This window comes from Streptomyces sp. G-G2 (assembly GCF_030063135.1).
In the GTDB taxonomy this organism is placed as follows: Bacteria; Actinomycetota; Actinomycetes; order Streptomycetales; family Streptomycetaceae; genus Streptomyces.
The window spans coordinates 1-56,102 of record NZ_JASISO010000036.1 but is presented as its reverse complement, the minus strand read 5'-3'; the positions used below and the strand labels follow the sequence as shown (position 1 = coordinate 56,102).

Here is a 56,102-nt window from a genome sequence, read left to right as displayed (position 1 = left end):
TGATGATCAGCCAGCCGCCGAAGAGGACGAGCCCGTCCCGGTTGCCGTGGAAGAAGCGGCCCGCGTACGAGCCCGCCGCGCCCAGCGGTACGAGGGTGGTCGCGAGGCCGGCGTAGAAGATCCCGGTGCGGGCCAGCAGCCGGGAGGTGGAGTCGATCGAGTACGCGAAGAAGGCGGGCAGCAGCAGGGCGCTGCACGGGCTGAGCAGCGCGAGGAGGCCGCCGAGCAGGGCGGCCAGATATCCGATGTCGCTCACTTCGCGGCCGCCGCCCCGGCTGCCTTCTGAGCCTTGGTGATCGCGGCGGTGAAGGCCTCCATGGGCTGGGCGCCCGCGATCGGCTGCCCGTTGACCAGGAAGGACGGGGTGGAGGTGACCCCGATGCGGTAGCCCTCCTCCTGGTCCTGGCGCACGGCGGCGGCGGCTTCCCGGCCCGCCATGTCCTGCTGGAAGCGCTGCTGGTCGGGGACCCCGGCCTCGCGGGCGAGCTCCAGCAGGCGGGCCTCGCCGAAGCCCTTCTCCTTGGCGCCTTCGGCGTAGGCGGCGGCGTGGAAGGCGGCGAAGCGGTCCTGGCGGGCGGCGGCCCAGGAGGCCTTCGCGGCGGCCTCGGACTCGGCCCCGAAGATCGGGAAGTTGCGCCATTCGATGCGCAGGGTGCCGTTCTCGACGTACTTCTTCACCAGTTCGGGTTCGGTGTCGCGCGCGAACTTGCCGCAGTAGCCGCACTTGAAGTCGGAGTACTCGATCAGGACCACGGGCGCGTCGGCGCGGCCGGTGCTCAGCTTGTCGCCGGCGTCGCGGCGGGCCAGTTTCATCAGCTCGGCGCGGGGGTCGGAGGCCTGCGGCGCGGACGCCGGGGCGGACTCGGGAGCGGTGTCCTTGGCGGCGGTGGCCTGCCAGGAGACGACGCCGAGGACCACGGCGGCGAGGGTGACTCCGGCGGAGATCAGCAGGGGTTTGCGGGCGGAACCTTCGGAACGGCCGGGGGAGGGCATGCGGGTGCTCCAGAGCTGTGCGGATACGGGTACGGGGGCGGACCGGTGGCGACCGGTCCTCCTAGACCCGCATCACCGACAGCTCCAACGGCCCGGGCGCGGGCCGGTCCGGTCCCCGTACGAGGACCCGCGCGGGCCTGCCCGGAGCGTCGCCCTCCCGCTCCGCCGGAACCCGGCCGGGCGGGACCTGGGCGTGGTCGCCGCCCTGACCGGCGCGCGGCGGCACGGCCGGGGCCTGCTCGTGGCCCCCGGTGCCCGGCGCGCAGGCGGGGCCCTGGCCGGCGTACGCCGTCGCCGCCATCGCCGTCACCCGCGGCGGATCCACCGCGGGGCGGGCCCCGGCGGGCGCCGCGCATCCCAGCAGTACCGCGAGGACGGCGCCCAGCAGGCACCACACGGGAACGCGGGGGCGGGACATGGCGGGCCTCTCACTCACACGGAGGGGATGGTTGGGGTGACTCGTCCGGAAATGGTACGGGCCCGCCCACAAATGCGTTCGCCACCCAACGCCCACGGGTGAGATCCTTCACCAGGTATGTCTACTTCCTTCGCCGCCCTGCAGACGCTTCTCGGTGAGATCTCCCTCCGCGACGCGCACCGCCTCGGCCGCCGCCTCGAGGGCGCCCGCCGCATCCGCAAGCCCGAGGCCAAGCAGGCCGTACTCGACGAGATCGCCGCGGAGGCCGAGAAGGCCGCCGCGCGACTGGCCGGGCGCGCCTCGCTCATGCCTGAGATCACCTATCCCGAGAACCTTCCGGTCAGCCAGAAGAAGGACGAGATCGCCGAGGCGATACGCGACCACCAGGTCGTGATCGTCGCGGGCGAGACCGGCTCGGGCAAGACCACGCAGATCCCCAAGATCTGCATGGAGCTGGGGCGCGGCGTCCGGGGGATGATCGGCCACACCCAGCCCCGCCGGATCGCGGCCCGCACGGTCGCGGAGCGGATCGCCGAAGAGCTGAAGTCCGAGATCGGGCAGACGGTCGGCTGGAAGGTCCGGTTCACCGACCAGGTGGACCAGGACGCGACCTTCGTGAAGCTGATGACGGACGGCATCCTGCTGGCCGAGATCCAGACGGACCGCGAGCTGCGCGCCTACGACACGATCATCATCGACGAGGCGCACGAGCGGTCGCTGAACATCGACTTCCTGCTCGGCTACCTCGCCACGCTGCTGCCCAAGCGCCCCGACCTCAAGGTGATCATCACCTCGGCGACGATCGACCCCGAGCGGTTCTCCCGGCACTTCGGGGACGCCCCGATCGTCGAGGTCAGCGGCCGGACGTATCCGGTGGAGGTCCGCTACCGCCCGCTCCTGGAGGAGGAGGGCGACGACAGCGACCGCGACCAGATCACGGCGATCTGCGAGGCCGTGGACGAGCTCCAGTCCGAGGGACCGGGCGACGTCCTGGTCTTCCTCTCCGGCGAGCGCGAGATCCGGGACACCGCGGACGCGCTGAACAAACGCAACCTTCGCTTCACCGAGGTGCTCCCCCTCTACGCGCGCCTCTCGCACGCCGAGCAGCACCGGGTGTTCCAGCAGCACACCGGGCGCCGGATCGTCCTCGCGACCAACGTCGCCGAGACCTCGCTGACCGTCCCGGGCATCAAGTACGTGATCGACCCGGGCAATGCCCGCATCTCCCGCTACAGCCACCGCACCAAGGTCCAGCGGCTGCCCATCGAGCGGATCTCGCAGGCCAGCGCCAACCAGCGCAAGGGCCGCTGCGGCCGTACCTCGGACGGCATCTGCATCCGGCTGTATACCGAGGACGACTTCCTCTCCCGACCGGAGTTCACGGACGCCGAGATCCTGCGCACCAACCTGGCCTCCGTCATCCTCCAGATGACCGCGGCGGGCCTCGGCGAGATCGAGAAGTTCCCCTTCCTCGACCCGCCGGACCACCGCAACATCCGCGACGGCGTGCAGCTGCTCCAGGAGCTGGGCGCGCTCGATCCGTCGGAGAAGGACCACACGAAGCGGCTCACGCCGATGGGCCGCCAGCTCTCCCAGCTGCCGGTGGACCCGCGCCTGGCCCGCATGGTGGTGGAGGCGGACAAGAACAACTGCGTGCGCGAGGTCATGGTCATCGCGGCCGCGCTGTCGATCCAGGACCCGCGCGAGCGGCCCTCGGACAAGCAGACCCAGGCCGACCAGAACCACGCCCGCTTCAAGGACGAGACCAGCGACTTCCTGGCGTTCCTGAACATGTGGCGCTACGTCCGGGAGCAGCAGAAGGAGCGCGGCTCCTCCTCCTTCCGCCGGATGTGCAAGCAGGAGTACCTGAACTTCCTGCGGATCCGCGAGTGGCAGGACATCTACTCGCAGCTGCGTACGGTCGCCAAGACCATGGGCATCCACGTCAACGAGGCCGATGCCCCGGAGCAGCACATCCACGTGTCACTGCTGGCGGGTCTGCTCTCGCACATCGGGCTCAAGGACACCGACAAGAACGAATACCTCGGCGCGCGGTCCGCGAAGTTCGCGGTCTTCCCCGGTTCGGCTCTTTTCAAGAAGCAGCCGAAGTTCGTCATGTCGGCGGAGCTCGTGGAGACCTCCCGGCTGTGGGCGCGGGTCAACGCGAAGGTCGAACCCGAGTGGGTCGAGCCGCTCGCCCAGCACCTGATCAAGCGCACGTACAGCGAACCGCACTGGGAGAAGGACCAGGCGGCGGTGATGGCGTACGAGAAGGTCACGCTGTACGGCGTCCCGATCGTGGCCCAGCGGAAGATCAACTACGGCCGGATCGACGCCGAGGTCTCGCGCGAGCTGTTCATCCGCAATGCCCTGGTCGAGGGCGACTGGCGCACGCACCACAAGTTCTACGCCGACAACCGCAAGCTGCTGACCGAGGTCGAGGAACTGGAACACCGGGCCCGGCGCCGGGACATCGTCGTCGACGACGAGACCCTCTTCGACTTCTACGACCAGCGGATTCCCGAGCACGTGGTCTCGGGCGCGCACTTCGACTCCTGGTGGAAGCACAAGCAGCGGGACGAGCCGGAGCTGCTCGACTTCGAGCGCGAGATGCTGCTCACCGAGAAGGCCGCCGGGGTCACGAAGGACGACTACCCGGACTCCTGGCGCCAGGGCGCGCTGAAGTTCCGGGTGACCTACCAGTTCGAGCCGGGCGCGGACGCGGACGGCGTGACCGTGCACGTTCCGCTCACGGTGCTGAACCAGGTCGCCGACGAGGGCTTCGACTGGCAGATCCCGGGCCTGCGCGAGGAGATCGTCACCGAGCTGATCCGCTCGCTGCCGAAGCCGATCCGCAGGCACTACGTGCCCGCGCCGAACTTCGCGACCCGCTTCCTGGCCACCGCCGTGCCGCTCCAGGAGCCGCTGACGGTCACCCTCGCGCGGGAGCTGAAGCGGATGGTGGGGGTTCCGGTCGCGGCCGAGGACTTCGACCTGAGCCGGATCGCCGACCACCTGAAGATCACCTTCCGGATCGTTGACGAGCGCCGCAAGAACCTCGCCGAGGACAAGGACCTGGAGGCCCTGCGGCTGCGGCTGCGGCCCAAGGCCCGCCAGGCCCTCTCGCAGGCGGCCGCGGCCACCGCCGAGCGCGCGGGCGGCGAGGCCATCGAGCGGACCGGCCTGACGGACTGGACGATCGGCACCCTGACCAAGGTCTTCGAGACCCGGCGCGCGGGCCAGCCGGTGAAGGCGTACCCCGCGTTGGTGGACGAGGGCGCGAGTGTCTCCGTACGGCTCTTCGACACCGAGGCCGAGCAGCGGCTCGCCATGTGGCGCGGGACCCGGAAGCTGATCCTGCTCAACATCGCGGTGAACCCGGCGAAGTTCGCCTCCGACAAGCTCGGCAACCAGGAGAAGCTGGCGCTGTCCCGCAATCCGCACGGCTCCATCCAGGCGCTGTTCGACGACTGCGCGACCGCGGCGGCCGACAAGCTGATCGCGGACCACGGCGGGCCGGCCTGGGACGAGGCGGCCTTCCGCACGCTCTACGACGCCGTGCGGACCGACCTGGTGGACACGACCGTACGCACGGTGAGCCAGGTGCGGCAGGTGCTGGCCGCCTGGCAGGCGTGCGAGCGGCGGCTGAAGGCCACCAGCAGCCTCACCCTGGCCAAGAACGTGCAGGACGTGCGGACACAGCTGGCGGCCCTGGTGCCGCCCGGCTTCGTGACCCTCACCGGACTGCGCCGGCTCTCGGACCTGATGCGGTATCTGGTGGCGGCCGACCGGCGGCTCCAGCAGATGCCGACGGCCGTGCAGCGGGACACCACGCGCATGGAGAAGGTCCACGAGATGCAGGACGAGTACGCCTGGCTGCTGGAGCAGTTGCCGCGGGGGCGGCCGGTGCCGGCGGCGGTCACGGACGTCCGCTGGATGATCGAGGAACTGCGGGTGAGCTACTTCGCCCACGCCCTCGGGACGGCGTACGCGGTGTCCGACAAGCGCATCGTGAAGGCGATCGACGCACTGGCCCCGTGACCGGGGCGTGATCGGGTTCGACCTCACCCCCTGAGCTGTTGTACAGTCGGTTTCGCAGCCACCAAGTGGCCGCGAACGAGGACCTGTGGAGCAGTTGGTTAGCTCGCCACCCTGTCAAGGTGGAGGTCGCGGGTTCAAGTCCCGTCAGGTTCGCAGAAACGTCAGGGCCCGTATCCCCCAGGGGATACGGGCCCTGACGCGTTGCCGGGCGCCGCACACGGGGCCACGGGATCACGGTGACCACCGACCACCGACCGCCGCTCACTCACCGCTGACGGGGTGCGGTGATTCCTCTGGGCCCGGTGATCGCGCGGAGGGCGTACGGCCCGGCCAGGAGCCGCGCGGACGGCGGGGGCGAGGTTTTCCCCCCGGCGGCCCCCGAAAAGGGCCTGGAGCGGCCCCTGGAGGGCCCGTGGAGCACCTTCGCCCGGCCGCGCGGCCCCCGGGGGGCTAGAGTCCTCCGGCATATGACAGCAGTCACTCCGCAGCCGCCCCGCAGGCCCCATTACGGGCGCAATGCCGGATGTACAAGAGTTGTCAGATGTGACGGGAGTCACCACAAGAGTTTTTGAGGTGCGCACATTTATCGCATGCCTACGCCCCTTCGATTTAATATGTGCAATGGCACCTACCGCCGCGAACCGTGGGCGCGGCCGGGCGGGAGCCCCTCCCGGGCATAAAAAAAGGTCGCGCTGGACCCGGCGGAGTCCAGCGCGACCGACGGCTCACGAACCTGTTGGGGCAGGTCCAGCCGCATGAAGCCAGTGGGTTTCATCGGATTGGGGGACCCGATATCGACCCGGTAAAAGGTAGTGCTGCGAGACCTCAGGCCTCGCTGCGCTGCTGCGGAATTCCCGCGAGCAGTGCACGAACCTCAGCCTCGCGATAGCGGCGGTGTCCACCCAGGGTGCGGATGGACGTGAGCTTGCCAGCCTTGGCCCAGCGAGTGACCGTCTTCGGGTCCACGCGGAACATCGTGGCAACCTCAGCCGGGGTCAGCAGCGGCTCGGCATCAGGGGTGCGAGCGGTCATGAGCGGCCTCCTCGGGAGAACCGAACCATCTCGGTTCTTTCCTCTAAATTCTGCACCTTGGCCCTCGGTGCCCGAAATGGACAGACGAAGGCCGAGTCGGTTATAGGACGAACGGCTTGTCCTCGGCACTACAACTACACCATCTGTCCAGCCTCGTCGGCCAAACCGATGGAATTGCCCTCCGAGGTGTTCATCAGCGGCGGAAGCCGATGGACTGGCCCATAACGGACAGTCACCCCACTGTAACGATCAGTCACAGAGCGATCAGGAGTCGCCAGACCCCCCATAGAGTGCAATACCGAGCAATGCACCCAAACTCGGGCGAAAGGAACCCTCCCCGGACTCCTTGTCCTATTTTGGCACGAGGGTAGGGGAAGGGCGCAAGGGTGTAGAAAGTGCGGTCCGTCACGCTTGAGCCAATGGCCCGGATCAGGACGTAGGTCCTGGCACTAAGACCCCAATGAGTGAATCGTCCTGAAGAGCTACGGCTTGTGACCGTTCGGACGATACGGCTAGTTGGCGAACAGTCTCTCCCGAACGGCCCGCCATCGGTCCGCCAATATGACGTACGTCTCCACGGCTCCGTCACCATCCCCGGCCCGCAGCGCCGCGATCCCCTCCGCCAGCTCCTTCGCCGACCGGTCCGCCGCCAGGCCCGCCGCGGGCAGCCCGTGCACCAGGCCGCCGTAGTCCAGCTCGACCATCGAGCGCGGGTGGAACTCCTCCAGCCAGCTGCCGACCTCGACCAGGCCGTCCGCCAGCGCCCCGTACCCCTCCGCCTCCCGCAGCGTCCGCAGCCCGCGCGCCAGCCTGCGGCGGGCCTGGACCATCGGCGTCCGGTAGCGCAGCACCTCCCCCGGTACGTACTCCCGCTCCTCGTCGGCCACCAGCACGAACCAGCGCAGCGGGACCTGCCACACCGCCGTGCGGATCCACGGGCGCGCGTCCGGGTTCCGCTCCCGCCAGGCGTCGTACTCCTCGGCCGCCCGGCGGCGCACCCCGGGCGGCAGCACCGCGTCCAGCACCGGCAGCGGGAACTCGGCCACCAGCTCCTGGAGCGCCAGCCAGCCGCGCAGCCGGGTCCGCCACGGGCAGACCAGCAGCACCCCGTCCACCTCCGCGGTGAAGGCGTCCGCGCTCTCGTGCGCCGGCACCCCCAGCAGCGGCACCCGGACCAGGTCCGCCAGCGAGCGGCGCAGCTCGTCCTGCGCGGTCGGGATGCGCCCGCGCCGGGCGTAGTCGGCCCAGTGCGCGCGCTCCGGCTCGGGGAAGGCGGCGAGGGGTTCGTAGACGCGCAGGTAGGACGCGTAGGGGACGGTCGGCACCTGGCGCGCGGCGGGCAGCCGGGGATCGGGGGATTCGCTCACGCTCTCGTACTCCCCCGCGCCGGGCACCCGTACGCGGTTCCGCACGCCCCCGCTCCGGGAGAAATCCGCTCAGAAGTCCGAGCGGCGGTCCGATCCCCGGACAGGGCCTTCCGGTACGGCCCGCAGGTCTTACGCTGCTCCCAACAACGCCCTCCCCACCCGCAGGAGGGCGCTTCCCGCCGCATCTCTTCCATGGGAGTCACCACCGTGACCGAAATGACCGACGGCGTCCTGCACACCCTGTTCCGCACGGAACAGGGCGGCCACGAGCAGGTCGTGCTCTGCCAGGACCGCGCCACTGGCCTCAAGGCCGTCATCGCCCTCCACTCCACCGCGCTGGGCCCCGCGCTCGGCGGTACGCGCTTCCACGCGTACGCCTCGGACGAGGAGGCCGTCCAGGACGCCCTCAACCTCGCCCGCGGCATGTCGTACAAGAACGCCCTGGCCGGACTCGACCACGGCGGCGGCAAGGCCGTGATCATCGGCGACCCGGACATCCTCAAGAGCGACGAACTGCTGCTGGCCTACGGCCGGTTCGTGGAGTCCCTCGGAGGCCGCTACGTGACCGCCTGCGACGTCGGCACGTACGTCGCCGACATGGACGTCGTCGCCCGCGAGACCCGCTGGGCCACCGGCCGCTCCCCCGAGAACGGCGGCGCCGGGGACTCCTCGGTGCTCACCGCCTTCGGTGTCTTCCAGGGCATGCGCGCCAGCGCCCAGCACCTGTGGGGCGACCCGACCCTGCGCGGGCGCCGGATCGGCGTCGCGGGCGTCGGCAAGGTGGGCCACCACCTGGTGGAGCACCTGCTGGAGGACGGGGCGGAGGTGGTCATCACCGACGTCCGCGAAGAGTCCGTACGGCGGATCCTCGACAAGCACGCCGAGGACCGCCACGCGGGCAAGGTCACCGCGGTCGCCGGTACCGACGCGCTGATCCGGGTGCCCGGTCTGGACATCTACGCCCCCTGCGCCCTCGGCGGGGCCCTGAGCGACGAGAGCGTCGCGGTGCTCACCGCGAAGGTGGTGTGCGGGGCCGCGAACAACCAGCTCGCCCACCCGGGCGTGGAGAAGGACCTCGCGGACCGCGGGATCCTCTACGCGCCCGACTACGTGGTCAACGCGGGCGGCGTGATCCAGGTCGCCGACGAGCTGCACGGCTTCGACTTCGACCGCTGCAAGGCCAAGGCCACGCAGATCTTCGACACCACCCTGGCCATATTCGCACGTGCGAAGTCCGATGGGATTCCGCCCGCCGCGGCGGCCGACCGGATCGCCGAGCAGCGGATGTCCGAGGCGCGCGCCGCGCGGGGCGTCTAAACGGGTTCGGCGCCGGTGAAGACCGGCGCCCGCCCCCGTACCGCGGGGGTTTGCGCCCGCCGGAGCGACGGAGAGACGGAACTCACTGCGCTTCGGCGGGTCGTGCGCCAATATAGGGTTAAAATCGCAGCTGACCAGCGAGTACAGGGCGTCTCGCAGGCACTGTGCCGGGGCACGTCATGCGGGCGGCGTACCGTAGGGCCGCGGAAGCAGGTACCGTTAAAGCCCTACGGACGGTCTCTCCACGGAGAGCCCGCTCCGAACCATGAACGCGTGTCAGACTCTGGGGCCGTCGAGCCCCGTCACCGAGGGGGTCGAGCCATGGGGCGCGGCCGGGCCAAGGCCAAGCAGACAAAGGTCGCCCGCCAGCTGAAGTACAACAGCGGCGGGACTGACCTCTCGCGTCTGGCCAACGAGCTGGGCGCATCGCCGACGGAGCCGCTGCCTGTGAGCGCGCCGGTCGAGGTCGATGACGAGCTGGAAGACGATGACGACGACCCGTACGCCAAGTACGCGAAGTTGTACAACGACGACGAGGACGAGGACGAAGAGTCCGGTCCGTCGGCGCAACGTCGCGGAGCTTGACGCATCCAGCGTCTGCACCACACCACCAGCTGAGCGGTAATACGGAAACCCGGTCCGGGGCCACGCCCCGGACCGGGTTTCCGTGCGTTCTCAGTGCGCGTAGTCGCCGGTCAGGGTCGAACCCTCGGTGTGCGCGCCGCGCTCGGTGATCTCTCCCGCGACCCAGGCGTCGACGCCCCGGTCGGAGAGCGCGGTCAGTGCCACGTCCACCGATTCCTGCGGGAGGACGGCGATCATGCCGACGCCCATGTTCAGGGTCTTCTCCAGCTCCAGGCGCTCGACCTTGCCGGCCTTGCCGACCAGGTCGAAGACCGCGCCGGGGGCCCACGTCGAGCGGTCCACCGCGGCGTGCAGGTGGTCCGGGATCACCCGGGCCAGGTTGGCCGCGAGGCCGCCGCCCGTGATGTGCGAGAAGGCGTGGACCTCGGCGGTGCGGGTGAGGGCCAGGCAGTCCAGCGAGTAGATCTTGGTGGGCTCCAGCAGCTCCTCGCCGAGGGTCCGGCCGAGCTCCTCGACGTGACCCTCCAGCGCCATTCCGGCCCGGTCGAGGAGCACGTGGCGCACCAGCGAGTACCCGTTGGAGTGAAGACCGGAGGACGCCATCGCGATGACGGCGTCACCCGTACGGATACGGTCCGCGCCGAGCAGGGCGTCGTACTCCACGACGCCCGTGCCGGCGCCCGCCACGTCGAAGTCGTCCGGGCCCAGCAGACCCGGGTGTTCGGCGGTCTCGCCGCCCACCAGGGCGCACCCGGCCAGGACGCAACCCTCGGCGATGCCCTTGACGATGGCCGCGACACGCTCGGGGTGGACCTTGCCGACGCAGATGTAGTCGGTCATGAAGAGCGGCTCGGCGCCGCAGACGACGATGTCGTCCATGACCATCGCGACGAGGTCGTGGCCGATGGTGTCGTACACGCCGAGCCTGCGGGCGATGTCCACCTTGGTGCCGACGCCATCGGTGGCCGACGCGAGCAGCGGGCGCTCGTACCGCTTGAGGGCGGAGGCGTCGAAGAGGCCGGCGAAGCCGCCGAGGCCGCCGAGGACCTCGGGGCGCCGCGTCTTCTTCACCCACTCCTTCATGAGCTCGACGGCGCGGTCGCCCGCCTCGATGTCGACACCTGCTGCTGCGTAGCTGGCACCGGTGGTCTTCTCTGTCATGACAGGAGAGAGCTTTCGTGTCGTTACTGCGGTTACTGCGGGTGCGTGAAGCGCGGACGTGTGATCAGGGACGGCGGAGCGCGTCGGCGGCGTCGGTGCCACCGGCCAGCTCGGTCTCCAGAAGCTGCTTGCCCAGGAGCTGCGGGTCGGGCAGCTCCATGGGGTACTCGCCGTCGAAGCAGGCACGGCAGAGGTTCGGCTTCTGGATGGTCGTCGCCTCGATCATCGCGTCGAGCGAGATGTACGAGAGGGAGTCCGCGCCCATGGAGGTGGCGATCTCGTCGACCGTCATGCCGTTGGCGATCAGTTCCGCGCGGGTGGCGAAGTCGATGCCGAAGAAGCAGGGCCACTTCACGGGCGGGGAGGAGATCCGGATGTGGACCTCGGCCGCACCGGCCTCGCGGAGCATCTTGACCAGGGCGCGCTGGGTGTTGCCGCGGACGATCGAGTCGTCCACGACCACCAGGCGCTTGCCCCGGATGACTTCCTTGAGGGGGTTGAGCTTCAGCCGGATGCCGAGCTGGCGGATCGTCTGCGAGGGCTGGATGAAGGTCCGGCCGACGTAGGCGTTCTTGACCAGGCCGACGCCGTAGGGAATCCCGCTGGCCTCGGCGTAGCCGACGGCGGCGGGCGTGCCCGATTCCGGCGTGGATATCACCAGGTCGGCATCGGCCGGGGCTTCCTTGGCCAGACGCCGCCCCATCTCGACACGCGAGAGGTACACGTTCCGGCCGGCGATGTCGGTGTCCGGGCGCGCCAGGTAGACGTACTCGAAGACGCAGCCCTTGGGCTTCGCTTCCGCGAATCGGGAGGAACGGAGACCGTTCTCGTCGATCGCGATCAGCTCGCCGGGCTCGACCTCGCGGACGAAGCTGGCGCCGCAGATGTCGAGGGCGGCGCTCTCGCTCGCCACCACCCAGCCGCGCTCCAGGCGGCCCAGGACCAGCGGGCGGATGCCCTGCGGGTCACGGGCGGTGTAGAGGGTGCCCTCGTCCATGAAGACGAGCGAGAAGGCGCCCTTGACCAGGGGGAGGACCTTGGTGGCCGACTCCTCGATGGTCAGGGGCCTGCCGTCGTCGTCCGTCTGTCCGGCGAGCAGGGCCGTGACGAGATCGGTGTCGTTGGTCGCGGCCACCTGGGTGGCACGGCCGTCCTGCCGGGGGAGGTCGGCGACCATCCCGGCGAGTTCGGCGGTGTTCACCAGGTTTCCGTTGTGACCCAGGGCAATGGAGCCGTGGGCCGTCGCACGGAAGGTGGGCTGCGCGTTTTCCCAGACGGAGGCTCCGGTGGTCGAGTAGCGGGCGTGACCGACCGCGATATGACCTTGGAGGGATCCGAGGGAGGTTTCGTCGAAGACCTGGGAAACGAGGCCCATGTCCTTGAAGACGAGGATCTGGGAACCGTTGCTCACAGCGATTCCCGCGGACTCTTGTCCACGGTGCTGCAGCGCATACAGTCCGAAGTAGGTGAGCTTGGCGACCTCTTCACCCGGAGCCCAGACACCGAAGACGCCGCAAGCGTCCTGGGGGCCCTTCTCACCGGGGAGCAGGTCGTGGTTGAGTCGTCCATCACCACGAGGCACGGTTCCGAGTGTAGGCGAGATCGACCACGGGTCCGAATTGAGGACCGCCGGGAAATGTCACAGCACGCAGGGTGACGTCTCGGTATCCGGATGGTGTTGTTGACAGGGCCTCGGACATTCGTACAAGCTCCGGCCCATGCAGCCTCTCGGTGACCACCGCGTCACCCTTGTTGAGCGCCGCCACGTAGACCTGGTCCGTGTCGCGAGCGCTATCTGTCGCTGTTCCGCGTAACCACTCACATTTCGCGGTTCTTTTCCCCTTTTTCTGACCCTTTACGGGTCTTTTCTGTCTGGGCCCGCCGGAGATTCCCGTCGGCGGCTCCGCCCTGCACTGGAGTGCTTCTGTGAGCACTCACCCTTCCGAGCTGTCCCGGCGCGCCTTCGGCGGGGCGGTCGGCGCCACCGCCGCCACCGCGGCCGTGGGGATCGCCGCCGCTCCGGCGCGGGCCGCCGGCGCCGAACCGGCCGGGGCGCGTGACGCGCAGCCCCGGGAGCGGGAGTTCAAGGCGGCCGCGGGCCGCTCCTCGCGCCGCCCGAACATCCTGTTCATCCTGGGCGACGACCTGGGCTGGGCCGACCTGTCCTCGTACGGCGCCCCGCACATCAAGACCCCGAACCTGGACCGACTGGGCCGCCAGGGCGTCCGGTTCACCGATGCCTACGCGGGGTCCGCGACCTGCTCGCCGACCCGGTTCAGCCTCTACACCGGCCGCTACCCGGGCCGTACCGCGAGCGGCCTGGCCGAACCGATCGCCGACAAGAGCGTCGGCCTGGAGCCCACCCACCCCTGAACCTGAACTTCACCACCCCGCACTGGCCTTGGATAGCCGACGGTGACACGCAGGAGAGCAAGGAGGTCGTCCGCCGGATCGAGGCGGCCGACAAACGGGCGCTGTGGCACCAGGACGGCGGCTCGGTCGACAAGTACCGGCAGATGGTCGAGGACCTCGACCGCTCGGTCGGCGAGGTGCTCGCCGCACTGAAGCGCTCCGGGCAGGAGGACGACACCCTGGTCTTCTTCGCCAGTGACAACGGCGGCGAGCGGTTCTCCTACAACTGGCCGCTGACCAGCAACAAGGCCTCCCTCCAGGAGGGCGGGATCCGCGTGCCCACCGTCGTCCGCTGGCCCGCCCGGATCGACGGCGGCCAGGTCAGCCACGTTCCGGTGGTCACCCCCGACTGGACGGCGACCCTGCTGGAACTGGCGGGCACCCGGCCGGACCGCGCCCACCCGCTCGACGGCCGGAGCCTGGCCGGGTACCTGCTGCGCGGCGAGAGGGCCCCGGCGCACGACCTGTTCTGGCGGGTGCGCGGGGAGCGGGCGCTGCGCCGCGGCGACTGGAAGTACTACCGCGGCACGTCGGGCCGGGACCAGCTGTTCAACCTGGCCGGGGACCTCCGGGAGCAGGCCGACAAGGCGGCCGTCGAACCGGCCCGCCTCGCGGAGCTGCGGGCGGCCTGGGAGAAGACGGACGCGGGGCTGCTCCCGTACCCCGCCTGATCCGGCCCCCCGCCCGGTCCGACCCGTACGGCGGCCCGCCGGGTCAGCGCATCAGGGGCAGCAGCGTGGCCAGGTCGGCCCGTTCGCCGCTGGCGCTGACCCGGGCCCGCGCCAACTCCCCGGCCCACCCGGTACGTCCGGTGGCCAGCCGGATCCAGGTCAGCGGGTCCGTCTCCACCACGTTGGGCGGCGTACCCCGGGTGTGCCGGGGGCCGGCCACGCACTGGACCACCGCGAACGGCGGGATCCGTACCTCGACCGAGCCGCCCGGGGCCTTCTCCGCGAGCGCGTCGGCCAGCAGCCGTACGCAGGCGGCCAGCGCCTGGCGCTCGACCTGGATCTCCAGCCCCGCCGCCCGGTTCAGGTCGTCGGTGTGGACCACCAGTTCCACGGTCCGGGTGACCAGGAAGTCCCCCAGGGCCATCGCCCCGATCCACAGGTCGAGCACCCGGTCGTCGCGATGGTCGGCCAGCGCCCCGGCCATCCGGTGCGCGGCCCGCTCGTACAGCTCGGGCAGCGGGGCCCCGCCCAGGGTCTCGGCCGCCGCGTCGGCGATCCGCCCGGCCAGCGGTGCGGTCGCGAAGGGCCACTCCACGGCGCTGAGCACCGCCTTCGCGGCCGGCGGCCGGGCCAGGCCGCCCGCCAGGGAGTCCGCGATCCAGGCGATGTGCGCGGCGAGTTCACCGACGCTCCAGTCACCGAGGTGCGTCGGCCGGGCGAGCTGCTCTGCGCTCAACCCCCGTACCGCGTCGGCCACGTGCCCGAACTGCGCGGTGACGGCCGCGCGGATCCTTGCGGAGTCGTAGGTACGCGGTCTCTTCTTCCCAGGCGCCATGCGCCGACCCTATCCCCGGCCCGGCTCGGCGGCCGGGAGGGTCAGGCCGCCGAGCCCCGGCGGCGCCCGGTGCGGACATGTTCCGCCCCCAGGGTGTGCGTTCGCCATGTCACGCCCGCGAGAAGGCCCGTAGCAACCGGCCCGGACAGCGCGAGGCCCCGTCCGGGCGAACCCGGGCGGGGCCTCGTAACCGCTGTCGCGGCCGGCGGATCGGGGCGGATCAGGCCAGCAGGGCCGGGATCGTCGCCTCGTGCGCGGTACGCAGTTCGGTCAGCGGAATGCTGAACTCGCCCTGGATCTCGATCTCCTCGCCGTCCACGACACCGATCCGCGTGGCGGGCAGGCCGCGCGCGCCGCACATGTCGGTGAAGCGGAGCTCCTCGCTGCGCGGGACGGCCACGACGGCCCGGCCCGCGGACTCGGAGAAGAGGAAGGTGAAGGCGTCCAGCGTCTCCGGGACCACGATCCGCGCGCCGTTGCCGCCGCGCAGGCAGGACTCGGTGAGCGCCTGGACGAGGCCACCGTCGGACAGGTCGTGCGCGGCGTCGATCATGCCGTCGCGGGACCCCGAGATGAGGATCTCGCCGAGCAGCTTCTCGCGGCCCAGGTCCACCTTCGGCGGCATGCCGCCGAGGTGCTGGTGGACGACCTCGGACCAGGCGGAGCCGCCGAACTCCTCGGCCGTGTCACCCAGCAGGTAGAGCAGCTGCCCGGGCTCCGTGAACGCCATCGGCGTACGGCGGTTGACGTCGTCGATCACACCGAGCACCGCCACGACCGGGGTCGGGTGGATCGCGGTGTCACCGGTCTGGTTGTACAGCGAGACGTTGCCGCCGGTCACCGGGGTGCCCAGCTCCAGGCAGCCGTCCGCGAGACCGCGGCAGGCCTCGGCGAACTGCCACATGACGCCCGGGTCCTCGGGGGACCCGAAGTTCAGGCAGTCGGAGATCGCGAGGGGGTTGGCGCCGGTCGCGGACACGTTGCGGTAGGCCTCGGCCAGGGCCAGCTGCGCGCCGGTGTACGGGTCGAGCTTGGCGAAACGGCCGTTGCCGTCGGTGGCCATGGCGACGCCGAGGTTGGTCTCCTCGTCGATGCGGACCATGCCCGCGTCCTCGGGCTGCGACAGGACGGTGTTGCCCTGCACGAACCGGTCGTACTGGTCGGTGATCCAGGACTTGGACGCCTGGTTCGGGGAGGAGACCAGTGCCAGGACCTGCTCGCGCAGCTCGGCCGAGGTGGCCGGACGCGCCAGCTTGTTGGCGTCGTCCGCCTGGAGCGCGTCCTGCCACTCGGGGCGGGCGTACGGGCGCTCGTAGACCGGGCCCTCGTGGGCGACGGTGCCCGGGGGCACGTCGACGATCTGCTCGCCGTGCCAGAAGATCTCCAGGCGCTCGCCCTCGGTCACCTCACCGATGACGGTGGCGATGACGTCCCACTTCTCGCAGATCTCCATGAACCGCTCGACGTACTGCGGCTCGACGATCGCGCACATGCGTTCCTGCGACTCGCTCATGAGGATTTCCTCGGGCGAGAGGGTCGCGTCGCGCAGCGGGACGGTGTCCAGTTCGACGCGCATGCCGCCGCTGCCGGCGGAGGCCAGCTCGGACGTGGCGCAGGAGAGCCCCGCGCCGCCGAGGTCCTGGATGCCCGCGACCAGCTTCTCCTTGAAGATCTCCAGGGTGCACTCGATGAGGAGCTTCTCCTGGAAGGGGTCGCCGACCTGGACGGCGGGGCGCTTCGTGGGCTTGGTGGAGTCGAAGGTCTCCGAGGCCAGCACGGACACGCCGCCGATGCCGTCGCCGCCCGTGCGGGCGCCGTAGAGGATGACCTTGTTGCCGGGGCCGGAGGCCTTGGCGAGGTGGATGTCCTCGTGCTTCATCACGCCGATGCACCCGGCGTTGACCAGCGGGTTGCCCTGGTAGCAGGAGTCGAAGACGACCTCGCCGCCGATGTTGGGCAGGCCCAGGCAGTTGCCGTAGCCGCCGATGCCCGCGACCACGCCGGGCAGGACGCGCTTGGTGTCGGGGTGGTCGGCCGCGCCGAAGCGCAGCGGGTCCACGACCGCGACCGGGCGGGCGCCCATGGCGAGGATGTCGCGGACGATGCCGCCGATGCCGGTGGCGGCGCCCTGGTAGGGCTCGATGTACGACGGGTGGTTGTGCGACTCGACCTTGAAGGTGACCGCGTAACCCTGGCCGACGTCGACGACGCCCGCGTTCTCGCCGATCCCGACGAGCATCGCGGTGTTCTCGGGGGCCTTCTCGCCGAACTGCTTCAGGTGGACCTTGCTGCTCTTGTACGAGCAGTGCTCGGACCACATGACGGAGTACATGGCCAGCTCGGCGCCGGTGGGACGGCGGCCGAGGATCTCCCGGATCCGGGCGTACTCGTCCTCCTTGAGGCCGAGTTCCTTCCACGGCTGCTCCGCGTCCGGCGTGCCGGTCGCGTTCTTGACGGTGTCGAGGCTCATGCGGTGACCAGCTTCTTCAGGATCGAGGTGAAGAATCCGAGACCGTCGGTGCGGCCCGTCCCGATCAGCGGCTCGACCGCGTGTTCGGGGTGCGGCATGAGGCCCACGATGTTGCCCGCCGCGTTCGTGATGCCCGCGATGTCGCGCAGCGAGCCGTTGGGGTTGCCGTCCAGGTAGCGGAAGGCCACCCGGCCCTCGGCCTCCAGCTCGTCGAGCGTGTGCTCGTCCGCGGTGTAGCGGCCGTCCATGTTCTTCAGCGGTACGGAGATCTCCTGGCCGGCGGTGTAGTCGCCGGTCCACGCGGTCTCCGCGTTCTCCACGCGCAGCTTCTGGTCGCGGCAGACGAAGTGCAGGTGGTTGTTGCGGAGCATCGCGCCCGGCAGCAGGTGGGCCTCGGTGAGGATCTGGAAGCCGTTGCAGATGCCGAGGACGGGCATGCCCGACCGCGCGGCGTCGATCAGCGGCTCCATCACCGGCGAGAAACGGGAGATGGCTCCGGCGCGCAGGTAGTCGCCGTAGCTGAACCCGCCCGCGAGGACGACCGCGTCGACCTGGTGCAGGTCCTTGTCGCGGTGCCACAGCGGGACCGGCTCGGCACCCGCGAGGCGGATGGCGCGCAGCGAGTCACGGTCGTCGAGCGTTCCGGGGAACGTGACGACTCCGATGCGAGTGGTCACCGTCAGGCCTCGACCTTCACGGTGAAGTCTTCGATGACGGTGTTGGCGAGGAACGTTTCGGCCATCGTGTGGATGCGGTCGAGGGCGGCCTGGTCGACCGGTCCCTCCACCTCCAGTTCGAAGCGCTTCCCCTGGCGGACGTCGGCGATCCCATCGAAGCCCAGACGCGGCAGTGCACGCTGCACCGCCTGGCCCTGGGGGTCGAGGATCTCCGGCTTGAGCATGACGTCGACTACGACGCGTGCCACTGGCACTCCCGTGTGTGGTTTGGTGCGAAGGCGGTTCCATCAGCGTACCCGGCCAAAAATTCTACGCGGGTAGATATGCTTCGGCGGGGTCGGTCGGGGGGTTTCGGCTTCACCATGGCTTCGCAAAATCCACCGGAAAAACACGTGCCTGGGATTGCGGCGGGACACGCGGAGACAATTAACTGGGCTTCGCTATCCAATGCGAATCACGGTACAAAGGAATCCTCCGGAAAACCGGCGGAATGAAGCATTGCTCCGAAGCATCCACACAGTCGGCATCACCGCACGTCAACAGGCGCCGGTTGCCGCGCGAAGGGACCGATATCCGTGGCGCAGCGCGTAGTAGTCACGATCTCCGACGACATCGACGGCGGAGAAGCGTCGGAAACGGTCGTGTTCGCCCTGGACGGTAAGTCGTACGAGATCGACCTCAATCTCGCCAACGCAAAGAAGCTCCGGAAGAGCCTGGCCCCTTACGTGGCCGCCGGCCGTCGGCAGTCCCGTTCCGGGAAGGCCTACAAGCACACCTCGATCGCTCCGGACCCGGCGGTCGTCCGCGCCTGGGCGCGCTCCAACCAGCTCGACGTGCCGCCCCGCGGCCGCATCCCCAAGAAGGTCTACGAGGCCTACAACGCGGCCCACTGACCCCCGATTTGCCATCCACCCCCATGGATCGGCTAGTGTGTGGATCACGCCGAGGGGCCAGACCGCAGGTCAAAGCCCCGAAGGTCGTGCGGGTGTAGTTCAGTAGTAGAACATCCTCCTTCCAGGGGGAAGGCGCAGTGTGCAATTCCTGTCACCCGCTCTGCACGCTTTACCGACCACTACGGTGGATCGGGTACAGTGATGCTCGCAACCGCTTGACGGCCCTCTCGGGGGATCCGATCACCGCGAGTTTGCGGACGTAGCTCAGTTGGTAGAGCACCACCTTGCCAAGGTGGATGTCGCGAGTTCGAGTCTCGTCGTCCGCTCTTGTATGCACTTGTTGCAGAAGATTCTCAGCCAGAAGGCCCCAGTCATCGACTGGGGCCTTCTGCGTTGCCCCGATTGCCGCGATTGCCCCGGCCCGGCCGCCCCCGATGACAAATGTCATCGGGAGTGGTGAAGAGGCGCACTGCCGCGCCTCCGGAACCGGCCGGAGGCTGGAGTCATGACCGACACCGACCAATCAGTGATCGAAACCAGGGACCTGCGCCGCGCCTACTCCGGGGGCTTCGAAGCCGTGCGCGGGATCTCCTTCTCCGTCGCCCGCGGCGAGATCTTCGCCCTGCTCGGCACCAACGGGGCCGGGAAGACGTCCACCGTCGAACTGCTGGAGGGGCTGGCCGTGCCCAGCGGCGGCCGGGTCCGGGTCTTCGGACTCGACCCCTTCCGGCAGCGGGCCGCCGTCCGTCCCCGCACCGGGGTCATGCTCCAGGAGGGTGGCTTCCCCTCCGACCTGTCCGTCGCCGAGACCGTCCGGATGTGGGCCGGGCTCACCACCGGCGCCCGGACCGGCGCGGAGGTGCTGGAGCTGGTCGGGCTCGGGGCGCGGGCGGGCGTACGGGTCAAACAGCTCTCCGGCGGGGAGCGGCGGCGGCTCGATCTGGCGCTGGCCCTGCTCGGGCGGCCCGAGGTGCTCTTCCTCGACGAACCGACCACCGGCATGGACCCGGAGGGGCGCCGGGACACCTGGGCGCTGGTGCGGGCGCTGCGCGACGAGGGGACCACGGTGCTGCTGACCACGCACTACCTGGAGGAGGCGGAGGAGTTGGCGGACCGGCTGGCGATCCTGCACGAGGGGGAACTCGTGCTGTCCGGGACCCCGGCCGAGGTCACCGCGACCCGGCCCGCCCGGATCCGGTTCACGCTGCCCGAGGGTGTGGCGGCGGCGCGGCTGCCGTTGTCCCTGCGGGCCGCCGCCGACGGGCGGCACGTGGAGATCCGTACGCCGCGGCTCCAGTCGGCGCTCGGCTTCTTCATGGCCTTCACCTACGGGTTCTCGGCGTGGCTGCTGAGCACGGTGTGGGAGCTGGAGCACTCGCGGGAGCTCCAGGCGCGGCTCGCGGTCGCCGAGGAGCGGCTGCGCTTCGGCCGGGACCTGCACGACGTGATGGGCCGCAATCTGGCGGTGATCGCGCTCAAGAGCGAGCTGGCGGTGCGGCTCGCGCGGCGCGGGCGCCCGGAGGCGGTGGACCAGATGGTCGAGGTGCAGCGGATCGCGCGGGAGTCCCAGCGGGAGGTGCGGGACGTGGTGCGCGGCTACCGGGAGGCGGACCTCGGGGTGGAACTGGAGGGCGCGCGCGGGGTGCTGAGCGCCGCCGGGATCGACTGCCGGGTGGAGCTGCTGGAGCGGCGGGAGCTGCCCGCCGCGGTGCAGTCCGCGCTCGGCTGGGTGGTCCGGGAGGCCACCACGAACGTCCTGCGGCACGGGGACGCGCGGGAGTGCGTGATCCGGCTGGCGGGCGGGGACGCGGGGGCCGTGGTGCTGCTGGTGGAGAACGACGGGGCTCCGGCGGCCCCGGCCGGGCCGCCCGGCTCGGGGCTCGCGGGGCTGCGGGAGCGGCTGGGGGCGCTGGGCGGTTCGCTGGAGGCGGGGCTCGTCCCCGCGCGGGCCCCGGGCCCGGCGGGTGCGGACCCGGGGCCGGGGGGTGTGTTCCGGTTGCGGGCCGAGGTGCCGGGGCAGGGCCCGGGGCAGGAGCCCGGGTCCGATGGAGCGAGGGCCGGGATTCCGGGACAGGAGGCACGTGGATGAGCGGGCGGGGCGTGGGGAGCACGGGCGGGGCGGCGGGCGCGGTGGGTCCCGTACGGGTGCTGCTCGCCGACGACGAGCACCTGATCCGGGGGGCGCTGGCCGCGCTGCTGGCGCTGGAGGACGACCTGCTCGTGGTCGCCGAGGCCGCCACCGGCCCCGAGGCCCTCGCCATGGCGCGGGCGCACCGGCCGGACGTGGCGGTGCTGGACCTGCAGATGCCGGGGGCGGACGGTGTGAGCGTGGCCACATCGCTGCGGGCCGAACTCCCGGGCTGCAGAACCATGATCGTGACCAGTCACGGCCGCCCGGGGCACCTGAAACGGGCGCTGGCCGCGGGCGTACGGGCCTTCGCGCCCAAGACGGTGTCGGCGCAGCGGCTCGCCGAGATCATCCGGACCGTGCACGCCGGAGGGCGCTATGTGGACCCGGAGTTGGCGGCGGACGCGATCAGCGCCGGGGACTCGCCGCTGACCGCGCGGGAAGCGGAGGTGCTGGAACTCGCGGCGGACGGGGCGCCGGTCGCGGAGATCGCCGAGCGGGCCTCGTTGTCGCAGGGCACCGTACGCAACTACCTCTCCTCGGCCGCGACGAAGCTGGGCGCCGAGAACCGGCACACGGCGGTGCGTCTCGCGCGTGCCCGGGGATGGGTATAGTAGGTGTCGCGCCAAGGCGCACAGGCGGACATAGCTCAGTTGGTAGAGCACCACCTTGCCAAGGTGGATGTCGCGCGTTCGAGTCGCGTTGTCCGCTCCGCAGTGAAGAAGCCCCCGGTCCTCGACCGGGGGCTTCTTCGTGTCCGGAACCGTGTCCGGGACGGGACCGCGTCCGGGCCCCGTTTCCGGGCCCCGTCCGCATCAGGTCCAGCTCTTCCAGCCCTGGCCGGTGAGGCGCTCGTACGCCTCGATGTACTTGGCGCGGGTCCGCTCCACCACGTCCTGCGGGAGCGCGGGCGGCGGGAGTTCGCCGTGGCGGTCCCAGCCGGAGGCCGGGGAGGTCAGCCAGTCGCGGACGTACTGCTTGTCGTAGGAGGGCTGGGCGTGGCCCGGCTCCCACAGGTCGGCGGGCCAGAAGCGGGAGGAGTCCGGGGTCAGCACCTCGTCGGCGGCGATCAGTGCGCCGTCCTTGTCGAAGCCGAACTCGAACTTGGTGTCCGCCAGGATGATCCCGCGCTCGCGCGCGATGTCCCGGGCCCTGCCGTACACGTCGAGGGTGGTCCGGCGCAGCAGCGCCGCCGTCTCGGCGTCGGTGGTGCGCGCGACCTCCTCGTAGGTGACGTTCTCGTCGTGCTCGCCGACCGCGGCCTTGGCGGCCGGGGTGAAGATCGGGGCGGGCAGCTCGGAGCCGTCCACGAGGCCCTCGGGGAGCGCGAGTCCGCAGACGGTGCGGGTCTGCTCGTATTCGGCGAGCCCGGAGCCGGTGAGGTAGCCGCGGGCCACGCACTCGACGGCGACCATGTCGAGGTCGCGGCAGATCAGGGTGCGGCCCGCCCAGTCGGCGGGGGCGCCCTCGGGCAGGTCGGTGCTGATCACGTGGTTCGGCACGAGGTCCGCGAGCTGGTCGAACCACCACAAGGACAGCTGGGTCAGGACGCGTCCCTTGTCCGGGATCTCGGTGGGCAGCACCCAGTCGAAAGCGGACATCCGGTCACTGGCGACCATGACGAGGTTGTCGTCCGCGTCGCGGTAGAGGTCGCGGACCTTGCCGGTGTGGAGGTGGACGAGGCCGGGCACCTGGACCGGCTCGGGCTTTTCGACGAATCCGGACACGGGGTCTCCCTGTGGTTCTGTACGAGCGCAGGCCCATTCTCCCGTACCGGCGCGTATGCCCTGCCCAAGGGGTCTCAGTCGCGCTTGCAGATCCGGTCGAGGAGATTGGCGGTGGCCTTCTGGATCCGCTCGTCGACATGGCCGGGGCGGTCGAGCGCGGGGGACCAGGCGAAGGTGCCCGAGGCGAAGACGAGGGCCCCGCTGGGCGCGCGGTACAGGGAGGTCTCCTGGTGGCGCCGGTGGCCCTCGGTGTCGTCGTACGGGGAGTGCGCCAGCAGGATCCGGTCCTGGTGCTCGGGGAGCTGGGTGCGCGGGAAGTAGCGGTCGGCCTCGCCCGCGACCAGGCCGGGCAGTTCGTCGTTCTCGGCGGCCCCGGTGGAGTCCCAGAGCCAGTGGGTGGCGTTGCGCACGATCAGCGGCGCGGGTTCGGGGACGCGGCCCGCGTACTGGATGCCCAGCAGTTGCTGCTCCGGCCGGTCCACCTCGCGCCACAGGGCGGGGCGACCGGGGCCGCGGCGTTTTCGGCAGGTGAGCAGCCGGTCGGGCACCCCGGAGGGCGAGGGGGACAGCTCCACCTGCCAGTACATGGTGTTGGCGGAGAGGAAGACGAGGGAGGTGCCGTGCGAGCGGGCCCGCTCGACGGTACGGCGCATGGGAGCCGACCAGTACTCGTCGTGGCCGGGGAAGACCAGGCCCCGGTAGCGGGTCGGGTCGACGCGGCCCGCGTGCAGGTCGCTGGTGTCGGCGTAGGCCAGGTCGTAGCCGTAGCGCTCGGCCCAGCGGATGAAGTCGTAGGCGTGGCCCACGTGCAGGGGCAGGCCCGCGCCCGCGTAGGGGCGGTCGTAGGAGACGGTGATGGCCGCGTCCTCCTCGCCCAGCAGGCGGCCCCGCTCGTCCCAGGCGTGGTAGAGGCTGGCGCCCGTACGACCGTCCTCCGGGTAGAGGTTGTAGGCCTGCCAGGTGATGTCGGGCAGGAGCAGCAGCAGGTCGGCGGGGTGGTCGTCGCGGACCGTGAAGGGGATGTGGGAGCGGTAGCCGTCGTCGGTGGTCAGGACGGCGACGTACGCGCCGAGGTTCCAGTACGCCGGGACCTGGAGCCGCCAGGACAGCCACCAGTGGTGGCAGGAGACGGTCCGGTCGGCGGCCAGCGGGGCGGGCTGGACGATGCCGGAGAGGCGCGGGCTGGAGTGGATCTTCGAGGCGCCGTCGCCCGCGTAGTGGCCGATCCGGTAGATGTCGACCGAGAACTGCTGGGGCGGGTCCACGGTGATGTGGAAGTCGATGGCCTCGCCGGGGGCGACCGCCCCGGTGGAGGCGAAGCCCTTGATCTGGCGGTGGACGTCGTCGGCGGTACGGGGCCCGCTCGTGCGGGCACGGGGGATCCGGCCGGGGGCTCCGGGGGCCAGGGCGGGATCGACGTACCAGGGGAGCACCTGGCCGGTGTCGTCGTAGTACAGCTCGCTGCCCCGTAACCAGGGCAGCGGCCCCTGTCCGAAGGGATCGGTCACCGCGTGCGCGAGCGCACCTGACTCCCAACGCCGGATCTGGTCCGCACCCATACGGCTCCCCTCCCTCGCTCCCCCGAACGCGTATCCACGGCCCTGCCGCGGTGAATGGCCGCGACCGGTCCCAGCACATCACATAACGCACGCACTCCGTCACCGTTCGTCGTGAATTGACGTGACCGGAACATTTGGATCCGGTTTCCGGTGCCGTCGGCCGGGGGCCGGACCGCGCGGTCCGGCCGGACCGGACCGGCCGGGCAGGCCGCGACCGCGCGGTCGCGGTCAGACCAGCCGTACCGGCTTCTCCGGCCGGACGCCCAGCTCCGCGAGCCGGTCGCGCAGCGGGGCGGGGTCGCCGTCCTCGACCAGCGCGAGCACCGGCAGTGCCAGGTCCGCGCAGCGCGCGCCCGCGACCAGCAGCACCGGCCCGTCCAGCCAGTCCATGCCGGGCGCACCGCCCGCCGAGTCCACGGCGGCGCAGCACACCATTGCCATGACGTGATCGGCCAGCAGGTCCCGGCCGCTGCGGGGCGCCTGGAGCGGGAAGAGCGGAACCGTGTCCACGCCGCGCGCCGTCGCCGACCCGGACCCGGAAGCGGATCCGGCGCCCGCGCCGACCCCGGCCCGTTCGGCCACCGCCCGCTCCTCGCGCGCCAGGTCCCCGCTGAGCCATCCGGCCAGCGCGTCCGGGGCGTCGGGGGCGTCCGGGGCGTCAGCGGGGCCCTGGGCGTCAGCGGGGCCGGTGCCCGTCCCGGCGAGGTGGCGCAGTACCCGCTCCAGCGTGGGCCCGGCCGTCGCGTCACCGGCGGGCACACCCTCCGGGACGGCCACGGCCAGCGCGTCCAGCGCCCGGTGCAGCCGCGCCGCCTCGGTACGCCACTTGCGGTCCACGACCTCTTCCGGATACGCCGCCCAGTCCACCGGGGACCAGTCCGGGCCCACTTCGGCCGGACCGCCGTGGAAGAGCCGCGCGGCCAGCAGCGAGGCCGCCTCGTCGACCGCGCCCGGCTGCTCCAGCAGGTCGCACGCGGGGCGCTCGGCGAGTCGGGAGGTGAACCCCTCGGCCAGCCGGTCCCGCCGGGACAGCTCGGTCAGCGCGGACACCACCCCGGTGTCGAGGTGCGCGGGCCAGCGGCCCATCCGCCACGCGGGCAGCGCGACCCGGGTCAGCAGCCGGTCCCAGCCCGCGTAGGCGAGGCCCACCTGCTCCTGGGCGACGATGCGCAGCCCGTAGTCCACATCCTGGGCGCGGTCGGAGGCGGCCGCGGCCACCCCGCGTTCCATCTCGGCCGCGTCGGTACGGCACAGCCGCAGCAGCAGCCGGGCCGTGTGCCCGATCCAGCCGAGGCCGGGCCGGTTGCCGACGTCGGCGGCCGCGTCCAGCCCGCGCACGAAGCGGCGGGCGTCGGCTATGTCGGGGTGCGCCGAGGGTCCCGTACCGGCGACGACCGGGGCGAGCACCGCCCGTAGCTCGGCGACCCGCATCCACCACAGGAACGGCGAGCCGATCACCAGCACCGGGGCGGCGCCCGGCGCGGACTCGGGCGCGCCGGCCGTGCCCCGGCCGCGGTGCGCGGCGTGGGTACGGTCCTCCAGCCAGCTGTCGCAGTCGGGGGTCAGGGCTATCGCGGAGGGCGCGGGCACATTCATCCGGTCGGCCAGGTCCCGCACCAGCCGGTAGAGGTCGGGCGCGGCCGCCTCGGCCAGCGGCACCGTGGGGGTCACGGCCGGGGCGGCGCGCAGCACCACCGCGCCGAACACCCCGGCCACCAGCAGGACGAGCGCGGCGACGCAGCTCACGACAAGGGTGGTGGTGGCCCAGGACTCCCCGGCCAGCCGCCCGGTCGCCCGCGCGGCCACCAGGACCACCGCGAACGCGGCGGGCAGCAGTGCGGCGGCCATGGCCCTGCTGCGTACGCGCAGCACGGCCAGGGCCCGGGAGCGCGCGGACTGCGCGCCCACCTCTATGGTCGAAACGGTTCCGGACACGTCCGGACGTCACCCCCTCTGCCCTGCGACGGTGTTGGTCACTCCCCCACTGTGACACCCGCCACTGACATCGCAATGCCGGTGGGCCAAGTGCCGGAATGCTTGCGCCGCACCCTAGTTGGGGCGCGGGCGGCCGTCAGGCGGACTGCGGATCGATCACCCGATGGAATGGCTTTGGGTAAAGCTGGGTGCGTTCGAACGCGGCTGGATGCATTCGCACGCGCGGGCACGAGGGGGAGGAGCCCGCTGGTCACGGGCCTCCGGGGGCTCAGCGGCCTGCCGCCGCCTTGGCCGCGATGTCGGTGCGGTGCTGGGATCCCGCCAGCCGGATCCGCCCGACGGCCTTATACGCCCTCTCCCGGGCCTGCGCCAGGTCGGAACCGGTCGCCGTCACCGACAGCACGCGGCCTCCCGCGCTGACGACCGCGTCGCCGTCCCGGCGGGTGCCCGCGTGCAGGACGTACGCGTGCGGGGCGTCCTCGGCGGCGACCTCGGCGAGGCCCTCGATCGGGTCCCCGGTGCGCGGGGTCTCCGGGTAGTTGTGGGAGGCGATGACGACCGTGACGGCCGCGTCCTCGCGCCAGGAGAGCGGGGGCTCCGCGTCGAGGGTGGCGTTCGCGGCGTTCAGCAGGACGCTCGCGAGCGGGGTGCGCAGCCGGGCGAGGACCACCTGGGTCTCGGGGTCGCCGAAGCGCGCGTTGAACTCGATGACCCGGACCCCGCGCGAGGTGATCGCGAGACCGGCGTAGAGCAGTCCGGAGAAGGGGGTGCCGCGGCGGCGCAGTTCGTCGACGGTCGGCTGGAGCACGCTGGCCATGACCTCGTCCACGAGCTTGGGGTCGGCCCAGGGCAGCGGGGAGTACGCGCCCATGCCGCCGGTGTTGGGGCCCTCGTCGCCGTCGAGCGCGCGCTTGAAGTCCTGCGCGGGCTGGAGCGGCAGCACGGTGACGCCGTCGGTGATGGCGAAGAGGGAGACCTCGGGGCCGTCCAGGAACTCCTCGATGACCACGCGGTCGCAGGCCAGGGCGTGCTCGCGGGCGGCGGCGCGGTCGTCGGTGACGACGACGCCCTTGCCCGCCGCGAGTCCGTCGTCCTTGACGACGTACGGGGCGCCGAAGGCGTCGAGTGCCTCGTCCACCTCTTCGGGGGTGGCGCAGACGTAGGAGCGGGCGGTCGGGACACCGGCCCCGGCCATCACGTCCTTGGCGAAGGCCTTGGAGCCCTCCAGCCGCGCCGCCTCGGCGGACGGGCCGAAGACCGGGATGCCCGCCGCGCGTACGGCGTCGGCGACCCCGGCGACCAGGGGGGCCTCGGGGCCGACCACGACCAGGCCCGCCTCCAGCTCGGTGGCCAGCCGGGCCACGGCTTCGCCGTCGAGGGCGTCCACCGGGCGCAGCTCCGCCACCTCGGCAATGCCTGCGTTGCCAGGGGCGCAGTAGAGCGCGCTGACGTCGGGGTCGAGGGACAGAGAGCGGCACAGGGCGTGTTCGCGGGCGCCGCCGCCGATGACGAGGACCTTCACGGGTGCAGCCTAGCCCGCCCGCGCGGTCGGCTATCGTGCGGCCACCCAATGACCGGCCGCTAGTCGTTCGTATATTCCTCCACCACGGTGGCTCCCAGCTCGCGCACGATCAGCTCGTGTCCGGTCAGCGCGCTGTCGACCAGATCCGGATCATCCTCTTCCGGTACGTCGTCCTCCGGGCGTACGGGCTCCCGCACCGGCGCGGGCGCGGACGCGGCCGGGGGCTGCTGCGGGGGCTGGTAGCCCGGTGATTGCTGAGGCTGTTGGGACTGCTGGGGGTACTGCTGGGACGGGGGCGCCGCGGCGGGGGCCGGGGGCGCGTAGGAGGGCGGCGGGGCGGCGTACGAGGTGGAGACCGGGACGGGCTGACCGCTGCCCACCACGGCCTCGATCTTCCAGTTGACCTGGAACTGCTCGGACAGGACCTGCTTGAGGACGTCCTCGCTGCCGCTGCTCGCGAAGTTGTCGCGGGCTCCGGCGTTGGGGAAACCGAGCTGGAGGGTGGTGCCGTCGAACCCGGCGACCTGGGCGTTCTGACTGAGCAGGATCCAGGTGAAGCGCCGCTTGTTCTTCACGGCCTCCAGGACCCCGGGCCACATCGCCTGGACCTGCCCGGCACCGGCGGCCATCGCGGGCCCCGGGGCGGCGGGGGCGGGAGCGGGAGCGGCCGGGGCGGCGGGCGCGGGCCGCGCGGCGGGCGCGGGGTCCGGCCCCGGGGCGGCGGCGGCCGGGGCGGCACTGGGCCAGGCCCCGCGCCCCGGTTGCGCGGCTCCGGGCCAGGTCCCGGGCGCGGCGGCGGGCGCCGGTGCGGGCGCGGCGGGCGCGGCGGCCGGGGGCGGGGTCGCGGGGGCCGGGGCGGGGGTGGCGGCCGGGGTCACCGGGGCGGGCGCCATCGCATGGGCCTCGGGCCCGGGGGCGTACCCCATGCCGGGAGCGGCGGCCGCGGGCTGCGCGACCGGGACGGGCGCGGTGCGGACGGGCGCCTGCACGGCGGCCGGGATCCCGGCCCCCGCACCGGCGGCCATCCCCGCACCCGCACCCGCGCCCATGGCGGCGGCGCCGCTGCGCTCCAGCCGGTCCAGCCGGGCCTGGAAGGAGCGCTCGTCGTCGAAGGCGGCGGGCAGCAGCACCCGGGCGCAGATCAGCTCCAGCTGGAGCCGCGGCGAGGTCGCCCCGCGCATCTCCGTCAGCCCGGTGTTGACCAGGTCGGCGGCCCGGCTCAGCTCGGCGGCCCCGAACACGGAGGCCTGGGCCTGCATCCGCTCCACCACATCGACGGGAGCGTCGATGAGCCCCTTCTCCCCGGCGTCGGGCACGGCGGCCAGAATCACCAGGTCCCGCAGCCGCTCCAGCAGGTCGGCGACGAACCGGCGCGGATCGTTGCCCCCCTCGACCACCCGGTCGACGACCTCGAAGGCGGCGGCCCCGTCCCCGGCGGCGAAGGCGTCCACGACGGAGTCCAGCAGCGACCCGTCGGTGTAGCCGAGCAGGGAGGTGGCCATGGCATACGTCACACCGTCGGAGGCGGCGCCCGCGAGCAACTGGTCCATGACGGACATCGAGTCACGCACCGACCCCGCTCCGGCCCGTACGACGAGCGGCAACACCCCGTCCTCGACGGTGGCGCCCTCGCGGCCGCAGACCTCGCCGAGGTAGTCGCGCAGGGTGCCGGGCGGGACGAGCCGGAAGGGGTAGTGGTGCGTGCGCGACCGGATCGTCCCGATGACCTTCTCGGGTTCCGTGGTCGCGAAGATGAACTTGAGGTGCTCCGGCGGCTCCTCGACCACCTTCAGCAGGGCGTTGAAGCCCGCCGAGGTGACCATGTGCGCCTCGTCGATGATGTAGATCTTGTACCGGCTCGCCGCAGGCCCGAAGAAGGCCTTTTCCCGCAGGTCACGGGCGTCGTCCACACCACCGTGCGAGGCGGCGTCGATCTCGATGACGTCAATGGACCCCGGCCCGTTGCGCGCGAGGTCGAGGCAGGACTGGCACTCGCCGCAGGGCGTGGGAGTGGGGCCCTGCTCACAGTTCAGACAGCGCGCCAGGATGCGGGCACTGGTGGTCTTGCCGCACCCCCGGGGCCCGCTGAACAGGTACGCGTGATTGACCCGGTTGTTCCGCAGGGCCTGCATCAGCGGGGCAGTGACATGATCCTGCCCGATGACCTCGGCGAACGATTCGGGGCGATAGCGGCGGTACAGCGCAAGGGACGACACACTGACGAGGTTATCCGGGCCCGCCGACAACGCGACGCCGACAGGAGGAAACGGGCGACCGGACGCGGGCCTCGGGACACGGGCGACCGGACGCGGGCGAGGGGACACCGCCGTCGGATCCGCCCCGGAACGCAAAGCGCCCCCCACGCACCCACCAGAGCCCACTTACCCTTGCTGCCTTCCGGCCCTGGGGGAGTTGGGTGAGATAGCGCCACGTGAGGGGCTGGCCCCAGCGTAGCGGATGGATGGCCCGGGTAACGAGCCGGACCCTCCCCGATCCTTCGCCGATACCCCTGCGGCCCTTCCGTGATCCTTCCGCGGCGGATCAGGTTCGCGAGCACCCCTCAACGTCTTGTATTGTTCGTCCCGGAGGATTCGCCTAGTGGCCTAGGGCGCACGCTTGGAAAGCGTGTTGGGGGCAACCCCTCACGAGTTCGAATCTCGTATCCTCCGCCATTGCTCTCACCGGGCAATACGTTGAAGGGCCCCGCTGCTAGCAGCGGGGCCCTTCGACGTACGTGGTCTCAGTTTTGGTCTCAGTTGCTCCCTGTAGCTGTCCCTGAGAGCCCAGCCTGGTCGTTTGCGCCATGTCGGCCCCCAGGCCCATGATCAAACGACCGGCCCGTCCTCGCCGAAGTCTGTGCAGACTCCCCGAGCAATTGGATCAGCGCGCGCCGCTTGATCATCATGGCGTTGCAAGCCTGCTGATCGAGCCCTGGAAGGCGACGCTCGGCCGTAGCATCGGAGCCCCGCGCCTCCCGCGCGGCGCCAAACCAGCCACCGGTGCCAGGAGCCAACTCTGTGCCTGAGATCTTTGACAACCTCGACGATCAACAGTTGGGGACCGCCCTAAAGCAGTCGCTGGCCGGCTTCGCCACCGTCGATGTCGCGACCGGGTACTTCGACATGCGCGGCTGGGATTCGTTCAAAGACCTCTGAACGGGTCCAGGCCGAAGCTGTTGGACAGCAGGGCGACCCGATGACCAGCCGTCCGTGCCGCACGGGCGAGGGCAGCCATCCGACGAGCCGCAGGGACCCCGGCCCAGGCCCGGCCCATCAAGTTCACCGGGTCCACCTGCGCACCCAGCAGGGCGGCAGTGCCCTCGTTCCACTCCGCCTGCCCTATCTCCCCGACCTCCAGGGCCGCGTACAGACGCCGACCCTCCGGGTGGTCGTTGAGGGTGCTGCGCCACGCCTCCGCGTCCAGTCCTTCGGATACGCACCACGCACGGTGGACAGCGAGGGGGCTGGCGGTGAGCACTCCGGCGAAGTCGAGGATCAGGCCGAGCTGTTCACGCCCGTCGGCGCTTTCAGTGCTGTGCGGCATCCAGTGACCGTCCCTTCCGCGATTGGTCTCACAAGGACGCTACCGCGCACCGGACACTCGCACCGTACGAGAACGCTTCGCACCAAACAGATCTGGATGCGCGGCCTTCTCGCAGCGAATGTTCCTCCTCTGGCAGTGGTACGAGGTGAACCTGACCTGGTCTTGACGTTCGCGACGAGAACACAACTGGAGATACCAGCAGACCCGTCGTCCTACAGCACACCTCCCCATCCGAGCTCCAGCGCAGCGAAAACCGATTGGCTACTTTTGACCCTGGCGTCCCTTACGACTCCTCACGACACTTCTGTCATGTCTTCCTGGGTAGCGATCGATTTCGAGACGGCGAACGAGCACCGCGGCAGCGCGTGCTCCGTCGGTATGACAGCAGTTGACGGGGATCGTGTGGTGGGCACCTGGAGCACGCTGATCCAGCCACCCGCCGCACTCAGCCACTTCAACCCGTACAACGTCCGGGTTCACGGCATCACGGCAGCCGATGTCGCCACCGCACCCAGCTGGAAGGCCGCGCTCACCGAGATCCTCGCGTTCTCGGACGGGCGCCCGCTGATCGCCCACAACGCCGGATTCGACTTGAGCGTGATCCGAGCCGCCTGCGACGCCGAAGGGATCACCTGGCCAGACCTTCGGTACACCTGCTCGCAGGTCGTCGCCCGCCGCACCTGGAAGCTCCTGTCCTACGGGCTGCCGCACTGCATGGACGCCGCCGGCCTCGATTTCACGAACCACCACAACGCGGAAGCTGATTCCCGCGCATCAGCAGAGGTCATGCTCGCGGCGATCCGCGAAGCTGGCACGGCGTCCCTCGACGACCTGCTCGCCAAGCATCAGATCCGATGGGGCTCCATGACCCCCGATGGCCAGTGGCGCGGCAGCCAGTACCAGGGCTCTGGCCAGCGGGACCGCAAGCCCGTTCCCGGCGCCAACCCCGACGCCGACCCCGACGGGGCACTGTACGGACTGACCGTCTGCCTTACCGGCACGCTCACGTCCATGAAGCGGGACGAGGCATTCGCCCGCCTCGCCGAGGCTGGCGCACAACCGGCGAAGAAGATGACCAAGACGACCGACATCCTGGTCTCTGCCACGCAGACCCAGCTCAAGCCCGGGACCACCCTGAGCGGCAAGGAGAAAGACGCCCAGGCCCTGCTCGACGCCGGACAGGCCATCGAGGTTCTTGATGAGGACGAATTTCTCCGCCGCCTCGGGTCCTGAACCCACGGAGCATGGTTGCAGTTGGGGTTGCGTTCACTCCTGTTCGGAGCATCCAGACTGGGGATGCCGGACCACTCCGCCGCAGGTCAGGACAGGTACGGCCCCCGCCGGACGGCCATACGAACAGTTGGAAAGCGTGTTGGGGGCAACCCCTCACGAGTTCGAATCTCGTATCCTCCGCACTCGCCCACCAGGGAAAATGAAGGACCCGGCCGCTCAGCGGCCGGCTCCTTCGTCGTTCCGTGGTTGCAGTTTTGGCGACCCGAGGACTCGGTGTCGCGGATCGACGACAACTCGAAGAAGCGCAACCCGGGCGACTTCGCCCTGTGGAAGGGCCGCAAGGACGGCGAGCCGTTCTGGGAGACCGAGCTGGGCCCTGGACGGCCGGGATGGCACATCGAGGACACCACGATCACGGAGACGTTCTTCGGACCCTCGTACGACCTGCACGGCGGGGCCGTGGCCCTCATCTTCCCGCACCAGGAGGCCGAGGTGGCCCAGATGGAAGCCGCCTCCGGGATCGAGCCGCTGGCCCGCTACTGGACGCACACCGGTCTGCTGCGCGTCGACGGCGAGAAGATGTCGAAGAGCACCGGAACTTCCTCACGATCCGCGATGCCCTCGCCCGGACGGACTTCCGCACCCTGCGGCACGCGTTCCTCTCCCAGCGCTACCGCTCCTCCATGGAGCTGAATGACTCCACACTGGAGCAGACCCGAGGGGCACGCCGCCGGATCGAGAACTTCGCCCGGACCATCGACCCCGCGCAGACGGACAGCCAGGCTCCGCTTGGGTCATCCCCTGGCCCCCGCCGAAGGCGTGGCGAAAGCGGCTCGACAGCCAATGGAGGGCTGAGCAACAGAGGCCTGCCGGGTGGCCAGGCTAGGGAATCCATTCCATCCCGTATGAGGGGGTCTGGGCTCCATTCACCAGACCGATGAGTGACGCCCATGATCCGCGGTACCCCGGTGGACTCAATCCAGGCCGAGGGCTTCAAGGTGAGCGAGGAAGGCCGCGATGAGGCGGGGCCGCGTGACCTCGGGGACCGACTCGTCCGGGGCATACCCTTCGATCCCCCACTCCGTGTTGAAGGTGATGGCCTTGTCCTGCGGTACCACCTCGTCCCGGAGCCAGACGACAAAGTTCGCGGCCGCGTGGGCGGTGCAGTCCGTGATCGCCACTCCCTCCGGTGTCAGGGCTGCGAAGCCCTCCAGCACCTCGTCACTGAAGGTGATCCCGAAGTGCAGAGTGGATCCGCGGACGGGGCCCGAGCGTCCTTCGTCAACCCGCAGGAACTCGTCCGGGTTTCGTGCCAGCAAGCGCGACTTGAACCCCTCGAACGTGAGTCCCCAGGTTTCTCCGTCGACCGGGCTGAAGACGTACATCGTGCGGAGTTCGGCGAGGTCGGACGGATTCACGCATGTGCTCCTAGACATAGCAAGGTGGATCAGGGGACGTGGCGGGCGTAGCCCTTGACGCCGTAAGCGGCCATCATGACGCGCCAGTAGGCGACGGAGTCGCTGTTGTTCGTGGCGATCTCGACTCCGCGCATCTCCGTGTTGCGAGGGTCGCGGAGTGCCGCCGCGTACTTGGTGAGCTCTTCACGGTCCTTGTAGTAAAGGAAGTCCTTCTTGCCGGTCTGGTGATTGACACGGAGCTCATCCAGTGACCGGTAGCACGGCTGGTTGGGCTTGTTGACGTACTTCGCCTCGACTGCCATGCCGTCGCTGTCCCGGAAGCCATCCACCATCAGCGTGCTGTTGGCGCTGATACCCGGCGGGATGGGGACTTCGTACTCGGGATAGCCGGACACCCGCAGCTGGTAGGTCACGGCAGCCCCTGTTCCACCGGATACGTCACCCGTTCGCAGGGAGTTCAACCAGGTCTGGAAGTTCTGCTGTTGCGGTGCGGTCAAGGCAGGGAACCGCGGGCTGGGCGGCACAGGGGACGGTATCGGCTGGACACGGGGTCCGTTCGCCGGACGGTAGGCCACCGGGACCAGCAGGGGCACCCGGACCAGGGGTGCCAGGAAGGGCGGAAGCGACGGGAGGAAGCCGCCGCCATCGGGCTGGGGCATGGGCACTCGGGCCTGGGAGCTGTCCATCGCGGGTGGGATCTTTCCCAGACTCGCGATGCGCATGTCGCCGGAAACCAGCTCGTGCAGCCCTCCGTCGTGACCGTCGCCGCCGAAGAGAGGTCGGTCCCATGGGAGCAGGCTGTCACCTGTGATGGGGTTCGACTCCTCGGGGATGCGCTTCGAGGCGGTTTCGACGTGGTCCGCGTACGCCTCACAGGCGTTGGCGATCATGCGGCAGGCGGTGGGGAGGTTCGCCATCAGGCTCTCCTCGTCCCCCACTTCGCTAGGCGGTGGGGTCTTGCCCACGAACAGCTTGAAGAAGTCCTCCACGGCGGTCGCGGTCTCACCCAGCTGGCTGGAGGTCGCGGTCTTCCAGGCGGTCTCGGAGCCCCAGTAAGCATCTTCGAGGATCTTCGCGGCCGAGTTCCAGACCGTCGCCGTCTTCCGCAGTTTGTCTCGCTGTCCGTGAAAACGCTTGTCGAGGAGGTACTGGTCGCTCCAGCTCGTCTCCCCGACGACCGCTGGCAGGTCCTCGGCCTTGTGACTGGCACGTGCGTTGCAGTCAGGCCCGGACGGCTGCGATCCGATGCCGGGAGCGGCCGGGCTCTGGTCGAGCAGAGCTGCTGCTATTGCGTTGTCCTGCCGGATGAAGTCCTCGGCGGCCTTGAGGAGGGTGCCGGCTCCATTCGCCATGACCTGGTGCGCGTGACCCGCCGAGTTGAAGACGGTCGCCACCGCCGGCTTGTACACAGCGGCGAAGGCCCGCCCGGCGCCGTCGTCTCCCGCCATACCACCGTGCTGGCTGAGCTCGGTGAACAGCAGACCCAGCATGTCGTAAATGAGGTCTCTCAGATCCACCATGGACCAGGACGCGTTCACGAAATTCTCTGTCCGGTGTTCCAGATCCAAGGCTCCCCCCTCCTCATGCCCGGCCTCCACTGAAACCGTACACGTGTGCCCTGACGTGCCCTTGGTGCTGGGCGCGACTTTCCGCCACCCGCCGACATCGTGGAATCAGGCAGGTGGCAGCGGGAACATCGCCAGTGGGCGGCGCCCCGCCCAAGCCCAAACCGACACCGACGGATACCGGGAAGTGGATCACTGGGGCGCGGCAAGTGTGGCGGCGGGGCGGCACGGCCGACCGAAGCGGGCACATTTCTGCTCGAAACCTGGTGGGAGCCATCCTCCACTCAGCAGACGAGGATGCGCGGGAAACGCGGTGATGGCGGCGACAGCGAAGGCGAGGGATGCCCATGGCGTGTGCACCATCGTCGTCACCTGCTGGCCGCGAGTGTTGACGAAGCCCGTCTGGAACGTAGCCACACTCACGAGGTCGATCGTGCTCAGGGCCTTCCAATCAAGGTCAAGTCCGCTCGTGCTGCTCGCAAAGTGCAGCTTCTTACGGGTGATCGTCACCTCTCCCGGGCCGTCGACCATCCATCGAGGTTGGGCGTCACGCGCCGCCTGGCGCCGCCTGGCGGAGTTGCCGACCGCGGAACCCAGAAGACTCCCGATGACGAATGCGGGATTGCCGACGGCGACCACACTGTTGTGCTGGTACCGCCCGTTGCCCGGGGCTCGCCAGGTCGAACGCTGACCGGGGCCAACAGCCAGGGCACGGTCGTCACGCTCCAGCCTCGCTGTCGTGGCGATCAACGGACGGCGAGCCAGACCGCCTGCAAGGAGATCCGCGACGATCTCGCACGAGTGCCACAGATGGTCGTCCAGGGATGACCACGCCGGGGTGTTCACGTGCCTTGGTGGCGGCGCGAAGGGGTTGACCTCTGTCACTCTGCGGGTCCGTTTCCCGAGGGCACTTGATCACTACAGTGCGATCGAGAGTACCCAGGAGGCTCCTCAGTCGGCAGGAAATCTGAGGATCTTGCCACCGTTGCTGCTCCTCGTGTTCGGCGATACGAGAGCGCCAGCAGGCACTCGTACCTCTTGGCTGGTACCGGCAACATTGGCGCCGTCAGGCCGCCCGTCCTGGTCTCATTCCTGGTCTCATTCGCCCTCGTCCGGCCCCGTCCGGACGGGGGAGCCCTGAGCGCTCCGCCACAGGTCAGGACGGGTGCGACCTCAGCCGGACCCCCGTACGAACATTTGGAAAGCGTGTTGGGGGCAACCCCTCACGAGTTCGAATCTCGTATCCTCCGCCAGTGCCTCACCGGGCACTTGAAGGCCCCGACCGGGAAACCGGCCGGGGCCTTCTGCGTTCCGTGGTCTCAGTTCCAGTCTCGTTTATTTGCCTCGTAACCGGATGTTTCGTGCGTTCCGGCCTCTATGACCTATCCCTCGTACTCCCAAGGGTTCAGCAGGAGTGCGCCCGATCGCGCCAGATGCTTGATGTTGCGGCTCACCAGCGTCCAGCCGTTCGCCAGGGCAGTGGCGGCGATCAGCGCATCGGGGGGATCGATGCTGGTTCCGGCACTCTTGAGCCTCCGGTGAAGAGCGAGGTAGGCGAGTGCCTCCCGCTCGCCGACGGCGGCGATCCGGTCGCGGTACTGATCGCGGATGTCCGTGAGTGCCCGCTCGAAGGCCGTACGCCGCACCGAATCAGGTGTTCCCTCAATGCCTGCTTCGATCTCCGCAACCGTGATGACGCTCAGGTAGAGGGCAGGAGACGGAACCGATCGAGCCCACGCGACGACGGCCGGGGCAGGCTTCGGCCGGGTGGTGATCTCGGCGACCACATTGGTGTCGAGCAGATAGATCACTCGCCGTCCGCCGCCTCGTCGTAGGACCGCTGCCCGAACTCCAGACCCTCGAACGGGGCCGCCGCAAGTCGCTCCAGGAATCCGTCGCTGCCCAGGGTCGCCCAGCGGTGAAGCATGTCAGGCAAGGCATCGATGTCGGTGTCGGCCAGCTCGGCATCGAAGTGCCCAAGCTGCTGCTCGGGAAGGGACTCCCGGATCTCCCGGATCGTCCGTAGCGGATGAGACTGAGGATGCGACTCCTCGGGTCTGCGCGGCGGGAGCGGCAGATTCGGGGCAGTGCTCATGATCGGCTCCTCCACGCTGTGGTCACGGGCTCACGCCTGAAGACCACCCTAGGCCGGGCGGCCCGGGAGAGGGTCGCAAACGACCCGAATCCGAGCTTTGACGGGACCCATCCGCCGAGTCGCCGCTGGCTATGTCTAGCACCCACCCTGCCGGCGACAGCGATGCCCCTTGGGCTGGAATCACCTGAACGAAGCTGTCGGGCTGGACACAATGGGGAGTACCGCCTTGTAGCCGGTCGCGTGCACCGCGTTATTGAGACATGGCGAAGATCAGCTGTCGTCCCCTCCACCGAAGATAGCGAATGACGCAGAGCACAGCCGCCCCAGCCGGACGCTTCCACACAGGGCGTTTGTCCGAGGGACGGCCCCAGGCGCTGGAGGCCTGGCGCGTCACCACCGACGATGCCGATGTGGCCGCCCGTATCGCCGGCCTCCTGGGTGGCGAACCTCGACCAAATGAAGGGACAGGAAGCACCGGCCTTGCCTACGAAGTGCTGACGAGCCGGGAGAGCGTACGCATTCTCCTGGACGGGCCCGACGCGGTGGCGGCACACATGGTCCTCTGGGGCAGTGTGGGCCTCATCCACCATTGCGACGGCGTGGAGTTCCTGTCACCGGAAGAGAAGAAAGGCCGGCCCTGCGGCTGCCCTCCGCTGCTTGAGGACAGGAAGCTGGCGGCCAGAGCCATGCGCGGCCCGACGCCCTCCGTCGACATCACCTTCCAGATCGCAGCGGCACCCGAGCTCGGCGCGTTCCACTTCATGACGGCCTCGTGGCAGATGGCCGCGCAGCTCTCCGACCTGACGGAAGCGCTGGAACGGGTCAACGGCCCGGCCGTCTGCGACCTCACCATCGAGCTCGTCGTCTACACGAGCAAGGCGGGCAGAGGCGTCTGCTACCGAAAGCCGGTGGTCACGGTGCTCGGCAGCCTCGACACCATTGCGCCCGAACCCCCGCCGGTGGCCGAACCCGTGCCTGCTCCAGCACCGTCCGCACCCCGCCGCAAAGCCCGGCTGGCCCCTGAGCCCACCACCCCGCCCGTGCCTGAGTCGCGCCGCTCGGTCTCGGTCGGCGTGGATGCCGATCTGCTCCGCAGCGCCGCCCAGGTCCTGGGCACCGGCGACCATCAGGAAACCGTCACCGCCGCCCTGTCCGAGATCCTGGCAGGTCGGCAGCAGACCCCGGAGCTTGCCCAGCTGCGAGAGCATGTCGGACGCATCGCCGCCATCGCAGGGCAGGCGCTCCAAGGCCAGGAGTCCTCACTCACCTGAACTGCTCCGACCGTCTCTCAATGATCACCGGCAGCCGGGGCGGCTGGTCTCAGTCCTGGTCTCATTCACCTCCGTCCGAGACTGTTCGGACGGGCCGGGATTGAACGCTCCGCCGCAGGTCAGGATGGGTACGGACCCCACCGGACGGCCATACGAACATGTGGAAAGCGTGTTGGGGGCAACCCCTCACGAGTTCGAATCTCGTATCCTCCGCCATTGCTCTCACCGGGCAATACGTTGAAGGGCCCCGCTGCTTGCAGCGGGGCCCTTCAACGTTCCTCAGGCCGCGTTGTCCTGCGTCTTTGTCCACAAGGCCCTTCTCCGAGGGGCCCATCGACTACACAGCGACGAGGCGCACTCTGTCGCCGCAGAGCTTCGTCATGTCGTCGATGTCCGAGGTGAGCATGACGACCGGGCGGCGCTGACGCAGCGCCATCTCTGCCACGGCAGCATCGATGGCGCATTTGTGACCATGCAGCCCGGCGTTGATCAGCATGGCTGAGGCGGCCTTGGCCTCCTCGTCGCCGATGTGCACGATCCGCACTCCGGACAGGACCCAGGCGAGCCGCGCCTTGTCGGTCCGGCGATGCACCGCTTCGATGATGGTGAGCGCGCTGATGACCACCTCCATGCCCCGCTTGCGGGCTTCGGCGATGAGGGCGACGACGGGCTCATGATCACCGACGAACTTCGACAGGCCCTCGCAGTCGAGAACGAGGGTGCCTTCGTGACTCAGCTTGCGGCGGGCCACTGCCCCTCCTCGGCGAACACCTCGTCGAAGACCCGGCGTGCCCGCTCCTGCTCGTGCTCGGAGATCGACCCCTGACGGCGTTCGTAGTCGGCCAGGTACTCATCCAGGATCTGACCGCGCAGCTCGCGCTCCACCGCTTCGGTGATGAACGCAGAGAACTCACGCTTGCCGACCCGTCTGCGGATCGCCTCCGCCGTCCCCTCGGGGAGGGAGAGGCTGACCCTGGTGGCCGGCCCTTCGCCGACGCTGTACGGAATCTCACTCACGGGATCGAGATTATCAAATAAGTAGGAATCCGGCCTGGGTGCGGCACCCACCGAACGACGCGCGTCGCCCACCCGTCACCCCGTGGTCTCAGTTCTGGTCTCATTCACCTACGTTCAGCTGCGTCCCGGACGCCGCTGGACCCTCCGCTCAGCTGCTGGTCAGGACACTGACGACTACGTCCGAACCCTCTGGCGAACATGTGGAAAGCGTGTTGGGGGCAACCCCTCACGAGTTCGAATCTCGTATCCTCCGCCATTGCTCTCACCGGGCAATACGTCGAAGGCCCCGACCGGGAAACCGGCCGGGGCCTTCGGCGTTCCCGGGTCTCGTGCGCGGTCTCGGTCTCGCTCGGCTCCGGCCCACCACGTCTCGCGCGGTGCGCCGGGGCGGCCCCCGCCCCGGTCCGACAGCAGCACACCTGCGGGGTGAACCCTTCGGTATGCCGCCCCCGTCACCACGGGGTGCGCGATCCTGGATTCCCGTACGGGAATCCCCGTACGGGAATCCCCGTACGGGCCGGACCCGGTCCTCCCGTGCGTTCCCGCCTGGTGAGGTGCCGCCCATGACGTCCCGATCTTCACTGACTGCCTGGCTGGCCGGTCTCGACGGCACGCGGCTGACACGCCTGCTCATGGCACGCAAGGACGCCGTGGCCCTCCCGGAGCCCCGCTCGGTGGAGGAAGTGGCGGAACGCCTTCAGCGGCCCGGGTCGGTGGCGCTCGTTCTGCCGCAGCTCCCGCTGCCGTGCCTGCAGGTGGCCGAAACGCTGGCCGCCCTGGGGACGCTGTCGCGCGGCACCCTGGCGAAGGTGCTGGGCGCGACGGCACTCTCCGCCGCCCGGGAACTCGACGTCGCACTGGAGGTTCTGGCCGATCACGCGCTGGTCTGGCCGGACGGTACGGGGGGACTCCACATGCCCGCGCCGCTGCGGCGGGCATGGGACGCGCCCTTGGGTCTTGACGCTCCGCTGGCGGAGGTCCTGGAGGGCGTGACCTCCGAGGAGCTGCGCGGCATGCTCGTGGCGCTGGGCATCAAGCCGCCCGGCACCAGGCAGCAGCGCGCGGCCGCCGTCCTGGAACACCACGGCGATCCGGAACGCGTCGCCTCCGTGGTCGCGGAGGCCCCCTCTGCCACCCGCGAGCTGCTCGAGCACCGAGCGAGGGCCGCGGCGCGAGGCACGGAGTTCATCGTGTTCGGGGCTCCCCAGGCCGATTCCCGGCCGGGCGAGCGATGGGCCCTGGACCGCGGCTTGCTGGTCCAGGGCCGCCACGGATACGGGCCGTACCTCATGCCCGCCGAGGTGGCGCTGGCGTTGCGCGGGCCCGACTGGCACGCCCCGTTCGAGCCTGTACCGCCCGCCACCGAACTGGTGTCCGTCGCCGCCGCGGAGGTGGACCGAGAGGCCTCGGCAGCGGCCACGGCCTTCGCGGCCCGCGCCGCCTCGGTCCTGTCGGTCTGCTCGGCGGCGCCACCGGCCCGGCTGAAGTCCGGTGGGATCGGCGCGCGCGAACTGGGCCGGACCGGCAAGGCCGCTCATGCCGTCGACGTCGTGGTGCGCATCGCCTTGGAGACCGCGCACTCGGCCGGGCTCCTGGCCGCGGACGGCCACCGCGTCACGCCCACCCAGGAGTACGACGCCTGGGCGGCGCAGGAACCCGCGGCGCAGTTCGCCGTGCTCCTCCAGGCGTGGTGGAACCTGCCGCTCACCCCGTCCTGCGCCCGCGACGCGGACCACAAGGCGCTTCCCGCCCTGGCCGGGGCGCCTCCCTGCGACGGCTGTCTGCAGGCTCGCCATGGGCTCCTCACCGCGGCGGCACGGCTCCCGGAGGGGCTGGGCGCGCGGGTCGCCACGGATCTGGGCCCGCTCCTGGCGTGGCACCGTCCGCTCGCCCACCCGTCGCTCCAGGACGAGACACCGTTCGCCACCGCGGTCCGCGAGGCCGAGCTGATGGGCGTCATCGCCCGGGGCTCCCTCTCCCCGCTCGGTGCGGCCCTGCTGGCCGGTGACGCCGAGGAACTGGCCGCCGAGTGCCGGCGACTGCTGCCCGCGGCCACCGGCACAGCCCGGCTCGGCGGCGACCTCACGGCCGTCGTCAGCGGCACGTCGGCGACACGCCTCGCCGAGCTCCTGGACGCGACCGCGGACCGGGAGACCAGCGGGACGGCCTCGGTATGGCGGTTCAGCGCCCACAGCATCCGACGGGCCCTGGACGCCGGCCGCACCGCGGACGAGGTCGCGGCCGAGCTGGCCGCCCTCGCCGAGGGATCCCTGCCACAGCCCCTGTCCTACCTCATCGCCGATGCCGCACGCCGTCACGGCCGCGTCCGCATCGCCACCGCCGCCTGCGTCATCCACGGCGAGGAGTCGGCGCTCCTGGCCGAACTCGCCGCCCACCGCGGACTCGCGCCGCTCGGGCTGCGGCGGCTCGCGCCGACGGTGCTCGTGAGCGTCGCCGCGCCTGACCAGACCCTCGCCGCGCTCCGGGACCAGGGCTACGCCCCCGTCGCCGAAGCCGCGGACGGGACCGTGCGCGTCGAGAGGGTCCCACCTCGTCGGACCGCCGCTCTTCCGACGCCACGGAAGACCTCCGCGGAGGCCGGCCCAGGACGCGCGGCGCACCGAGCGGCAGAGGTGTCGGCGGTCGTTGACCCGCACGCTGTGGCGGCCCGGCTGCTGAACGCCCCGCCAACCGCCCCGGAGCCCGATCCCTTCGGCTCCGGAGTCGTCTTCGGTACGGATACCGAGGAGATCCTCGCCGGGTACGCCGAGCAGCTGACGTACGCCGACATCCGCCAGCTCGGTCACGCCCTCGACGCCGGAACCGCCATCGCGGTCGCCTACGCCGCCGCCTCGGGCAGCCGCACCGTCCGCACCCTCAGCCGCCTCGCACTCGATCCGCCCTACCTCGAAGCGTGGTGCCACCTGCGGGACGCCGAACGCGTCTTCACGCTGGCCCGCATCCACGGCGTCATGCCGGTGTAGGCCGGCCCGCGCGCACAGCCGAGCCCAAGAGCCGCCACGAGCGGAGCCTGGAGAGCGGCCCGGCCGATCGCGGTCGCCGTCGCACTCGTGCGGCGTTCACCCGGGGCGCCTCAGTGGTGTCGCCTCTTGGACCGCTGGGGAAGGCAGGACTCATCAGACCGCAGCCGGATGTGACGCGGGTCACTTCGACGGCGGGGCCAGTACGGCGACGCGCCGCGACCAGGTGGGGTCCTGGAGCTGGCTGACCATGAAGTGGGCCACGTCCGCGCGGCTCATGCCCGGCATGCCGGTGAAGCGGGCGTGCTCCACGGCCCGGTAGTCGCCGGTGAAAGGGCCGTTGGTGAGGCGTACGGGGTGGACGACCGTCACGTCGAGGCCGCTGGCCAGCAACTCGCGGTCGGCCCGGGCCTTGTCGGCGTAGATCTTGCGCAGCAGCGTGCGGTAGAAGAACCGCTGGGACAGGGACGCGCCGTCGGCGGTGTCGCCGACCACCACGCCGTAGGAGGACAGGAAGACCAGGCGGCCGACCTCCGCCTCCCGCATCGCGGGGATCAGCGCGGCCGCGGTCCGGCCGATGATGTCGGAGGTCAGGTTCCGGCCCGCGCCGATCGTGCACAGGACGGCGTCCTGACCGGCCGCGGCCCGGGCTACGTCCCGCCGGTCCGCCACGTCCGCGACGAGGACCGTGAGCCGGTCGCGGGACCCCTCGTCGGGCCGGGGGAGCTTCTGGGGGCTGCGCACCAGCGCGGTGACGGTGTGGCCCTCGTCGAGGGTCCGGCCGAGGACGTGCAGACCGGTGGGGCCGGTGGCGCCGAGGAGGAGCAGTCTCATGCGCTCAGCCTGACCCGGAGGGCCGTGTCACGCGAAACGCGACACAGGTGTGTGACGCGTGACACGTGATGCACGGCCGCTCGGGGACGAGCCCGCAGGAGTCTCCGGTCTGCCGGGGGTTCCGGGCTACCAGAGGTTGACGCCGTCACCGGCCGGGGGCGCCGCTTCCTCGGGGGCGAGGGCGGGCTGGCACGTGAAGCCGAGCCGGGTCAGCGCCCGGACCACCTCGTTGGCGGTGAAGTCCCGCGGGTCCTGGCGAGTGATGACCTGGCCGACCTGCTTCACCGGGTACACGCGACGGCCGATGGTCACCGACGCGACGGAGGCGGGGGTGATCGGCTGCGGTGCGACGCCCTTCATGGATGCCTCCACTTCGCTCTTGCTCAGGTCGAAGGGGAAGCGGGCGATCACAACGCGCATGGTGGTACCTCCTCGGGGCGGACGCGACCCTGCCCGGCTTTCCGGTCAGGGGTACTACGGGTGACGGGAATGGTTCGGGTGACGTGGAGGGTGCGGGAGCGGCGGCGAGTGCCGCTGCACGCCCGCGCGCGGGGTGCTCGACCGACGGCGGTCGCGAGCCTCAGCTCCAGCGACCACGCGAAGGGGGCGGACCCGGCGGCCGGGTTCCACGTCGGAGCCGGTACGGGGACCAGCGGGCGCCGCGCTCCGGCCCGGTGCCCGGCGGTGCGCCCCGGCGGCGGGAGCGGGATCGCGGGCGGAAGCGGGCTCGGGAGCGCCGTGAACGTGCTGTTCGTGTCCGTGGTGCGGTCCATGAAGAACCCTCCTGGTACGACACGTCGCGGAGGAACGGGCCGGGAAACGAACCGGGGCCCGCACCCAAGGTGCGGGCCCCGGCGAAGTCGCCTCGGCGATCAGACGGTGACGATGTTCTCCGCCTGCGGGCCCTTGGGGCCCTGCGTCACGTCGAAGGAAACCTTCTGACCCTCCTGGAGCTCGCGGAAGCCCTGGGAAGCGATGTTCGAGTAGTGGGCGAAGACGTCAGCGCCGCCGCCGTCCTGAGCGATGAAGCCGAAGCCCTTTTCAGCGTTGAACCACTTCACGGTGCCAGTAGCCATGTCAAATCTCCTTCAAACGGGGCAGTTCCGGGGGCCGCAGTGTGCGAGCCCCGCGTCGCCGCGATGATTGCCCCGTACCGGAAAGCACCGGAAACAAAAAGCGCGTCCGCCGGCTAGAACACCAGGTCGGAAGCGCTTGTCGTTTTTTGGGAACCACAACTGCAACTGATTCGACAGTACCACGCCCTTGACCGGCGCCGCTGTCCGTCAGTTATTCGAATTCGCCTGAACTGGGGGCCCCTTGAACATAGTTTCTGTATCCGCGATAGCAGATATCCCGCCAGTCCCGCGTAGCTCGTTGTTCACCCGCCGGGCCTCTTCCAGCTGGTCCTCCAGCATGACGATGCGGCACGCGGCGTCGACCGGAGCGCCCTGGTCGACCAGCTCGCGGGCCCGCGCGGCGATGCGCAACTGGTGGCGGGAGTACCGGCGATGACCGCCCTCGGACCGCCTCGGCGTGATCATTTCCGCCTCACCCAGGGCGCGCAGGAAGGCGGGCGTGGCGCCGGTCATCTCCGCCGCCCGGCCCATGGTGTAGGCCGGGTAGTCGTCGTCGTCGAAATGATCGGGGTCCGGCGGCTGCGGTTCGGATGGTGGGGATGACACAGAAACCTTTCCGGTCGGTCCGGCCGGAAACCTCCGGCCGATGCCCGGAAGCTATCGAGATTGCTCAATAAAGTCTACTGCCGCTGGAACAGATATTCTCTACTCATCGAACAACCGCCCGGGACCTCCGGGAGCCCGGCCGCTACAGTGCGGGCGTGCCGTCGTACTCGATCGGGCAGGCCGCGAACCTGCTGGGCGTCAGTCCGGAAACCGTCCGCCGCTGGACCGACAGCGGACGCCTGCCCGCGTCCCGCCCCCTTGAAGCGCGCTCCCGTGAAGCAGGCGGGCCCGGAGGCGGGCCCGGAGGCGGATCCGGCAGCGGCGCCCGCGCCATCGACGGGGTCGCCCTCGCCGCCTTCGCCAAGGAACGGGCCACCGGGCTGCACCCGGTGCCGGAGGCCGGGGCGGCCACCTCGGTGCGCAACGCCTTCGCCGGGATCGTCACCGGGGTCCGCGTGGACGACGTGGCGGCCCAGGTGGAGATCCAGTCGGGCCCGCACCGGGTGGTGTCCCTGGTGACCCGGGAGTCGGTCGAGGAGCTGGGCATCGAGGTCGGGGTGACCGTCACCGCCCGGGTGAAGTCCACGAACGTGCACATCGACCTGGCGCCCTGACCGGTTCCATCCGGCCCGGCCCAGCCGGCCCCGGCGCCGGCGCCGATGCCGCGCCCTACGCGCAGCGCAGCGCCGCGTACAGGTCGAGCTTGTGGTCCAGGCGGGACAGGTCCCGGCCGGTCAGCGCCTCCACCCGCTCGATCCGGTAGTGCACGGTGTTGACGTGCAGGTGCAGTGCCTCGGCCGTGCGCGTCCAGGAGCAGTTGTTCGCGAGGAACACCTCCAGGGTCTCCCGCAGCATCCCGTCCCCCAGCGCCCCCAGCGTCCGCGCCCCGAACACCGCCCGTACCTCGGCCGGTACGCCCGCGACCCGCGGGACGGCTCGCTCACCGTCACCATCACGGCCGCGCGCCCCTTCCGCTTCTGGTTCCCGCTGCCGCCCACCGCCGCCGAACTGCGCGCCGCGATCGAGGCCGCCGTCACCGACGCGGACTGGTACGACGACATCCACGGCCTGCCCGCCTGGCGCCGCCACATGGGCCTGCGCCTGGCCGAGGAAGTCCGCCGCGCGCTCTCCCCCGACGCACGCGCCCTCTCGGAGGACCCGATGAGCTTCGAGATCGACATCAACGAATGCCGCTTCGACGCCGAGCCGCGCCCCGGCCAGTGCCTGCGCACCTACCTGCGCGACCGGGGCTGGTTCGGCGTGAAGAAGGGCCGCGACCAGGGCGACTGCGGGGCCTGCACCGTCCATGTCGACGGCCGCCCGGTGCACAGCTGCCTCTACCCGGCCGTCCGCGCCGAGGGCCGCAGCGTCACCACCGTCGAGGGGCTCTGCGAACCGGACGGCGAACTGCACCCCGTACAGCAGAAGTTACTCGACGCGCAGGGCTTCCAGTGCGGCTTCTGCACGGCCGGGTTCCTGATGACCACGGCCGCCCTGGAGGCCGGGCGCGGCACGGCCGCCGACGACGGCAAGTTCGACGACCTGCCGCGTGCCTTCAAGGGCAACATCTGCCGCTGTACGGGCTACCGGGCCATCGAGGACGCCGTACGCGGGGTGAAGCACACCGAAACCCCCCGCGCGGGCCAGGCCGTCGGCAAGAGCCTCGGCGCGCCCGCCGGTCCCCAGGTCGTCACCGGGACCGCCCGCTACACCTTCGACGTCGAGGTCCCGGGGCTGCTGCACATGAAGCTGCTGCGCTCCCCGCACCCGCACGCCCGCATCGTCGGCATCGACACCCGGGACGCCCTTCAGGTCCCCGGCGTGCACGCCGTCCTCACCCACCACGACGCCCCGGAGCGGCTGTACTCCTCCGCCCGCCACGAGCACCCGACCGAGGACCCGATGGACACCCGCGTCCTGGACGACGTGGTGCGCTTCGTCGGCCAGCGGGTGGCCGCCGTCGTCGCGACGAGCGAGCAGGCCGCCGAGGAGGGCTGCCGCCGCGTGGTCGTCACGTACGAGGAACTGCCGTACGTGATCGACCCGGAGGAGGCCATGCTGCCGGGCGCGCCCGTCCTCCACCCCAAGGGCCCCGAGTCGGGGATCTTCCGCGCCGAGAACAACGTGTGCGGTGAGGTCCACCACACGCACGGCGACATGGAGAAGGGCTACGCGGAGGCGGACGTCGTCCTCGAGGAGACCTTCCAGACCCAGCGCGTGCAGCACGCCAGCCTGGAGACCCACGGCAGCGTCGCGTACTTCGAACCCAAGGAGGAGGGCGACGGCGAGCGCATCACCGTCCGCTCCTCCACCCAGGCTCCCTTCCTGACCCGGCGGGCGCTGTGCGCCCTCTACGACCTCGGCGAGGACGAGGTCCGCGTCGTCGCGGGCCGCGTGGGCGGCGGGTCCGGCGGCAAGCAGGAGATGCTCACCGAGGACATCGTGGTCCTCGCCGCCCTGAAGCTGCGGCGCCCGGTGAAACTCGAATTCACCCGGGCCGAGCAGTTCTACGGTGCCACCACCCGCCATCCCTTCAAGATCACCATCAAGATCGGCGCCAAGGCCGACGGCACCCTCACCGCGCTGCGGATCCGGGTGCTCTCCAACACCGGCGCCTACGGCAACCACGGCCCGGCGGTCATGTTCCACAGCGTCGGCGAGTCCTTCGCCGTCTACAAGGCGCCGAACAAGGAGGTGGAGGCGTACTCCGTCTACACCAACGGCGTCCCGGCGGGCGCCTTCCGCGGCTACGGCCTCGGCCAGGTCCTCTTCGCCCTCGAATCGGTGATGGACGAACTCGCCCTCCGGCTCGGCATGGACCCGCTCGTGCTGCGCGAGAAGAACGTCATCGGCCCCGGCGACCCCATGGTGACCCCGATCGGCCACGAGGAGGACCTGTTCATCGCCTCGTACGGGATGAAGCAGTGCATGGACGTCGTGCGCAAGGCCATCGCCGAGGACCGCAGCCACAAGGACGTCCCGGAGGGCTGGCTCACCGGGACGGGCGCGGCGATCGCGATGATCGCGACCGGCCCGCCGGGCGGCCACTTCGCCGACGCCCGGGTCAGTCTGCTGCGCGACGGTACGTACGACATCGCGGTCGGCACGGCCGAGTTCGGCAACGGCACGACCACCGTCCACCAGCAGATCACCGCGGGCGCGCTGAACACCACGGTGGACCGGATCGCGGTCCGCCAGTCGGACACGGACGTCGTCCGCCACGACACCGGCGCGTTCGGTTCGGCGGGCACGGTGGTGGCGGGCAAGGCGGTGCTGCTGGCGGCGGGCTCCCTCGCGGAGCGGCTCCAGACCTTCGCGGCCCGGCACACGGGCGTGGCCCGGCACCTGTGCACGCTGGAGGCCGAGGCCTTCGAGTGCGCGGGCCGGACCGTCACGCTCAAGGAGCTGTACGAGGCCGCGTACGACCAGGGCAAGCTCGACGAGACGGCGGCGGACGGCCACTGGGGCGGCTCGCCCCGCTCGGTCGCCTTCAACGCCCAGTGGTTCCGCCTCGCCGTGGACCCGGACACGGGCGAGATGAAGATCCTGCGCAGCGTGCACGCGGCGGACGCGGGCAAGGTGATGAACCCGCTCCAGTGCCGCGGCCAGGTGGAGGGCGGGGTGGCCCAGGCGCTCGGCGCGACGCTGTTCGAGACCGTACGCGTCGACGAGCGCGGGGAGGTCACCACGGCGGCCTTCCGGCGCTACCGGCTCCCGCAGTACGCGGACGTCCCGCGCACGGAGGTGCACTTCATGGAGACCTCGGACGCGATCGGGCCGCTCGGCACCAAGTCCATGTCCGAGAGCCCGTTCAACCCGGTCGCGCCGGCCTTCGCGAACGCGCTGCGGGACGCGACGGGCGTGCGGTTCACGGAGCTGCCGGTCACCCGGGACGTCGTCTGGCAGAAGATGCGACCCGGATCCAGCTGATCCTCACCCACCTGCGACCCACATCGTGAGATGAACCTGGCAGCTGAGTTTCCGGAACGCGTCCAGCCGGGCATGACGTCCCCATGGGCAAACTCATGCTGCACGGCGACCTGGACCACCCGGTGACCCTCAGCGTCGCCGACCTGCGGGAGTGGCGGGAGCACCGGGCCGAGGTGGTGTTCGACTGCGCCACCAACGGCCCGCAGCGCCACGTCTTCGAGGGCCCGCTGCTGCGCGAGGTGGTGGCGGACGCGGGGCCGGCCTTCAACCCCCGCCGCCGCAAGGACCGTTCGCGCTTCCTGCTCGCGGTGAGCGGCGGGGACGGCCACCACACCGTCCTGTCCTGGGCCGAACTGGACGCCGACTTCGGCGACAGTCCGGTCCTGCTGGCCACCCGCATGGACGGGGTGGACCTCGACGTGGCGGGCAGCCAGCTGGTGGTGCCCTCGGACCGCTGCGGGGCGCGCTACGTCAGCGCGGTCACCCACGTGTGGTTCGGCGCCCTGACCGCGCCGGACCTGGGCACCTGAGCGGCGCCGGACCCCTACGGCCGCGCCCGCCTCAGGTCAGTGCGGGCATCTCACCGACCGTCTTCGTGATGTCGATCAGGGCGAAGGCCGCGCCCTGCTGGTCCGTGACCGCCGCGAAGCGCCCGAAGGGGCTGTCCATCGGCCCGAAGTGGAGCGTTCCGCCGAGTTCCGTGGTCTTGGCGACCGCCGCGTCGCAGTCCGGGACCGTGAAGTAGACCTGGATGTAGGAGGGGATCTCCGGCGGGAACTCGGGGCCCATCTTCATCCGGCCCAGCACCGGGTTCTCGGGTCCGCCCAGGCTGAAGACCTTGAAGTCCATGTCGACGCCCTCCGGGGCCTCGCCGAGGTCGACCTGGTGGGAGCCGTACGGGAAGACCTGCGGAAGGAAGGCGTCCGCCTTGGCCGGGTCCTTGCTGAAGACCTCCGCCCAGCAGTACGCGCCCGGCTCGGCCACCTTCTCGAAGCCCTTGTGGTCCCCCGGCTGCCAGACGCCGAAGACCGCGCCGCTCGGCTCCTTGGCGATCGCCATGGTGCCGAAGGTGCCGACCTGCATCGGCTCCATCAGCACCTCACCGCCCGCCGCCCTGATCTTCCCGGCGGTCGCCGCCGCGTCGGGCGAGGCGAAGTACAGGCACCACTGCGAGGTCCCCTCCTGGCCCGGCATCGGCGGGACCACCGCCGCCACCGCCTTGCCGTCGACGTACGCCTGCGTGTAGTTGCCGTGCTCGCTGGAGGCCTCGCCGAACGTCCAGCCCAGCACCGCGCCGTAGAAGCTCTTCGCACCCTCGACATCGGTGAACATCGCGTCCATCCAGCAGGGCGCGCCTTCGGGGAACTCGGTCATGATCCATCGACTCCTGAGTCGTGCACGGCGTTCGCTACGACGTGACCCGTCGCCTCCTCACGCTAGGCGCGCGGTGCGGCGACCGCGCGGGGAGCGCGGACGCGCGCGACGCTGGGGGCATGGACATCACGATGCGGCTGGCACAGCAGCCGGACGCCGACGCGCTGCTCGGACGCAGCCCGCTGGCCGCGCTGGTCGGCATGCTGCTGGACCAGCAGGTGCCGATGGAGTGGGCCTTCGCCGGGCCCTACACGATCGCCCAGCGGCTGGGGGCGGACGATCTGGACGCGCACGCGATCGCCGCCCACGACCCGGAGGCCTTCGCGGAACTGCTGTCGCGCAAACCGGCCGTGCACCGCTATCCGGCGGCCATGGCGAAGCGGGTGCAGCAGTTGTGCGCGTACCTGGTGGAGCACTACGACGGGGACGCGGCCGCGCTGTGGGCGGACGCGGGGACCGGCGCCGAGCTGCTGCGGCGGCTCAAGGAGCTGCCCGGTTTCGGGGAGCAGAAGGCCCAGATCTTCCTGGCCCTGCTGGGCAAGCGGCTCGGCGTGCGGCCGAAGGGGTGGCGGGAGGCGGCGGGCGGCTACGGGGCCGCCGGGGTCTACCGGTCGGCCGCCGACATCACCGGGCCGGGCTCGCTCGCCAAGGTGCGGGCGCACAAACAGGAGATGAAGGCCGCCGCCAAGGCCGGGAAGGCCGACGGGGCGGCCGGGGCGACGGCCGACTGAGCCCGCCGCCTACGTCGTCAGGGCCGCCTGCAGCGGCCGGCGGCGCAGCGCCGAGCCGTAGACCTCGTCGGCGTCGAGGCGGCGCAGTTCCTCCGCGATCAGCTCGGCGTCGCTCCGTATCTTCAGGGCGACGCTGCGGTCGGGGCTGCCCGGCAGCACCAGCGTGGCCAGCGCCCCCTTGGGCCGGTCCACCCTGATCTCGCCGCCGGTGGTCTCCAGCCGGACCCGGGTGATGACCGGGCCCTCCGTCGTCACCCGGGTGATGGGCACCCCGAGGCGGTCCTCCAGCCAGCGCGCGAGCAGCTCGGCGCTCGGATTGTCGCCCTCGCTCTCGACGGAACCGCCGGTCACGGGGAGCGGTTTCTGGTCCAGGGCCGCGGCCAGCAGCGCCCGCCAGGGGGTCAGCCGGGTCCACGCGAGGTCGGTGTCCCCGGGGGTGTACACACCGGCCCGCTCGTCCAGGATCGCCACCGGGTCCAGGGCCGACTGGGCGTCGGTGATGCGCCGCTTGGCCAGCACGCCCAGCGGGTCGCGGGACGGATCGGCGGGGGCGTCGGCCGGCCAGAACGCCACCACGGGCGCGTCCGGCACCAGCAGCGGCAGCACCACGGAGCCCGCCTGGGCGGTCAGTTCGCCGTGCAGCCGGAGCAGGACGACCTCCCCGCTCCCGGCGTCGGAGCCGACGCGCAGTTCCGCGTCGAGCCGGGTCTGGCGCAGCTTGTGCGGCCCGCGCGAGGTGCGCTTGATGACCGCGATGATCCGGCAGGGGTGCTCGCGCGAGGCCTCGGAGGCCGCGCGGACGGCGTCGTAGGCGTTCTCCTCGTCGGTGACCACGACCAGGGTCAGCACCAGGCCCATGGCCGGACTGCCGACGGCGCGGCGGGCCTCCAGGAGGGCCCGGTTGACCTGGCTTGAGGTGGTGTCGGTGAGTTCGGTCCGCATGCCCACGAGTCTCTCAGCGACGGGTACGGGGACGTCACCCGGATGGCTCAATTCCCCCCTGGAGGACGGAAACCGGGGCCCGGCACGGCCGTGTCCCGGTCCGCGGAATCACCGCCGCCGCTTCGCCGTGCCGTCACCGCCGCCGCTTCGCCGTGCCGTCAGCGCCGCCGCTTCGCCGTGCCGTCAGCGCCGCCGCTTCGCCGTGCCGAAGATCGAGCGGGAGATCTCCCGTCCCAGCTGGGTCCCGACCGACCGGGCCAGTGAGCGGAACAGTCCGCTGCCGACCACCTTCTCGGCGAGCGAGGGGTCCGGCCTGGGCGCGGTGCGCGCCGTCTTCGCGGCCTCCTTCGCCTCCTTCTCGGCCTCGGCGGCGGCCGCGGCCGTCTCCGCGGCGGCCTCGGCTGCCGCCTGGTCGGCGCTGATCCGCTCGTACGCCGACTCCCGGTCCACGGCCTCGGCGTAGCGCGGGTACAGCGGCGAGGCCTTCACCGCCTGGTCGAGGGCGGTCGGCTCGATCGGCCCCATCAGCGACTGCGGAGCGCGCAGCCGGGTGGCGGCGACCGGCGTGGGCGCGCCCTTCTCGCTGAGCACGGTGACCACCGCCTCGCCGGTGCCCAGCTGGGTGAGCAGCTCCTCCAGGTCGTACTCCGAATTGGGGAACGTGCGCACGGTGGCCTTGAGCGCCTTCGCGTCGTCCGGGGTGAAGGCGCGCAGTGCGTGCTGGACCCGGTTGCCGAGCTGGGCGAGGACGTCGGCGGGCACGTCCTTGGGGGTCTGGGTCACGAAGAAGATGCCGACGCCGCGGGAGCGGATGAGCCGGACCGTCTGGGTGATGGAGTCGAGGAAGGCCTTCGAGGCGCCGTTGAAGAGGAGGTGCGCCTCGTCGATGAAGAAGACGAGTTTCGGCTGCTCCAGGTCCCCGACCTCCGGCAGATCACTGAAGAGATCGGCGAGCAGCCACATCAGGAAGGTGGAGAAGAGCTGCGGCTTGTCCTGGACCGCGGGCAGTTCCAGGACGGACACCGTGCCGCGTCCGTCCGCCGCCGTACGGAGGAATTCACTGGTGTCGAATTCCGGCTCTCCGAAGAATTCCGTGGCCCCCTGCTGTTCGAATGCGGTGAGCGCGCGCAGGATCACCCCGGCGGTCACGGTGGACAGGCCGCCGATGCCCTTCAGCTCGGGTCTGCCCTGGTCCGAGACGAGGAAGGCGACGGTCGCCCGCAGGTCCTTGAGGTCGATCAGCTGCAGGCCCTTGGAATCCGCGTAGTGGAAGATCAGGCCGAGGGACTGCTCCTGGGTCTGGTTGAGCTGGAGCACCTTCGACATCAGGACCGGGCCGAAACTGGTCACGGTCGCCCGGACCGGAATGCCGGGGCCGATTCCGCCGAGCGAATAGAACTCGCAGGGATGCCCGGTTGCCCGCCAGTCCTGGGCGACGTCCTTCGCCCGCTCCTCGATCTTCTCGCCGGGGACACCGGGAGCGGAGATTCCGGAAACGTCTCCCTTGATGTCGGCGAGGAAGACGGGCACCCCGTTCGCCGAGAGCTGTTCGGCGATCAGCTGGAGCGTCTTGGTCTTGCCGGTGCCGGTGGCGCCCGCGACCAGGCCGTGGCGGTTGAGCATGGACAGTGGGATGCGGATCTGGTGGTCCGGGAGGCAGACGCCGTCCCAGAGCAGGGCCCCCAGGTCGAGCGCCGGTCCTGTAAAGCCGTACCCGGCGAGGATCCGGTCGGCCGCGGGGGCCGCCGTCGCCGTTTCGTTGCTCTCGTGACTGCTCTCGCTCATGCATCACTCCCGAAATAGCGCTCTCTGCCACTTTTGCACCACGGCGACGAGGCTGCGCCCGCAGGCCCTTGACCGGTAGGCTTTCCGTGTGATCTTCAAGCGCATCGGAAGCGGGCGGCCGTACCCCGACCACGGCAGGGAAACCACCCGGCAGTGGGCGGATGTCGCGCCGCGCCCGGTCCGGCTGGACCAGCTCGTGACCACCAAGGGCCAGCTGGACCTCGAAACGCTGCTCGCCGAGGACTCGACTTTCTACGGCGACCTCTTCGCCCACGTCGTGAAGTGGCAGGGCGACCTCTACCTGGAGGACGGGCTGCACCGCGCCGTCCGCGCCGCGCTCCAGCAGCGCCAGGTGCTGCACGCGCGCGTCCTAGAACTGGGCTGAGCGGCGCCGGGTATCCCCTGGATTGCGCCTTTCGGGTCGGCCTTGGCCTATGAACAGATCATTGAGTAGGCATCGTCACCGGGCCGCACTACGCTGCCGCCCATGAGCATGCTCACTCCCCCCGGCATGGGCGGAAAGTACCGCGTCACGGGAGCCGCCTACCCCCGCATGCACCGTCCCCGACGTCGTCGGCGGATCGTGTTCGCCGTGCTCGGTGCGGTCGTCGCGCTCGCGCTGCTCGGCTACGGGGGGCTGCAGCTCATCGGCGTCTTCCGGGGCGACGGCGGCAAGCGCTCCGCCGCCGCCAAGGACTGCGCGAAGGCCGCCGCGAGCGCGAAACCCGTCGCCAAGACCGACACGGCGGGCGGCGCCGGAGGCAAACCGGCCGCCGGGCTGCCCCAACCCGGCCAGATCACCGTCAACGTCTACAACGCCACCCCGCGCGCGGGTCTGGCCAAGGCCGTCGGCGAGGAACTGAAGAAACGCGGGTTCGTCATCGGCCAGGTCGGCAACGCCCCCGCGGGCTTCGACAAGAAGGTGACCGGCCCCGGGATACTGCTGGGCTCGCCCCGGACGGACAAGGCCGCCTTCTCCGTCCTCGGTGCCCAGCTGGCCGGAGCCACCCCGCAGACCGACACGCGCGAGGGCACGGACATCGACCTGATCCTCGGGGACTCCTTCAAGGAACTGACCAAGAAGGAGGACGCGGACAAGACGCTGGCCCTCCTGGCCAACCCCAAGCCCGCGCCCGCCGCCACCTGCTGACCCCGGCCTCGGCCCTGATCCCGGTACGACAGCGGGACCGCCGGATTCCGGCGGTCCCGCTGTCGTATCCGAACGTTCGGAGGTCCGGAGGTCCGAAGGTCCGGAGGTCCGGCCCTCCGGGCGTGGGGGCGTGCGGCTATTCGGCCGAGCCGTACATGCGGTCGCCCGCGTCGCCCAGGCCCGGCACGATGTAGCCGTGCTCGTTGAGCCGCTCGTCCACGGCGGCGGTCACGACCGTCACCGGCGCGCCCGCCAGCTCGCGCTCCATGACCTCGACGCCCTCGGGCGCGGCCAGCAGCACCACGGCGGTGACGTCGTCGGCGCCGCGCTTGATCAGTTCCTTGATCGCCGCGACCAGCGTGCCGCCGGTGGCGAGCATCGGGTCCACGACGTAGACCTGGCGTCCGGAGAGGTCCTCGGGCATGCGCGTCGCGTACGTGGAGGCTTCCAGGGTCTCCTCGTTGCGGACCATGCCCAGGAAGCCCACCTCGGCGGTCGGCAGCAGCCGCACCATGCCGTCGAGCATGCCGAGACCGGCGCGCAGGATCGGCACCACGAGCGGGCGCGGGTAGGAGAGCTTGACCCCGGTCGTCGGGCCGACCGGAGTGACGATGTCGCTCTGTTCGGTGCGGACGTCCCGGGTGGCCTCGTAGGCGAGCAGGGTCACCAGCTCGTCGGCGAGCCGCCGGAAGGTCGGGGAGTCCGTGCGCTGGTCGCGCAGAGTGGTGAGTTTGTGCGCCACCAGCGGGTGGTCGACGACATGAATCCGCATGACTCCACAGTAACCGGGCGGACCGGGCCCCGGGTC

The 56,102-nt window shown here is 70.7% G+C and carries 51 protein-coding genes, 5 tRNA genes, 1 other RNA gene and 2 pseudogenes (1 of these 59 running past the window's edge); 25 read left to right on the top strand and 34 right to left on the bottom strand.

Going from position 1 to position 56,102, the window contains the following annotated elements; all coding sequences use genetic code 11:
* From QMF80_RS26195 to QMF80_RS26185, 3 genes are all read right to left on the bottom strand, one after another.
* Positions 1-256: the start of a cytochrome c biogenesis CcdA family protein gene (locus QMF80_RS26195; RefSeq protein ID WP_283457528.1), read on the bottom strand. The gene continues 602 nt to the left of window position 1, outside the view; only the first 256 of its 858 coding nucleotides appear in the window; the start codon lies at positions 254-256; the stop codon falls past the left edge of the window.
* Positions 253-993 carry a DsbA family protein gene (locus tag QMF80_RS26190; RefSeq protein WP_283457526.1) on the bottom strand — a complete coding sequence of 247 codons (741 nt, stop codon included), beginning with the start codon at positions 991-993 and terminating at the stop codon, positions 253-255. The genes QMF80_RS26195 and QMF80_RS26190 overlap by 4 nt, the downstream gene beginning before the upstream one ends.
* A gap of 61 nt (positions 994-1,054) precedes the next feature.
* On the bottom strand, positions 1,055-1,411 hold the full coding sequence (locus QMF80_RS26185; RefSeq protein WP_283457524.1) for a hypothetical protein: 357 nt from the start codon (positions 1,409-1,411) through the stop codon (positions 1,055-1,057).
* 117 nt (positions 1,412-1,528) lie between these two features.
* Between QMF80_RS26185 and hrpA the strand changes: the two genes are divergently transcribed.
* Together hrpA and QMF80_RS26175 are read left to right on the top strand one after the other, a co-directional pair.
* Positions 1,529-5,452 (top strand): ATP-dependent RNA helicase HrpA, encoded by a 3,924-nt coding sequence (gene hrpA, locus QMF80_RS26180; RefSeq protein ID WP_283457522.1) that lies wholly within the window; start codon positions 1,529-1,531, stop codon positions 5,450-5,452.
* A 79-nt stretch (positions 5,453-5,531) separates the two neighbouring features.
* Positions 5,532-5,605: transfer RNA gene (locus QMF80_RS26175), tRNA-Asp, on the top strand.
* Positions 5,606-6,277: 672 nt separating this feature from the next.
* On the opposite strand, the gene bldC is transcribed toward QMF80_RS26175, so the two are convergent.
* Positions 6,278-6,484, bottom strand: coding sequence for a developmental transcriptional regulator BldC (gene bldC / locus QMF80_RS26170; RefSeq protein WP_003949541.1), 207 nt, complete (start codon positions 6,482-6,484; stop codon positions 6,278-6,280).
* Positions 6,485-6,996: 512 nt separating this feature from the next.
* Positions 6,997-7,827 (bottom strand): DUF8083 family protein, encoded by an 831-nt coding sequence (locus QMF80_RS26165; RefSeq protein ID WP_502962920.1) that lies wholly within the window; start codon positions 7,825-7,827, stop codon positions 6,997-6,999.
* A gap of 231 nt (positions 7,828-8,058) precedes the next feature.
* Between QMF80_RS26165 and QMF80_RS26160 the strand changes: the two genes are divergently transcribed.
* Positions 8,059-9,168: a Leu/Phe/Val dehydrogenase gene (locus tag QMF80_RS26160; RefSeq protein ID WP_283457351.1), complete on the top strand. Its 1,110-nt coding sequence runs from the start codon at positions 8,059-8,061 to the stop codon at positions 9,166-9,168.
* Between the two features lie 321 nt (positions 9,169-9,489).
* Positions 9,490-9,753, top strand: coding sequence for a DUF3073 domain-containing protein (locus QMF80_RS26155; RefSeq protein ID WP_283457349.1), 264 nt, complete (start codon positions 9,490-9,492; stop codon positions 9,751-9,753).
* A gap of 90 nt (positions 9,754-9,843) precedes the next feature.
* On the opposite strand, the gene purM is transcribed toward QMF80_RS26155, so the two are convergent.
* Together purM and purF are read right to left on the bottom strand one after the other, a co-directional pair.
* Positions 9,844-10,914: a phosphoribosylformylglycinamidine cyclo-ligase gene (gene purM / locus QMF80_RS26150; RefSeq protein WP_283457347.1), complete on the bottom strand. Its 1,071-nt coding sequence runs from the start codon at positions 10,912-10,914 to the stop codon at positions 9,844-9,846.
* A 64-nt stretch (positions 10,915-10,978) separates the two neighbouring features.
* Positions 10,979-12,496: an amidophosphoribosyltransferase gene (gene purF / locus QMF80_RS26145; protein ID WP_283457345.1), complete on the bottom strand. Its 1,518-nt coding sequence runs from the start codon at positions 12,494-12,496 to the stop codon at positions 10,979-10,981.
* 136 nt (positions 12,497-12,632) lie between these two features.
* On the opposite strand from purF, the gene QMF80_RS38395 reads away from it, so the two are divergent.
* Both QMF80_RS38395 and QMF80_RS26140 read left to right on the top strand, forming a co-directional pair.
* Positions 12,633-12,728 (top strand): putative leader peptide, encoded by a 96-nt coding sequence (locus QMF80_RS38395; RefSeq protein WP_353961805.1) that lies wholly within the window; start codon positions 12,633-12,635, stop codon positions 12,726-12,728.
* A 112-nt stretch (positions 12,729-12,840) separates the two neighbouring features.
* Positions 12,841-13,997: pseudogene (locus QMF80_RS26140) on the top strand (sulfatase family protein).
* 43 nt (positions 13,998-14,040) lie between these two features.
* Here the strand turns inward: QMF80_RS26140 and QMF80_RS26135 are convergent.
* The 4 genes from QMF80_RS26135 to purS all read right to left on the bottom strand — a co-directional run bounded on the left by QMF80_RS26135 (position 14,041) and on the right by purS (position 18,227).
* Complete coding sequence (locus QMF80_RS26135) at positions 14,041-14,832, bottom strand: maleylpyruvate isomerase family mycothiol-dependent enzyme (protein ID WP_283457344.1); 792 nt, start codon at positions 14,830-14,832, stop codon at positions 14,041-14,043.
* 220 nt (positions 14,833-15,052) lie between these two features.
* Positions 15,053-17,302: a phosphoribosylformylglycinamidine synthase subunit PurL gene (gene purL / locus QMF80_RS26130; protein WP_283457342.1), complete on the bottom strand. Its 2,250-nt coding sequence runs from the start codon at positions 17,300-17,302 to the stop codon at positions 15,053-15,055.
* Entirely contained in the window at positions 17,299-17,979 is a 681-nt protein-coding gene (purQ, locus tag QMF80_RS26125) for a phosphoribosylformylglycinamidine synthase subunit PurQ (RefSeq protein ID WP_283457340.1), read from the bottom strand. The genes purL and purQ overlap by 4 nt, the downstream gene beginning before the upstream one ends.
* A gap of 2 nt (positions 17,980-17,981) precedes the next feature.
* On the bottom strand, positions 17,982-18,227 hold the full coding sequence (gene purS / locus QMF80_RS26120; protein ID WP_283457338.1) for a phosphoribosylformylglycinamidine synthase subunit PurS: 246 nt from the start codon (positions 18,225-18,227) through the stop codon (positions 17,982-17,984).
* A 327-nt stretch (positions 18,228-18,554) separates the two neighbouring features.
* On the opposite strand from purS, the gene QMF80_RS26115 reads away from it, so the two are divergent.
* The 7 genes and pseudogenes from QMF80_RS26115 to QMF80_RS26090 all read left to right on the top strand — a co-directional run bounded on the left by QMF80_RS26115 (position 18,555) and on the right by QMF80_RS26090 (position 21,711).
* Complete coding sequence (locus tag QMF80_RS26115) at positions 18,555-18,872, top strand: histone-like nucleoid-structuring protein Lsr2 (protein WP_283457336.1); 318 nt, start codon at positions 18,555-18,557, stop codon at positions 18,870-18,872.
* 88 nt (positions 18,873-18,960) lie between these two features.
* A tRNA-Gly gene (locus QMF80_RS26110) sits at positions 18,961-19,032 on the top strand.
* A gap of 93 nt (positions 19,033-19,125) precedes the next feature.
* Positions 19,126-19,198, top strand: a tRNA-Gly gene (locus QMF80_RS26105).
* 179 nt (positions 19,199-19,377) lie between these two features.
* Positions 19,378-20,179 (top strand): annotated as a pseudogene (locus QMF80_RS38390) (ABC transporter ATP-binding protein); the annotation flags it as partial.
* Between the two features lie 8 nt (positions 20,180-20,187).
* Positions 20,188-20,961: a sensor histidine kinase gene (locus tag QMF80_RS38385; RefSeq protein WP_502962919.1), complete on the top strand. Its 774-nt coding sequence runs from the start codon at positions 20,188-20,190 to the stop codon at positions 20,959-20,961.
* On the top strand, positions 20,958-21,614 hold the full coding sequence (locus tag QMF80_RS26095; protein WP_283457333.1) for a response regulator transcription factor: 657 nt from the start codon (positions 20,958-20,960) through the stop codon (positions 21,612-21,614). Before QMF80_RS38385 ends, QMF80_RS26095 begins: the two co-directional genes overlap by 4 nt.
* A 24-nt stretch (positions 21,615-21,638) precedes the next feature.
* A tRNA-Gly gene (locus tag QMF80_RS26090) sits at positions 21,639-21,711 on the top strand.
* 104 nt (positions 21,712-21,815) lie between these two features.
* Here the strand turns inward: QMF80_RS26090 and QMF80_RS26085 are convergent.
* The 6 genes from QMF80_RS26085 to ffs form a co-directional block, all read right to left on the bottom strand.
* Complete coding sequence (locus tag QMF80_RS26085; RefSeq protein ID WP_283457330.1) at positions 21,816-22,727, bottom strand: phosphoribosylaminoimidazolesuccinocarboxamide synthase; 912 nt, start codon at positions 22,725-22,727, stop codon at positions 21,816-21,818.
* Between the two features lie 74 nt (positions 22,728-22,801).
* Entirely contained in the window at positions 22,802-24,286 is a 1,485-nt protein-coding gene (locus QMF80_RS26080) for a N,N-dimethylformamidase beta subunit family domain-containing protein (protein WP_283457328.1), read from the bottom strand.
* 228 nt (positions 24,287-24,514) lie between these two features.
* A complete protein-coding gene (locus QMF80_RS26075) occupies positions 24,515-26,221 on the bottom strand; it encodes a M48 family metalloprotease (RefSeq protein WP_283457326.1) in 1,707 nt (568 codons plus the stop codon).
* 268 nt (positions 26,222-26,489) lie between these two features.
* A complete protein-coding gene (purD, locus tag QMF80_RS26070) occupies positions 26,490-27,743 on the bottom strand; it encodes a phosphoribosylamine--glycine ligase (RefSeq protein WP_283457324.1) in 1,254 nt (417 codons plus the stop codon).
* A 59-nt stretch (positions 27,744-27,802) separates the two neighbouring features.
* Positions 27,803-29,959 carry a DNA polymerase III subunit gamma and tau gene (locus tag QMF80_RS26065; RefSeq protein ID WP_283457322.1) on the bottom strand — a complete coding sequence of 719 codons (2,157 nt, stop codon included), beginning with the start codon at positions 29,957-29,959 and terminating at the stop codon, positions 27,803-27,805.
* 129 nt (positions 29,960-30,088) lie between these two features.
* Positions 30,089-30,187, bottom strand: an RNA gene (ffs, locus tag QMF80_RS26060) — signal recognition particle sRNA small type.
* A gap of 140 nt (positions 30,188-30,327) precedes the next feature.
* Between ffs and QMF80_RS26055 the strand changes: the two genes are divergently transcribed.
* Together QMF80_RS26055 and QMF80_RS26050 are read left to right on the top strand one after the other, a co-directional pair.
* A tRNA-Ser gene (locus QMF80_RS26055) sits at positions 30,328-30,415 on the top strand.
* A 345-nt stretch (positions 30,416-30,760) separates the two neighbouring features.
* Positions 30,761-30,898, top strand: coding sequence for a phospholipase D-like domain-containing protein (locus QMF80_RS26050; protein ID WP_283457320.1), 138 nt, complete (start codon positions 30,761-30,763; stop codon positions 30,896-30,898).
* Here QMF80_RS26050 and QMF80_RS26045 read toward each other — a convergent pair.
* The gene (locus QMF80_RS26045; RefSeq protein WP_283457319.1) at positions 30,885-31,286 is read right to left on the bottom strand and encodes a hypothetical protein; all 402 of its coding nucleotides are present in this window, start codon (positions 31,284-31,286) and stop codon (positions 30,885-30,887) included. The two genes, QMF80_RS26050 and QMF80_RS26045, sit on opposite strands and share 14 nt — an antisense overlap.
* A 162-nt stretch (positions 31,287-31,448) precedes the next feature.
* On the opposite strand from QMF80_RS26045, the gene QMF80_RS26040 reads away from it, so the two are divergent.
* A complete protein-coding gene (locus QMF80_RS26040) occupies positions 31,449-32,519 on the top strand; it encodes an exonuclease domain-containing protein (RefSeq protein ID WP_283457317.1) in 1,071 nt (356 codons plus the stop codon).
* 246 nt (positions 32,520-32,765) lie between these two features.
* Complete coding sequence (locus tag QMF80_RS26035; RefSeq protein ID WP_283457315.1) at positions 32,766-33,212, top strand: cysteine--tRNA ligase; 447 nt, start codon at positions 32,766-32,768, stop codon at positions 33,210-33,212.
* A 281-nt stretch (positions 33,213-33,493) separates the two neighbouring features.
* Here QMF80_RS26035 and QMF80_RS26030 read toward each other — a convergent pair whose 3' ends face one another.
* The 5 genes from QMF80_RS26030 to QMF80_RS26010 all read right to left on the bottom strand — a co-directional run bounded on the left by QMF80_RS26030 (position 33,494) and on the right by QMF80_RS26010 (position 37,597).
* Entirely contained in the window at positions 33,494-33,937 is a 444-nt protein-coding gene (locus QMF80_RS26030; protein ID WP_283457313.1) for a hypothetical protein, read from the bottom strand.
* A 29-nt stretch (positions 33,938-33,966) separates the two neighbouring features.
* Positions 33,967-35,505 (bottom strand): restriction endonuclease fold toxin-2 domain-containing protein, encoded by a 1,539-nt coding sequence (locus QMF80_RS26025; protein ID WP_283457311.1) that lies wholly within the window; start codon positions 35,503-35,505, stop codon positions 33,967-33,969.
* A gap of 189 nt (positions 35,506-35,694) precedes the next feature.
* Positions 35,695-36,387: a hypothetical protein gene (locus tag QMF80_RS26020; RefSeq protein ID WP_283457309.1), complete on the bottom strand. Its 693-nt coding sequence runs from the start codon at positions 36,385-36,387 to the stop codon at positions 35,695-35,697.
* 497 nt (positions 36,388-36,884) lie between these two features.
* Complete coding sequence (locus QMF80_RS26015; RefSeq protein WP_283457306.1) at positions 36,885-37,313, bottom strand: type II toxin-antitoxin system VapC family toxin; 429 nt, start codon at positions 37,311-37,313, stop codon at positions 36,885-36,887.
* The gene (locus QMF80_RS26010) at positions 37,310-37,597 is read right to left on the bottom strand and encodes a hypothetical protein (protein WP_283457304.1); all 288 of its coding nucleotides are present in this window, start codon (positions 37,595-37,597) and stop codon (positions 37,310-37,312) included. The genes QMF80_RS26015 and QMF80_RS26010 overlap by 4 nt, the downstream gene beginning before the upstream one ends.
* 302 nt (positions 37,598-37,899) lie before the next feature.
* Here QMF80_RS26010 and QMF80_RS26005 point away from each other — a divergent pair, with 302 nt between their 5' ends.
* Positions 37,900-38,868 (top strand): recombination directionality factor, encoded by a 969-nt coding sequence (locus QMF80_RS26005; RefSeq protein WP_283457302.1) that lies wholly within the window; start codon positions 37,900-37,902, stop codon positions 38,866-38,868.
* Between the two features lie 337 nt (positions 38,869-39,205).
* On the opposite strand, the gene QMF80_RS26000 is transcribed toward QMF80_RS26005, so the two are convergent.
* Both QMF80_RS26000 and QMF80_RS25995 read right to left on the bottom strand, forming a co-directional pair.
* Complete coding sequence (locus tag QMF80_RS26000; protein WP_283457301.1) at positions 39,206-39,619, bottom strand: DNA-binding protein; 414 nt, start codon at positions 39,617-39,619, stop codon at positions 39,206-39,208.
* On the bottom strand, positions 39,601-39,885 hold the full coding sequence (locus QMF80_RS25995) for a hypothetical protein (protein ID WP_283457299.1): 285 nt from the start codon (positions 39,883-39,885) through the stop codon (positions 39,601-39,603). The genes QMF80_RS26000 and QMF80_RS25995 overlap by 19 nt, the downstream gene beginning before the upstream one ends.
* Before the next feature lie 563 nt (positions 39,886-40,448).
* Here QMF80_RS25995 and QMF80_RS25990 point away from each other — a divergent pair.
* On the top strand, positions 40,449-42,869 hold the full coding sequence (locus QMF80_RS25990; RefSeq protein WP_283457297.1) for a helicase-associated domain-containing protein: 2,421 nt from the start codon (positions 40,449-40,451) through the stop codon (positions 42,867-42,869).
* 180 nt (positions 42,870-43,049) lie between these two features.
* On the opposite strand, the gene QMF80_RS25985 is transcribed toward QMF80_RS25990, so the two are convergent.
* From QMF80_RS25985 to QMF80_RS25970, 4 genes are all read right to left on the bottom strand, one after another.
* Positions 43,050-43,700, bottom strand: a complete 651-nt coding sequence (locus QMF80_RS25985) for an NAD(P)-dependent oxidoreductase (protein ID WP_283457296.1) — start codon at positions 43,698-43,700, stop codon at positions 43,050-43,052.
* A gap of 126 nt (positions 43,701-43,826) precedes the next feature.
* Positions 43,827-44,120: an SCO5918 family protein gene (locus QMF80_RS25980; protein WP_283457294.1), complete on the bottom strand. Its 294-nt coding sequence runs from the start codon at positions 44,118-44,120 to the stop codon at positions 43,827-43,829.
* Between the two features lie 452 nt (positions 44,121-44,572).
* Positions 44,573-44,776, bottom strand: a complete 204-nt coding sequence (locus QMF80_RS25975; RefSeq protein ID WP_283457292.1) for a cold-shock protein — start codon at positions 44,774-44,776, stop codon at positions 44,573-44,575.
* Between the two features lie 207 nt (positions 44,777-44,983).
* A complete protein-coding gene (locus QMF80_RS25970; protein WP_283457290.1) occupies positions 44,984-45,382 on the bottom strand; it encodes a helix-turn-helix domain-containing protein in 399 nt (132 codons plus the stop codon).
* Positions 45,383-45,537: 155 nt separating this feature from the next.
* Here QMF80_RS25970 and QMF80_RS25965 point away from each other — a divergent pair, with 155 nt between their 5' ends.
* Positions 45,538-45,996, top strand: a complete 459-nt coding sequence (locus QMF80_RS25965; RefSeq protein ID WP_283457288.1) for a TOBE domain-containing protein — start codon at positions 45,538-45,540, stop codon at positions 45,994-45,996.
* Positions 45,997-46,051: 55 nt separating this feature from the next.
* Here the strand turns inward: QMF80_RS25965 and QMF80_RS25960 are convergent, their stop codons facing one another.
* On the bottom strand, positions 46,052-46,237 hold the full coding sequence (locus QMF80_RS25960) for a PucR family transcriptional regulator (protein ID WP_349372241.1): 186 nt from the start codon (positions 46,235-46,237) through the stop codon (positions 46,052-46,054).
* Between the two features lie 306 nt (positions 46,238-46,543).
* Here QMF80_RS25960 and QMF80_RS25955 point away from each other — a divergent pair, with 306 nt between their 5' ends.
* Positions 46,544-49,312, top strand: a complete 2,769-nt coding sequence (locus QMF80_RS25955) for a molybdopterin-dependent oxidoreductase (RefSeq protein WP_283457578.1) — start codon at positions 46,544-46,546, stop codon at positions 49,310-49,312.
* Positions 49,313-49,395: 83 nt separating this feature from the next.
* A complete protein-coding gene (locus QMF80_RS25950; RefSeq protein WP_283457286.1) occupies positions 49,396-49,842 on the top strand; it encodes a molybdopterin-dependent oxidoreductase in 447 nt (148 codons plus the stop codon).
* Positions 49,843-49,873: 31 nt separating this feature from the next.
* Here the strand turns inward: QMF80_RS25950 and QMF80_RS25945 are convergent, their stop codons facing one another.
* Complete coding sequence (locus QMF80_RS25945; protein WP_283457284.1) at positions 49,874-50,686, bottom strand: VOC family protein; 813 nt, start codon at positions 50,684-50,686, stop codon at positions 49,874-49,876.
* A 119-nt stretch (positions 50,687-50,805) separates the two neighbouring features.
* On the opposite strand from QMF80_RS25945, the gene QMF80_RS25940 reads away from it, so the two are divergent.
* Positions 50,806-51,417, top strand: a complete 612-nt coding sequence (locus QMF80_RS25940; RefSeq protein WP_283457282.1) for an HhH-GPD-type base excision DNA repair protein — start codon at positions 50,806-50,808, stop codon at positions 51,415-51,417.
* A gap of 9 nt (positions 51,418-51,426) precedes the next feature.
* On the opposite strand, the gene opcA is transcribed toward QMF80_RS25940, so the two are convergent.
* Together opcA and QMF80_RS25930 are read right to left on the bottom strand one after the other, a co-directional pair.
* Complete coding sequence (gene opcA, locus QMF80_RS25935) at positions 51,427-52,359, bottom strand: glucose-6-phosphate dehydrogenase assembly protein OpcA (RefSeq protein WP_283457280.1); 933 nt, start codon at positions 52,357-52,359, stop codon at positions 51,427-51,429.
* Positions 52,360-52,542: 183 nt separating this feature from the next.
* The gene (locus QMF80_RS25930) at positions 52,543-54,144 is read right to left on the bottom strand and encodes a helicase HerA-like domain-containing protein (protein WP_283457278.1); all 1,602 of its coding nucleotides are present in this window, start codon (positions 54,142-54,144) and stop codon (positions 52,543-52,545) included.
* A gap of 88 nt (positions 54,145-54,232) precedes the next feature.
* Here QMF80_RS25930 and QMF80_RS25925 point away from each other — a divergent pair, with 88 nt between their 5' ends.
* On the top strand, positions 54,233-54,529 hold the full coding sequence (locus tag QMF80_RS25925; protein WP_283457276.1) for a type II toxin-antitoxin system VapB family antitoxin: 297 nt from the start codon (positions 54,233-54,235) through the stop codon (positions 54,527-54,529).
* Between the two features lie 102 nt (positions 54,530-54,631).
* Entirely contained in the window at positions 54,632-55,294 is a 663-nt protein-coding gene (locus tag QMF80_RS25920) for a LytR C-terminal domain-containing protein (protein WP_283457274.1), read from the top strand.
* 136 nt (positions 55,295-55,430) lie between these two features.
* Here the strand turns inward: QMF80_RS25920 and upp are convergent, their stop codons facing one another.
* Positions 55,431-56,066 carry a uracil phosphoribosyltransferase gene (gene upp / locus QMF80_RS25915; RefSeq protein WP_283457272.1) on the bottom strand — a complete coding sequence of 212 codons (636 nt, stop codon included), beginning with the start codon at positions 56,064-56,066 and terminating at the stop codon, positions 55,431-55,433.
* Positions 56,067-56,102 lie beyond the last annotated feature (36 nt).

Bases quoted from the DNA above. Each gene is read 5' to 3' on its own strand.
- hrpA (WP_283457522.1), top strand. From the start codon at position 1,529: ATGTCTACTTCCTTCGCCGCCCTGCAGACGCTTCTCGGTGAGATCTCC.
- QMF80_RS26095 (WP_283457333.1), top strand. From the start codon at position 20,958: ATGAGCGGGCGGGGCGTGGGGAGCACGGGCGGGGCGGCGGGCGCGGTG.
- QMF80_RS26045 (WP_283457319.1), bottom strand. From the start codon at position 31,286: ATGCCGCACAGCACTGAAAGCGCCGACGGGCGTGAACAGCTCGGCCTG.
- QMF80_RS25950 (WP_283457286.1), top strand. From the start codon at position 49,396: ATGGGCAAACTCATGCTGCACGGCGACCTGGACCACCCGGTGACCCTC.
- QMF80_RS38395 (WP_353961805.1), top strand. From the start codon at position 12,633: ATGCAGCCTCTCGGTGACCACCGCGTCACCCTTGTTGAGCGCCGCCAC.
- opcA (WP_283457280.1), bottom strand. From the start codon at position 52,359: ATGCGGACCGAACTCACCGACACCACCTCAAGCCAGGTCAACCGGGCC.
- QMF80_RS25985 (WP_283457296.1), bottom strand. From the start codon at position 43,700: ATGAGACTGCTCCTCCTCGGCGCCACCGGCCCCACCGGTCTGCACGTC.
- QMF80_RS26080 (WP_283457328.1), bottom strand. From the start codon at position 24,286: ATGGGTGCGGACCAGATCCGGCGTTGGGAGTCAGGTGCGCTCGCGCAC.
- QMF80_RS26005 (WP_283457302.1), top strand. From the start codon at position 37,900: ATGACGCAGAGCACAGCCGCCCCAGCCGGACGCTTCCACACAGGGCGT.
- QMF80_RS25930 (WP_283457278.1), bottom strand. From the start codon at position 54,144: ATGAGCGAGAGCAGTCACGAGAGCAACGAAACGGCGACGGCGGCCCCC.
- purL (WP_283457342.1), bottom strand. From the start codon at position 17,302: ATGAGCCTCGACACCGTCAAGAACGCGACCGGCACGCCGGACGCGGAG.
- QMF80_RS26010 (WP_283457304.1), bottom strand. From the start codon at position 37,597: ATGAGCACTGCCCCGAATCTGCCGCTCCCGCCGCGCAGACCCGAGGAG.
- QMF80_RS25955 (WP_283457578.1), top strand. From the start codon at position 46,544: ATGAGCTTCGAGATCGACATCAACGAATGCCGCTTCGACGCCGAGCCG.
- purM (WP_283457347.1), bottom strand. From the start codon at position 10,914: ATGACAGAGAAGACCACCGGTGCCAGCTACGCAGCAGCAGGTGTCGAC.
- QMF80_RS25960 (WP_349372241.1), bottom strand. From the start codon at position 46,237: ATGCTGCGGGAGACCCTGGAGGTGTTCCTCGCGAACAACTGCTCCTGG.
- QMF80_RS26185 (WP_283457524.1), bottom strand. From the start codon at position 1,411: ATGTCCCGCCCCCGCGTTCCCGTGTGGTGCCTGCTGGGCGCCGTCCTC.
- QMF80_RS26190 (WP_283457526.1), bottom strand. From the start codon at position 993: ATGCCCTCCCCCGGCCGTTCCGAAGGTTCCGCCCGCAAACCCCTGCTG.
- bldC (WP_003949541.1), bottom strand. From the start codon at position 6,484: ATGACCGCTCGCACCCCTGATGCCGAGCCGCTGCTGACCCCGGCTGAG.
- QMF80_RS25980 (WP_283457294.1), bottom strand. From the start codon at position 44,120: ATGCGCGTTGTGATCGCCCGCTTCCCCTTCGACCTGAGCAAGAGCGAA.
- QMF80_RS26155 (WP_283457349.1), top strand. From the start codon at position 9,490: ATGGGGCGCGGCCGGGCCAAGGCCAAGCAGACAAAGGTCGCCCGCCAG.
- QMF80_RS25945 (WP_283457284.1), bottom strand. From the start codon at position 50,686: ATGACCGAGTTCCCCGAAGGCGCGCCCTGCTGGATGGACGCGATGTTC.
- QMF80_RS25975 (WP_283457292.1), bottom strand. From the start codon at position 44,776: ATGGCTACTGGCACCGTGAAGTGGTTCAACGCTGAAAAGGGCTTCGGC.
- QMF80_RS38385 (WP_502962919.1), top strand. From the start codon at position 20,188: ATGGCCTTCACCTACGGGTTCTCGGCGTGGCTGCTGAGCACGGTGTGG.
- QMF80_RS26135 (WP_283457344.1), bottom strand. From the start codon at position 14,832: ATGGCGCCTGGGAAGAAGAGACCGCGTACCTACGACTCCGCAAGGATC.
- QMF80_RS25990 (WP_283457297.1), top strand. From the start codon at position 40,449: ATGACGTCCCGATCTTCACTGACTGCCTGGCTGGCCGGTCTCGACGGC.
- QMF80_RS25920 (WP_283457274.1), top strand. From the start codon at position 54,632: ATGAGCATGCTCACTCCCCCCGGCATGGGCGGAAAGTACCGCGTCACG.
- upp (WP_283457272.1), bottom strand. From the start codon at position 56,066: ATGCGGATTCATGTCGTCGACCACCCGCTGGTGGCGCACAAACTCACC.
- QMF80_RS25940 (WP_283457282.1), top strand. From the start codon at position 50,806: ATGGACATCACGATGCGGCTGGCACAGCAGCCGGACGCCGACGCGCTG.